The organism is Rhodococcus sp. UNC363MFTsu5.1 (assembly GCF_000686785.1).
In the GTDB taxonomy this organism is placed as follows: domain Bacteria; phylum Actinomycetota; class Actinomycetes; order Mycobacteriales; family Mycobacteriaceae; genus Rhodococcus_G; species Rhodococcus_G maanshanensis.
The window spans coordinates 1-55890 of record NZ_JMLO01000030.1; the positions used below are offsets into that span (position 1 = coordinate 1).

Here is a 55890-nt window from a genome sequence, read left to right on the forward strand (position 1 = left end):
AGTTCATGATTCCGTCTTCCTATCCGATGCTGAACGGCTGGCCGTACAGGGTGGTCTTGGAGTAGTCGTTGCCGACGATCTCGACCACCGTGTACGCGCGGGCCTGGGCGAAGCCGCCGCAGTTCTGGATCTCGAGATGGGTGTCCTGGTACTGGACGGAGTACTTGCCGTTCTTCTTGATGTCCTTGCCCGCGACGTTCACGAACTTGACCTGGCCCGCGGAGACCGGGACGGTCAGCGAACCGGAGATCGAGGGGCCGGAGAGGTCGATGCCCGCGCCGATGGATCCGCCGAGGCCGGTGATGTCGACCTGGCAGCCGACGATGTAGCCGGTGCTGATCCGCGAGACGCCGTGCGTCGAGGAGTTGTTGGTGCCCTTGTCGTTGGTGGCACCGTTGAACGGCCCCACCTCGCCTTCCTTGGTGATGCCCTTGACATCGGCGGTGACCGTGCCCGAGACCCACGCCGTGCGGCCGGCGCCGTTGGCGGCCAGCGACGGGGAGATCAGGGCGCTCTCGCCGGTGCGGGTGAGTACCGCTCCCGGTCCGGCCTTCTGCCCGTCGGGCAGCGGCACGAGGGTGTCGGCGTGGGCCGCACCGGTCGACATCAGGCCGATCGCCACCGCCGCAGCGGCGGCGACGCCTCCGATGCGGGCGCCCCGCACCCCGGACACGCTCTTCACACTCAATGCAATCCCCTCACAAGGAATCTCGACCGGGCAACTCGGACAACCGAGGCGGGCGGGGCATGTCGTTGCCACCGCGAACAAGAAGTTAGCGAAGGCTAAGCTACTTTGCAATCGCTTGCTTTGGCGTTTACCCGGTGAAATGGGTCACCCCGGTCGGGATAGCCTTGCTCGCATGGCACCCGACAAGACGCCCGGCCGGGCCGCGAAGCAGAACACCTCGAAGCGGGGCAGTGCCTCGGTCAAGCACCGCGGACCGATCCTGCTGCGACGCGATCGCAAGGTGGGCACGAGCACCACCGATCAGCGGCTGCTCGACCAGCGTGGGCCGACCGACTGGGTGCACACCGATCCGTGGCGGGTGCTCCGGATCCAGAGCGAGTTCGTCGAGGGTTTCGGGGCGCTCGCGGAGGTGCCGCGGGCGGTGACGGTGTTCGGTTCCGCCCGAACCGGGTCCGATCACCCCGAGTACACCGCGGGCCGCGAACTCGGCGCCGCGTTGGCCGAGGCCGGGTACGCCGTCATCACCGGCGGCGGCCCCGGCGTGATGGAGGCCGCGAACCGCGGCGCCAGCGAGTCGGGCGGCTACTCGATCGGGCTCGGGATCGAGCTGCCGTTCGAGCAGGGCCTGAACGAGTGGGTCGACCTCGGCATCAACTTCCGGTACTTCTTCGCCCGCAAGACCATGTTCGTCAAGTACTCGCAGGCCTTCATCTGTCTGCCGGGTGGGTTCGGCACCCTTGACGAGCTGTTCGAGGCGCTGACCCTTGTGCAGACCCGCAAGGTCACCCGGTTCCCGATCGTGCTGTTCGGCACGGAGTACTGGTCCGGGCTGGTCCAGTGGATCAAGACGACGCTGGTGGAGAGCGGCAAGATCTCCGAGGGTGACGTCGAACTGCTGCACGTGACCGACAGCGTCGAGGAGGCCGTGCGCATCGTCGTCGAGTCGCAGCACGGCGTCGACGCCGCCGAGCTGATGGGCACCGAGGAGGAGTGGTGAGCCCGATGCGCACCATCTGTGTGTACTGCGCCTCCGGGCCGGTCGACGATTCGTATCTGGCACTCGCGGCGGAACTGGGTACCGAGATCGGCCGACGCGGGCTGCGGCTGGTCTCGGGCGGCGGCAATGTCTCGATGATGGGCGCGGTGGCCAAGGCCACTCGCGACGCAGGCGGCTGGACCATCGGTGTCATCCCGAAGGCGTTGGTGCACAGGGAGGTTGCCGATACCGATGCCGACGAACTGATCGTCACCGACACGATGCGTCAGCGCAAGCAGATCATGGAGGACCGCGCGGATGCCTTCATCACCCTGCCGGGTGGGATCGGCACGCTCGAGGAACTCTTCGAGACCTGGACGGCGGGCTACCTGGGCATGCATGCCAAGCCGGTGGTCCTGCTCGACCCGGTCGGTCACTACTCCGGGCTGTTGAACTGGCTGGACGGACTGCGCGACGGCGGCTTCGTGCAGCAGCGGGCCCTCGACGGGCTGCTCCTGACGTCCGGGGTCGGCGAGGCGCTCGACGCCTGCACCACCCCGTGATCGCCGGTGCCTGCGTGCCACTATGAAGCCCATGACCGAACCCCACCTCGCGGCCTCGCCGACCCTGTGCGGCAAGCCGGTGGCGACCGATCGGGCCCTGGTGATGGCGATCGTCAACCGGACCCCGGATTCGTTCTACGACAAGGGCGCCACCTTCACCGATGAGGCGGCCATGGCGGCCGTCCACCGGGCGGTCGACGAGGGCGCGGACCTGGTCGACATCGGCGGCGTCAAGGCGGGTCCCGGCGACGAGGTGGACACCGCCGAGGAGATCCGCCGGGTGGTGCCGTTCGTGGAGGCGATCCGCGGCCGGTACCCGGACCTGCTGATCTCCGTGGACACCTGGCGCGGCCCCGTCGCCCGGCTGGCGTGCGGTGCGGGCGCCGACCTGATCAACGACACCTGGGCCGGTGCCGATCCGACGCTGGTGGAGGTCGCGGCCGAACTGGGCGCCGGATACGTCTGCTCGCACACCGGCGGCGCCGTGCCCCGGACCCGGCCGCACCGGGTCCGCTACACGGACGTCGTCGCGGACGTGGTCGACGAGGTGGTGACGGCGGCGCAGCGGGCGCGCGATCTCGGCGTCCCCGCCGACGGGATCCTCATCGATCCGACCCACGATTTCGGCAAAAACACCTTCCACGGGCTCGAGTTGTTGCGGCGCGTGGACGTTCTTGTAAACACCGGGTGGCCTGTCCTGATGGCACTGAGCAACAAGGATTTTATCGGGGAGACTCTAGGTGTAGAACTCGCCGAGCGGTTGGAGGGTACGTTGGCAGCGACAGCATTGGCAGCCGCAGAAGGTGCCCGAGTCTTCAGGGTCCACGAGGTCGCGTCCACCAGACGAGTGGTCGACATGGTCGCCGCGATCATCGGCACCAGGGCGCCGGCCCGCACGGTTCGGGGGCTGGCATGAGGGCGAGCACGAGCGGTGAGCGCGTCTGGTCAGAGGCGAACAGTTGGGACCACCCCGCATGGAGCATCGCCGACCTGATCGCGGCGAAGGCGGGCCGGACGGTGTCGGTGGTGCTGCCTGCGCTGAACGAGGAGAAGACGGTCTCCGCGGTGGTGGACACCATCCATCCGCTGCTCGGCAGTCTGGTGGACGAGCTGATCGTGCTCGACTCCGGTTCCACCGACGAGACCGCGGAGCGGGCCGCGGCTGCGGGCGCAACCGTGGTCAGCCGGGAGCAGGCGGTGCCAGGACTCGCGCCGGTACCCGGCAAGGGTGAGGTGCTGTGGCGCTCGATCGCGGCGAGCACGGGCGACCTGATCGCCTTCGTCGATTCCGACCTGATCAACCCCGACCCGGAGTTCGTGCCGAAGCTGCTGGGGCCGCTGCTCACCGTCGACGGCATCCACCTCGTGAAGGGGTACTACCGGCGGCCGCTGCGGGTCAGCGGGACCGAGGATGCGAACGGCGGCGGCCGGGTCACCGAGTTGGTCGCGCGGCCGCTGCTCGCGGCGATGCGGCCCGAGCTGACCTCGGTGCTGCAACCCCTCGGTGGTGAGTACGCGGGGACGAGGGAGCTGCTGTCCGCGGTGCCGTTCGCGCCCGGATACGGGGTGGAGATCGGGCTGCTGCTCGACACCTACGACCGGCTCGGGCTCAGCGCCATCGGCCAGGTGAACCTGGGGGTGCGCAAGCACCGCAACCGGCCGCTGGTCGAGCTCGGCGTGATGAGCAGGCAGATCATCGGCACCATGCTCCGCCGGTGCGGTATCGAGGATTCCGGAGCCGGGCTGACGCAGTTCCTCGCCGACGGCGACTCGTTCGTGCCGGTGACCACCGAGGTGTCGCTGGCGGACCGGCCGCCGATGAACACGCTGAGGCCGTAAGGCGGCGGGTCACCGCGTTGCGGTGCATGTCGGACGGCCGTGACAGGATCGGATCATGTTCACGGTGCTGCTCTATCTGCTGATCATGGCGCTGGTCGGAGGGCTGTTGTTCCTGGCGGCCTCGGCGGTGTTCGGGCGCGGTGAGGAGATGGCCCCGCTGCCGCCGGGGACCACCGCAACCATGCTCCCGGCAGAGGACGTCACAGGGGCCGACGTCCGCGCGCTGCGGTTCCAGCAGACCGTGCGTGGGTACAAGGCCGCCGAGGTGGACTGGGCATTGGATCGGCTGGGGCGCGAGATCGATTCGCTGCGGGGCGAATTGGCCAGCCTGCGCGAGGCGCCGGTCTCCGGGCAGGAGGAGTCATGAGCGCGGACGCGTCCTACGACGGCCGGACCCGGTGCCCGTGGGCGGTCGACGGGTCGGGATCGCGGATCTATCGCGACTACCACGATGACGAATGGGGCGTGCCCCTGCACGGTCGGGACGAGCTCTTCGAGCGGCTGTGCCTGGAGGCCTTCCAGTCCGGGCTGTCCTGGATCACGGTGCTCCGCAAGCGGGAGGCCTTCCGTTCCGCGTTCGCGGGCTTCGACGTCGATACGGTGGCCGGGTTCGGAGCCGACGATGTCGAGAGGCTGCTCGCCGATCCGGGAATCGTCCGCAATCGGGCGAAGATCGAGGCCTGCGTCTCGAACGCGCGGGCCGTTCTCGAGATGACGGACACCGATCTCGACGCGCTGCTCTGGTCGTTTGCCCCCGAGCCACGCCCGAGCCGGTTGCGGACCGTCGGGGACGTGCCCGCGGTGACCGCGGAGTCGAAGGCGATGGCCAAGGAACTCAAGCGCCGGGGGTTCACGTTTGTGGGTCCCACCACGGCATATGCCCTGATGCAGGCGACCGGGATGGTCGACGATCACGTGCTCGATTGCTGGGTCGAGGCGCGTCGCTGAGCACGGATTCCGGTCCGCATTCGATCGGAAACGAGACTCAGGTTCCCGGCATTCCTTGCAATAGGGAAGAATGGCACATGTGATCCCCGACAACAGCTGTCGGGGTACCGACGGTAAGCCTAGGCGCAGAGCTTGTCAGCGCAGATCTGGAGGGAGCAGGTAATGGCGGCCATGAAGCCCCGGACCGGTGACGGTCCCCTCGAAGCCACCAAGGAAGGGCGAGGAATCGTCATGCGGGTTCCGCTCGAGGGTGGAGGTCGGCTCGTCGTCGAGCTGACCCCGGAAGAAGCCGCCGCGCTCGGAGACGAGCTGAAGGGCGTCACCAGCTAACTCCTGGAACGGTTCGGTGCGGCGCCCTCGCCGGACGCGAACCCTCAGGCATACGGCCCCGCTTGCCACCTCGGCTCGCGGGGTCTTTGCGGTGCAATCGACAGAGAGGCGGACCGATGCTGGCCGATGTCGTCGGGCTGCTCGCCTGCCCGCATTGCGGCGGTGGACTGGACGTCGCCGACCGCACCCTGCTGTGCGAACAGGGACACAGCTTCGACATCGCCAGGCAGGGCTACGTCAGCCTGTTGTCCGGGGCCGCGAAGTTCACCGGCGACAGCGCCGAGATGATCGCGGCCCGTGCCCGATTCCTCGACGGCCACCATTTCGACGCGCTGATGGACGCGGTGGCCCGCGCCTGCGCCACCGACGCCCCTGCCGACCCGGCGGTGCTCGAGGTCGGCGCGGGTACGGGCCACTACCTCGCGGCCGTCCTCGACGCCCTGCCCGCCGCGCAGGGCATCGGCGTCGACGTCTCCAAGCCCGCCGCGCGATGGCTCGCCCGCAGCCACCCGCGGGCGGCGTCGGTGGTCGCCGACATCTGGACCCAGCTGCCGGTCCGCGCGCACGCCCTCAGTCATGTGCTGTCGATCTTCGCCCCGCGCAACGCCGCGGAGCTGCGCCGGGTGCTGCGGCCGGACGGAACGCTGATCGTGCTCACCCCGACCGATCGGCACCTGCGTGAACTCGTGGACCTGCTCGGTCTGGTCCGGGTGGACGAGAACAAGACGGTGCGCCTCGGCGCCAGCATGGCCGGGCACTTCGAGCGGGTGGACCGGGTTGCGGTCGAGTACCCGATGACGCTCGCGCGCACCGATGTCGACAGCCTGATCGCGATGGGTCCGTCCGCGCGTCACCTCGGCGACGAGGCGAGGGCGCAGCGCATCGCCTCCTTGCCCGAGGCTTCGACGGTGACGGCCTCCGTCACGATCAGCAGCTACCGCCCGGTCCCGGAGGCGGGCGCAGACCCGGTGTAGCCCTCGACCGCGGCCTGGTAGACCGCGAGGGTCTGCCTGGCGATCTGCTCCCAGGAGAATTCCGCGATCGCCCGCGCCCGGCCTGCCCTGCCCATCGCGGCCGCGGCCGCGCGGTCGGCGGTGACCGTGTTGACCGCCGCCGCCAGCGCGTGCTCGAACGCCTCCGGCTCGTAGGAGTTGTAGTGCACCAGGCTCCCGGTGACGCCGTCCTCGACCACCTCGGGAATGCCGCCGACGTCGGAGGCCACCACCGCGGTCTCGGTGGCCATCGCCTCCAGGTTCACGATGCCGAGCGGCTCGTACACCGAGGGACACACGAACACCGTTGCGGCGGAGAGGATCTCCCGGACCTGCGCGGTGGGCAGCATCTCCCTGACCCAGAACACGTTGCGTCGCGCCTCGGACAGCTTCGCGACCGCCCGCTCGGTCTCCTCGGCGATCTCCGCGGTGTCGGGGGCGCCTGCGCACAGCACCAGCTGCACATCCGGGTCGAAGTCGTGGGCCGCCGCGATCAGGTGGCCTACGCCCTTCTGTCGGGTGATCCGGCCGACGAAGGCCGCGATGGGGGCGTCCGGGTCGACGCCCAGGTCGCGCAGCACCGAGGTCGGGCGTTCGCCGCCGAAGTCCGGGTACCAGACATCGGTGTCAATCCCGTTGCGCACCACGTGCACTCGATCCGGGTTGACGAACGGATAGGCGTCGAGCAGGTCGAGGCGCATGCCCGCGCTGACGGCGATGACGGCGTCGGCGTACTCGACCGCGTTGCGCTCGGACCAGGAGGAGATGCGATATCCGCCGCCGAGCTGCTCGGCCTTCCATGGGCGGCGGGGCTCGAGCGAGTGGGCGGTCATGATGTGGGGCACCCCGTACAGCTCGCCCGCGAGGTGTCCGGCCAGGCCGGTGTACCAGGTGTGCGAATGCACCACGTCGGCCGCCCCCGCCGCCTGCGCCATCCGCAGCTGCGACGACAACATGGTCAACGCGGGATTGGCGCCTGCCAGAGCGGGATCGGGCCGGTGCACGATCGCGCCCTCTCGGGGCTCGCCCATGCAGTGCACCTCGACGTCGCAGAGCCGCGTGAGCTGGGCCACGAGCTCGGTGACGTGGACCCCCGCGCCACCGTAGATCTCCGGGGGGTACTCCCTGGTCATCATCGCAACCCGCACGCGATAAACGTAGCCGCCGAGCCGACTTGGGGCTACCGCTGGCGGGGGTAATGCCCGACCGATAGGTTGGCAGGGTGAGGAGCCAGCCGCATGTGCTCGGAATCGTGCTCGCCGGAGGCGAAGGGAAACGTCTGTACCCCTTGACCGCCGACCGGGCCAAGCCGGCGGTGCCGTTCGGCGGGGCCTACCGCCTGATCGACTTCGTGCTGAGCAACCTGGTCAACGCCGGCTATCTCCGGATCTGTGTGTTGACCCAGTACAAGTCGCATTCCCTCGACCGCCACATCTCGCAGACGTGGCGGTTGTCGGGTTTCGCGGGCGAGTACATCACCCCGGTCCCGGCGCAGCAGCGGCTCGGCCCGCGCTGGTACACCGGCAGTGCGGACGCGATCTTCCAGTCGCTCAACCTGGTCTACGACGAGGACCCCGAGTACATCGTGGTGTTCGGCGCCGACCACGTGTACCGGATGGATCCCGAGCAGATGGTCCAGCACCACATCGACTCGGGAGCAGGGGTCACCGTTGCCGGGATCCGGGTGCCACGCAGCGAGGCGTTCGCGTTCGGCTGCATCGACAGCGACGAGTCGGGCCGCATCACCCAGTTCCTGGAGAAGCCGGCGCATCCGCCCGGCACCCCAGACGACCCGAACGTGACGTTCGCGTCGATGGGGAACTATGTGTTCACCACGAAGGTGCTGGTGGACGCCATCCGCGCCGACTCGGAGAACTCCGACTCCGACCACGACATGGGCGGGGACATCATCCCGGCGCTGGTCGCCGCCGGGATGGCCAACGTCTACGACTTCAAGGACAACGTGGTGCCCGGCGCCACCGACCGCGACCGCGGGTACTGGCGGGACGTCGGCACCATCGACGCGTTCTATGAGGCGCACATGGACCTGGTGTCCGTGCACCCGGTATTCAACCTCTACAACCGGCGCTGGCCGATCCGTGGCGCGGCCGAGAACCTGGCGCCGGCCAAGTTCGTGCAGGGCGGGCTCGCCCAGGAGTCGGTGGTGGGCGCCGGCTGCATCCTGTCCGCCGCGACCGTCCGCAACTCCGTGCTCAGCTCCAACGTGATGGTCGACGACGGCGCCACCGTCGAGGGCAGCGTGCTGATGCCGGGCGTGCGCGTCGGCAAGGGCGCGGTGGTGCGGCACGCGATCCTGGACAAGAACGTGGTGGTCGGCGAGGGCGAGATCATCGGCGTCGACCTCGAGCGTGACCGGCAGCGGTTCGCGGTCAGCCCCGGCGGCGTGGTCGCGATCGGCAAGGGCGTCTGGATCTGAGTCTCTGGCCGCGGCCGGTCGGGTAACGGTTCGATGTGCGGGTTCGCCGAGGCGTCTCGGATGAGTAACGAGATCTTCGTTCCGCAATCGGTGATCCTCGTTTCCCTGGTCTAATGGAATGCTCAGAGACAGAATGGATTTCGACAGCGAGTAAGCCCTAACCCAAGATCCGTCGGCCACCCGTTCCGGTTAGTCGCACGCCCGCGCGGGGGACCCAGAGTTTTCGGGATGCGCGATGATCGAAGCAGTGTTAGGGCTCTCCGCGGGCAGAAGTAAGCCGGCGGCGCAACCCCGACCCGAGCCGGCGAAGCCAATCGACGACGACGCCCGCGGCGGTCGTGTCGCTCTCCACGGGTTGCTCGCGATTGCGACGTTGACACCGGCACAGGCCGCGCTGCTCCTGACCGATGTGGTCGATCAGCTCGAGCTGGTGCGGAGCCGGGACGGCTATCCGATCATCCGGGACCACGGGGTGACGGTGTCCGATCGGGGGCAGCTCACGATCAAGTGCACCGGGAGTGCGGCGTCCTGGCACGACGTGGACGATGCGGTGGCGAGCCTGCTCCTGAGTATCGCGACGAACTGTCGCGATCGCGGGCTCGCCGACCGGTTGGCCGAATCGATCGCCCGAACAACGGATCTGACAATCCTGGCGCAACGGGTTCGCGACGCGGTCGCGACGGTGCTCGACCCGTCCATGGTGGGAAGGACGCGGCGCCAGCTCGCGGAGCTCGTCTCGGCGACGAGGGGGCTGGCACTCTCGGACGATCGGGTCGTGACGGACCGCGCGAACTCGCAGAGCCCACCGACCACGGCGACCACGGCGACCCCGCAGACCCCGGCGGCCGCATCGTCGCTAGCCCCGAAGGGCTGGTATCCACCCGTCGGGAATCCGTGGCATCGCAGGCGGAGGCGGATGTCGCGTCGTGGGGTTGTACTCGGCCTGATCTCGATCCTGCTGTTCGTCGGGGTGGTGTGGGCGGCTCCCGGTGCGTGGTCGGAGCTGCGCCGGGGCTGGGATGCCCTTCTCTATCCGGTGAATCCGTCGGAGCAGAATCAGATCAGTCCGGTGTCGCCGCCGCCGCCCGCGCCCGAAGCCGCCCAGGCGAACTCACCGACCGCGCAGGGAACCGCCGAAGCGGGTCAGGTGCATACCGGACTTCCCGGCAGCGCGGGGCCGATCACCCTGGTCACCGCCACCTTCGCCAACGGGGAATGCGCGACGGGACAACCGTGCACCATGCGGGTCGACGTCCACGTCGATCCCGCGGCGAATGTCGGCGCGGTGACCTGGCATGTGGTCGTGTACGACCGATGCACGGGAGCCGTTCATCCGGGCAATGACGTCACGACGCCCGTGCCGCCCGGTGGGCAGCAGGTGTACGGCATCGCAAAGGTCGTCCTGCCGCCCGCCCCCGCGCTCGCCGTCGCCGCGCTGACCAGCGCCCCTGCGGCAGCCGCGTCGGAGCCGGCATTCGTGCCCGCCGAGAACGCAAAGTGCTGAGGTGGGGTCGGCATGCAGGCGAACAAGCGAGAATCCGACCCCTGGCTCGTCGCGGCGGCGATCACCCTCGTCGTCCTCGGTCTGCTCAACCTGATCTCGACAGGGAAGACGACGGATGCCGTCCGCCACGCACTCTTCGCTGCCATCGGCCTCGGTGCGATGTACGCGATATCGCGACTGCGGACCAGCAACCTCCGACGATTCGGCTGGACGTTGTACGCCGCTGCGGTCGTCCTGCTCGCTGCGGTGCCACTCATCGGGATCGCGACCAAGGGTGCGCAGCGTTGGCTGAACTTCGGCCTGTTCACCGTTCAACCGTCCGAGCTCGCCAAGCTGGCGCTGGTCATGGTCCCCGCGGCGATATTGGCGGGTGGGTACACCCTCGGCCGATTCGCGGCGGTCCTGCTGGTCTCGAGCGTGCCGATCGGCCTCGTGGCGCTGCAGCCCGACCTGTCGACCGCCGTGGTGCTCGCCTCGACCGTGATACTCATGCTGATCCTGGCCAGGGTGCCGCTGCTGCCCCTGCTGCCGCTGTTCGCGCTCGGGATCGCATCGTTGCCCCTAGCCGTGCTGTTTCTCCGGCCCTACCAGCTCGAGCGCATTCACGTGTTCCTGTCGAGCAACGCCGACCCGCAGGGGTCGGGTTGGGCAGCGTTGCAGGCGGACATCGCGATCGGCAGCGGCGGGTGGTTCGGTCTCGGGCGTGAACCGTTCTACGACCTGAGGGCCGAATACCTTCCCGAATCGGAGCACGATCTCGCCTTCGCGAGCCTCGTGTACGGATGGGGGTTGTTCGCCGGTCTGGCGGTCGTGGTCGCCACGATGATCATCGTGTGGCGGGCCGCGCTGGCCGCCCGAACGGCACGCACCAGGGAAGCCGCCCTCGTCGCGGCCGGGATCGGTGGGCTGTTCGGAGTGCAGGCCGTGGTCTCCATTGCTCAGAGCCTGTCACTCCTCCCGCACACCGGCATGCCGATCCCGCTCTTCAGTTACGGGGGCACGGCGGCAATCGTCGGTTTCGTCGCGATCGGGCTGGTGCTCGCGATCCGCCGCGACGGCGTCACGCGTCCCCTGTGGGCCACCGAGTCCAGGCGGCGCCGCCTGCCCCGCGGAGTGTCCACAGGCGCAGTCACGGTCACGGCGATGCTCCTCGCGCTGTCGGTGTTCGCGTGGCAGCTGCAGAGCGGTCGGGGTACGGAGCTGCGCACGATGAGCGACGTGCAGATGGAGCGTTGCATCCGTCTACCCGCCGAGCGGGGTCACATCCTCGACCGCAACGGCGAGCCGCTCGCGTACAACGTCCCCGAGTACGCCGTCGCGGTGGTTGCCCGGATGTTCGACCGTGACGACGGGCCCGTGCGCGCCGAGCTGGCCGCGCTGCTCGGCGTCACGCCGGAACAGCTGGCGGCGACGCTGGAGAGCGGTGGCGCGGAACTGGAGGTCGTACTGGGCCGGGTCACCGCCGAGCAGGCGCGGCGGATCGTGGACGCCCGGCTCCCGTGGGTGCTCGTGTACCCGACCGGGCGTAGGCATTACCCGCACGGGGCGTCGCTGGCATCCGTCCTCGGGTACGTCGGGCTCGCGGACCCGCAGGACATGGAACGCTGGCCCCACCTCGCCCTCGGGTCACGGGTCGGCAAAGCGGGACTCGAGAAGCAGTACGACGCGCTGCTCCGCGGCACCGACGGCAAGCAGTGCATGTTCGTCGATCCCTCCGGGCGTCTGGTGGCCACCGGCGAGCGGGTGGACCCGGTGCGGGGACACGACCTGCGATTGCACCTCGACATGGGGATGCAGCAGCTCGCGACCGATGCGCTGACCGACGCGGTGCGCAGCAGCGGGGGCGACATGGGCGCGGCGATCGTCATGGACGCTCGCACCGGGGCGGTGCTGACGCTGGCCAGCGTGCCCGGATACGACAACAACGTCTACGGCCCCCCGGTCGACGCGGTCGCGCTGGCGGCACAAACCGAGGGACCGGGGCCGGGACGGATGCTCAACCACGCCGACCAGTCCGCGGCACCGCCCGGCTCGACCTTCAAGATCGTCGTCGCGGCGGCGAACGCGAAGTACAACGTGCTGTCACCGGACGCCCAACTCGCGGGCGGTGCGTCATACACCTATGGAGGGCACACATTCGCGAACTGGCAGCCGATGGGGCCGAACAGCTTGATCGGGGCGATCCAGTGGTCGGACAACGTCTACTTCTACCAGCTCGCCGAACTCCTCGGACCCGAGAGAATCGCGGCAACCGCCGCGGAGTTGGGAGTTGGCGAGGAATCGGGGATCGATCTGCCGGGCGAGGCCGTTGGCTTCCTCGGCACCCCGGAGAACGTCGGCAGCATCGGGGGAACCTGGTATCCGGGGTCGACGCTGCTGATGGGCATCGGTCAGGGCACCGTCAGTGCGACGCCCGTGCAGTTGGCGCGTTGGACGTCGGGCATCGCCACCGGCTCGACGGTGACCCCCCAGCTCGCCGCGGCGTACGGGCCGGACGCCCTGCCCATTCCCACCGCAGACCCTCGTCGACTGTCCTTCGCGGACCAACTCGGCCCCGTCCGAGCGGGGATGCGGGCATCTGCCGCAGCCGGTACGGCCGGGCAGTTGGCCACCTTGCCGGTCGCGGCGGGCGCCAAGACCGGGACGGCGGAGGATCCGTCGGCGCCAGGAAAGGGCCTCAATGCCTGGTTCTCGGCGGTGGTGCCTTTCGACGCTCCCGAGATCGTGGTCTCGGTACTGGTCCGTGGCGGTGGTTTCGGGTCGGCAACGTCCGGGCCCGTCGCCAAGAAACTCCTCGAGCGCTATCTCGCGCAACCACGGCCCGCGGTGCCGAACCGCTGATCCCGATCCACCGTGGGGGTGGACCGGATCGCAGTGGGGTGGACCGGGGCCGATCAGTCGCTGTAGGCGGCAACCACTTCGGGGTGATCGAGGCAGGCGGTCGCACCTTCGGCGACGCAGGTCAGCGGGCGCTCGGCCGTCTTCACCGGGAGCCCGAAGGTCTCTTCGAGCAGTTGCGACACGCCGCGCAGCAGGGACCCACCGCCGAGCGCCAGGAGCCCCTCGGACATCACGTCACCGATCGCCTGCGCGGGAATGTCCTCCAGGCATGCGGCCAGGGTCTGCACGATCCCGGTCGTGGTCGGCCGCAACGCATCCACGATCTCGTCGGTCTCGAGCGTGACCAGACGTGCCCGTCCTGTCACGGCGTCGCGGCCCTCGACGACGAGCGACTGTCCCTCGCCGGTCTCGGGCGCGCCGACCTTCACCCGCTCGGCGGTGAGCTCGCCGACGATGATGTTGTGCTCGGTCCGCAGGTAGTGATACAGCGCGTTGGTCAGTTCATCACCCGCGAGCCGGCAGCTGCGATGCGAGAGCATGCCGCCATAACAGAACGCGGTGACTTCCGAAGTGCCGCCGCCGATGTCGACGACGAGGTGGGCGCGGGGTTCGAGCGGGTTGATCCCGCAGCCGAGTGCCCCCGCGACCGGCTCCGGTATCAGCCCGACCTTTCGCAGACCGGCCTCGTGCCCGACCTCGAGCAGTGCCCGACGCTCGAGCGATGTGGCGCCCGCGGGAACCGAGATGACGCCCTTCGGCCGCACGCCGTACCGCCTGCCCGGTGCCGCGCGCTTGATGACGGCCGTGACGAATGCCTGGGCCGACTCGAGGTCCACGATCACCCCGTCGTGCATCGGACGAACGGGCGTGACTCCCATGGGATTGCGGCCCACCAGGTCTCGCGCTTCCGTGCCGATCGCGAGGGCGTGGTGCGGATCCTTTTCCCGCACCAGCATGAACGATGGCTCGTTCAGGACGATGCCGTCTTCAGGGGTCCCGACGACAGTGTTGGTGGTTCCGAGATCGATACCAAGTCCGCTCACGTCGGCCTCCGAGAGGTGTTCCAGCGAGATGGTTCGATGGTACGCAGCGGCTCCGGCGTTCGGTCGATATCGCGGTGACTCGCCGAAGATCCGCGCTCAACCGTTATCGACCTCACCGTTCGGTTGATCGCTCAGTGGACCTCCATCAGCTCGGCCCACGACTCGACGTTGGGGTGACGCTTGAGCAACGCCCGGCGCTGGCGCTCGGTCATCCCGCCCCAGACGCCGAACTCGACTCGGTTGTCGAGGGCCTCGGCCCCACACTGGATGATGACGGGGCACTGGCGGCACGCGGCGGCCGCCTCGCGTTGGGCGGCGCCGCGAACGAACATCTGATCGGGGTTCTGCGCGCGGCACAGCGCACGCTCCACCCAGGCGTGCGGCATGGCGAGGAGTGGGTAGTCGCAGTCCGCGGGGGCATAGCTCCCTGACTCCGGTCGGGGGCGGCTTGAGCACATCACGGGACCCCATGGTGCCCCGGATCGAGCCGGCCCGAAACCCGTTGGGGCGGAAGTTGGTCAACTGTCCATCTCGAGGTAACGGCGCGTTCCTCCCGGACCGGGGGAGCCGGGCGAACCGGCTATCGGAGGTCCCGCCGCCGGAACGCGACAAGGCCGGCGACGAGCAGCCCCGCATCGATCACCAGGAGCCACACGACAGGGGCGGCCTCGAAGCCCGCGCCTGGCAACTTGGGCGTGTGGCTGAAGGGCTGGAGGTCGAGCACCCACTGCGGGACGCCCGAGATGGAGCCGAGCAGGAACAGGGCCACGAACGTCACCAGCACGCCCCACGCCACCGGGGTGAAACGCGGAACCAGTCCGAAGAGCAGCACCGTCACCGCCGCCAGCATCCAGACGGCGGGCAGCTGCACGAGCCCGGTGGCCAGCACCCTGGGGAGCTTGCCCCCGACGTCGCCTGCCGCGACACCGTAGGTCACCCCGGCAACCAGTCCGGCGGCGAGCATGGCGACGGCCGGGCCGACGAACGCGAAGACGACATGGCTTGCGGCCCATCGGATCCGGCCGACCGCACCGGAGGTCACGGACTCGGCGCGCTGCGCGGTCTCCTCGCCGTGCAGGCGCAGCGCCGAGGAGATCGCGAGCGCAGCGGCGCCGACGGCGAGCATGGTGAACGCGATCGTGATGAACGCGTCCTCGAGGGCCTGCGTTCCGCCCATCCGGCTGACGATCTCCCGGATAGTGTCGCCGCCGCCGAGCTCGTCGCCGATCCCGTGCACGACGCTGCCGATCAGCAGGGCGTACAGGCTGATCCCGATGGTCCACGCGATCAGCGTGCCCCGCTGCAGCCGCCAGGACAGGCCGAACGGGCCGCTCAGCGCCCGCGCCGCCGTCGGCGAACCGAGGCGCTCCGCGATCACCCCCGCACCGACGTCCCGCCTGCGCAACAGCGCATACGCCGCCGCGGTGAGCGCGATCGCCGTGGCCAGGTGCAGTAGGAGCACCCACCAGCGGTCGCCCGCGTACGGCCGCACCTGCAGCGACCAGCCCAGCGGCGACAGCCAGGACAGCGCGGCCGGGCCGGCGTCGCCGACGGCACGGAGCGCGAAGGCGGTCCCGAGGACGGCGAAGGCGATGCCGCGGGCGGTGCGGGCACTGGTGCTCAGCTGCGCCGCGACGGCGGCGACCGCCGTGAACACGATGCCGGATGCCGCCAGCGCGAGCCCGAACGCGATCGAGCCCGAGCGCGGCACGTCGGTGCCGAGCAGTCCCGCCGCGCCGATCGCCCCGGTCGCGATGGACGCGCCGAAGGCGACCAGCAACGCGGCGGTCAGGCCCGCGTAGCGGCCGACGACGGTCGAGTCGAGCAGCTCCGTCCGGCCGCTCTCCTCCTCCGCCCTTGTGTGCCGGATGACGGTGAGGATCACCGCGATCGCGATCAGCGTGTAGAAGATCCCGGCTTTCCAGATGCCGACGGCGCCGAGGCTGTCGTTGTAGATCTCGCCGTACATGGCGCGTTGAGCCGGGCTTCCCATGATGGTGGCGGCGAATGCCGCACGCTCAGCCTCGTCGGGGTAGATGCTCTCGATGCTGCCCATGTAGACGGGCGCAAGCGGCAGCGAGAGGAGCAGCACCCAGAGCGGCAACACGATTCGGTCGCGCCGCAGGAAGAGCCGGACGAAGCCGAGCGTGCCGGTGAGATTCGACGCCCCGCGCGGAGCCGCCGCGGCCGGATGCCGCGGCCCCGCCACCGTCACGGTGCTCATGCCGTCACCTTCTCCCCGGTGGGCTCGGGTCCCTCGACCTGGTAGTGCCGCAGGAACAGTTCCTCGAGCGTCGGCGGCTTGCTGACCAGGCTGCGCACCCCGGCATCGCCGAGCACGCGGATCAGCTCGCCCAGGTGTTCGCTGTCGACCTGGCAGTGCAGCGTGTGATCGTCGATCGAGATGTCCTCGACGCCCGCGAGCCGGCTGAGGTCGCCCGGGTCGCCCGTCAGCTCGGCACTGATCGAGGTGCGGCTCAGGTGTCGCATCGTGGACAGCGAGCCGCTCTCCACGGTCTTGCCCAACCGGATGATGGTCACCCGGTCGCACAGCGCTTCCACCTCGGACAGGATGTGGCTGGACAGCAGCACGGTCACACCGCGGCGGGCTGCCTCGGCGATGCAGTCGCGGAAGACCTGTTCCATCAGCGGGTCGAGGCCGGAGGTCGGCTCGTCGAGCAGGAGCAGTCGGGCGTTCGACGACAACGCCGAGATCAGGGAAACCTTCTGCCGGTTGCCCTTCGAGTACGTGCGCGACTTCTTGCGTGGGTCGAGGTCGAAGCGCTCGATGAGCTCGGAACGCCTGGCCTCGTCGATGCCGCCGCGCATCCGGGCCAGCAGATCGATGGTCTCGCCGCCGGTCAGGGACGGCCACAGCGTGACGTCGCCCGGTACGTAGGCCAGGTCGCGGTGCAGGGCGACGGCGTCGCGCCACGGGTCGTGGCCGAGGACTCTGGCGCTGCCCGTGGTCGCGCGCAGGCTGCCGAGCAGCACCCGGATGGTGGTCGACTTGCCTGCACCGTTGGGGCCGAGGAAGCCGTGCACCTCGCCCGGCGCGACCTGGAGGTCGAGACCGTCGAGGGCCCGGGTCTGACCGAAGGTCTTGACCAGGCCGCGAACGTCGATGAGTGGGGTCATTGCATCTCCTCGGTCGGGGACTCCGCGTCGGGATGGGTGGATTGCGCGTCGGCGTCGGTCGCCAGGAACGCATCGAGCAGCGAGGAGTCGGTGAAGATCCCCTCGGCGTACATCTCGAGAGCGGGCAGGGTGATCTCGTCCGACAGGTCGCGGATGGCCGTGGCGTAGTCGAGCGCTCCCTCCCGGTCCGCCCTTATCTGTAGGTAGAGCAGCAGCGCGCCGACGTTGTTCAGGGTGAGATACCGCGCCCGCGCCTTCGGGTCGCGGCTGGCTCGCAGCTTGCCGGAGCGCACTCCGATCGCGAGGTACTCCTCGGTGTCGGCCACCATGTGCTCGAAGAGGGACTCGGCGAGTCGGCCGCCTGCCTGGAAGCTGCGGACCATGTATGCGACGACCGGGGCGTACTGCTCGAGTTCGCTCAGCGCCGCGATCGCGCCCGCAGGCCCCGGCGTCGACATGGCCTGCGCCTTCTGCTCCCTGATGATCTCGAGGACGCGCGCGTCACATTCGGCCCGCAGTCCGTCCTTGGAGCCGAAATGGTGGTTCACCAGTCCGGGGGAGACTCCCGCCGCGGTCGCGATGGTGCGGACGCCGGTGACGAAGCCCTGCTCGCCGAAGACCCGGATCGCCGTGTCGCGGATCCGCGCACGGGTGGTCAGGTCCCGGTCGGGGGTGGCTGGCTCGGCTGGCATTGAACGCATGTTTAGAAGATTAAACACTTGTTCAGTCGCTCGGCAACGGTTCTCCCGTCAAGAGGCCGTAAAAATTCGCCGACGCGGCCGGGAGTCGGTGCCGCTACTCAGAACGCGACGCGCAGAGCAGGCCGTCGCCCACCGGCAGCAGCACCTTCGTCAGGCGGTCGTCCTCCGCGATCGCCCGTGCTGCCGCACGCACGGCGAGGGTGGTCGCATCGCGCTGGTTGGGGTCGGCGACCCGGCCGCCGAGCAGCGCGTTGTGCAGGACGATCACACCTCCTGGCCGGAGCAGCCGGACCCCCTCGGCGACGAACTGCGGGTGGTCGGCTGGCGAGGTGTCCACGAACACCAGGTCGTAGGCGGCGTCGGCGAGGCGGGGCAGCACGTCCAGTCCCCAGCCGTTGATCAGCCGGGTGCGGCCGGGCGCGATCTCGCCGGACCGGAACGCGTCCTTGGCGGCCCGCTGGTGCTCGGGTTCGGTGTCGATGGTGGTGAGCACCCCGTCGGCACGCATGCCGTCGAGTAACCACAGCCCGCTCACGCCTGCACCGGTCCCGATCTCGACCACGGTCTTGGCGTCGAGCATCTGGGTGAACAGGCTCAACAGCGCGCCGACGGACGGCGGGACCGGGGTCGCGCCGAGATCCTCCGCCCGTTCGCGTGCGAGCGTGAGGACCGCGTCCTCCAGGACCGATTCCTCGGTGTGAGCCAGCAGCTGCTCGGCGTTGTTGTGCACGAATCCGAGGTTATAGCCGACATGCTGCGGTGGAGTCGAGGCGCGCACGTGATATTGGCCGCTGACCCGCAGATTCTCAGCTGAACCTCAGGTTGCTCACACATCTCACACATTTGGATCAGAAAAGGTGGGTCCACACGAGATCGCTGACCGCCCCGGAAGGGGGTGCCGGACGAAACCGGCGAGGGGAACAAACCCGAGACTTCGGGGGTTGTGCCTTTTGTCCAGATCGTCCTGTGCTCGCTCACCAGCTGTCCTTAGCAGGAGGTTTCCACAATCTCGATGGTCAACGCCGTTCCCGCCTTCGATGCGGAATTCACCGAGTCGGCTGATCTGAGCGGCACCGCCGCCTTCGATGCCACCGGCGATCAGACCGCCATGCCCTCATGGGACGAGCTCGTCCGTGAGCACGGCGACCGGGTGTATCGGCTGGCCTACCGGCTCTCGGGCAACGCCCAGGACGCCGAGGACCTCACCCAGGAGACCTTCATCCGGGTGTTCCGGTCGCTCTCGAACTACCAGGCGGGCACCTTCGAGGGGTGGCTGCACCGGATCACCACGAACCTGTTCCTCGACATGGTGCGGCGCCGCAACCGGATCAAGATGGAGGCGCTGCCCGAGGACTACGAGCGGGTCCCGTCCGACCGCCCGAACCCCGAGCAGATCTACCACGATGCCCGGCTCGATCCCGAGTTGCAGTCCGCGCTGGACTCGCTGGCGCCGGAGTTCCGCGCCGCGGTGGTGCTCTGTGACGTCGAAGGCCTGTCATACGAGGAGATCGGTGCCACACTGGGAGTCAAGCTCGGTACCGTACGCAGCCGAATCCACCGTGGGCGGCAGGCGCTCAAGGAGTATCTGACCGCGGTGTCGGGGACAGGGAAGATGACATTCGCATGACCGTGCAGGAGGGTTGGATGACGCAGGCCAGGAAACCGCGCCGCTTCAGCTCTACCGAGCACCTGGCCAGCGAGGCGATCGCGGCGTACGTCGACGGCGAACTGCAGATGAACGCCTACCTGCGGGCCGCACAGCACCTGTCGATGTGCCCCGAGTGCGCGGCCGAGGTCGACGCCCAGCACCATGCGCGCGGCGCGCTCCGGCAGGCCTCCGAGATCAGCATGCCCAGTTCGCTTCTCGGGATACTCAGCCAGATCCCGATGTGCACCCCGCTCCCGGACGCCGACAGCACGACGCCGGACCGCGGTCGTCGGTTCGCCGAGCGGTCCGGCTTCCGGCGCCCCGACGGCAGGGCAGGAGCCGTGCTCGCGGCGATGGTCACGTCGTACTCGTTCGCGTCGTGGCGCAAGCGGCGGTAGGCGCCGCCGCGTCGGTGACCGCGCGACGCACCGCGTCGGTGACTCCGGGTCGCGCCGCGTCGGTGATACTGGGATCCGTGACTGACGCCAACGAGGGGTACCCAGCCGCGTGAACTCGGATCCCACATCCCCGACCGCGGGCGCGCGACCGGATGCAGCAGCCGAACAGGATTCGGCCCCGCCCCGCCTGGCACCGCGGCCGCTCTACCGTCCCACCGTCGACCCCGCGGCCGCCGCGGCGTTCGGGCGGCCCGACGGCGTCGACTCCTCGTTCGCGCCGGGCGCGGACCGCGGCGCGGATCCGAAGCTCGCCGTGCGGCGTCCCGATCCGGTGCTCGCCGAGGCCTTCGGCCGCCCGGCAGGCGAAACCGATTCGATCCAGCGCGATCCGTCCGCGGGCGACGCCGACGAGGCCGCGGACGCGGCGCCAGCCGATCCGTGGCGCGATCCGGACGCTCCTGCGCGCCTCGGTTCCCCGGCCCTCGACGCCCCCGCGGCAGGGGACCTGCCGCCCGCGCCCGCCCTCGGCATCCGCGACGTCCTGCTCGGCGAGCGCATCGCGCCGCGGGCGCTGGCCGCGCTCGCGGGCGTCGCGTTGGCGATCGGCCTGGTCGGCGGCATCATCGGGCGCGTCACGGCCGAGAACGTCGGCGCGCTGACCAGCCAGCGGGTCGAGCTGACGCAGTCGAGTGGCGACGACACCGAACTCGGCCAGGTGGCGAAGGTCGCCGAGGCGGTGCTCCCGTCCGTGGTGTCCATCCAGGTCGCGCTCGGTGAGCAATCCGGCACCGGCTCCGGCGTGGTGATCGACGGCGAGGGGTACATCGTCACCAACAACCACGTGATCTCGATGGCGGCGACGAACCCGGACACCGCGACGCTCCGCGTCGTCTTCGCGGACGGCACCAAGGCGCCCGCGAAGGTCGTCGGCCGCGACACGAAGACCGACCTCGCGGTGCTCAAGGTGGATGTCGGCAACCTCACCGTCGCCGAACTCGGCAAGTCCGCGGACCTGAAGGTCGGCGACGACGTGGTCGCGGTCGGATCGCCGCTTGGTCTGAGCAAGACGGTCACCAGTGGGATCGTCAGTGCGCTGCACCGCCCCGTCCGGCTCAGCGGCGAGGGCACCGACACCGACGCGGTCATCGACGCGGTCCAGACCGACGCCGCGATCAACCCAGGCAACTCCGGCGGACCGTTGGTGGACCACGAGGGCCGGGTGATCGGGATCAACTCCGCGATCAGGAGCGAGAGCGGGGGATCGGTCGGCCTCGGGTTCGCCATCCCCGTCGACGACGTCACCGCGGTCGCGCAGGAACTGATCAGGACCGGAGCCATGCATCACCCCGAGATCGGGGTGAACGCGCGGTCGGTGACCAACGAGCAGACCAGCGGCGCCGAGGTGGCCAACGTCAAGGAGGGCGGGCCAGCGCAGCAGGCCGGGATCATCGAGGGCGACGTCATCGTCAAGGTCGGTGAACGCGACGTGACCAGCGCGGACGAGCTGGTGGTCGCGGTGCACCAGCAGGCCGTCGGTCAGCCGGTTCCTGTGCAACTGGTGCGCTCGGGCCGGACGGTCGAAGTCCAGGTCACGCCCGCTTCGGACTGAGCGGCGCCATCGGAGGGCAAGCGGTATGCGATGTGAATTCGGCACTGATAGCGGCGCGGATCGCCGCGGGCACGTAGGCTGACCCGGTGTTTGGCAACATTGGCTGGGGCGAGTTCATGGTCCTACTCGTCGCGGCGCTCGTGATCCTCGGACCCGAGCGGTTGCCCGGTGCCGTCTCCTGGGTGACGAAGTCGCTGCGCCAGGTCCGTGACTACGCGGGCGGCGCGACTCAGCAGCTCAAGGACGAGCTCGGTCCCGAGTTTGAGGATCTGCGCAAGCCGCTCTCCGATCTGCAGCAGTTGCGGGGGATGACGCCCCGCTCGGTGATCACCAAGCATCTGCTCGACGGGGACGACTCGATCCTGACCGGCAACTTCGATGCGAAGCCGAAGAGTAGCGGCGGGCCGGGCGGCCCAGCCCTGCCCCCATCGCCGCAACGCGATTCGACACCGCTCGCCTCCGGTGAGCGCCCGCCGTACGACGCCGACGCCACCTAGGGGCCGTCGAACGGAATCCAGTCGCTGGTCGCCGGATGTCGGTGGAAAGCAACGAATATCGAACTCTCCTCGCCCGGGCGTTCCGGGTCGAACAGGACCTGTGTCGTGCCCTGGTCCGGTGCCCGGTGCAGGCTGGGAACCCGCCGAGTGACCCACCGCGTGACGCCCTCGGTGTCGGTGAAGGTCACCGTCGCGTCGATGCCCGCGATCGACACGGAGCCGTCCTCCTGGGGACTGTCGACGAGCACGTTGACGTCGGCGACCGTGCCCGGCACCCGTAGCCCGCGTACCAACAGGCGGTCACGCTCCTCGAGTTGGGCGGACTGCCTGCGGAACCGGGACACGGTCCGTGACACCGCCGCCACGGTCGTCGCCAGCAGGAGCAGGGGAATCCAGACGCCCGTGTAATAGCCCACCCAGGCGAGCGGGCTCCACGGCGTCTCGGTCATGGTGATCGGGTCGATGGCCGCGCCGACCTGCGACGGTGGCCACCAGTTCGTGGTGGACACCACGAAGCCGAGGGTGACACCAGCCCAGCCCGCCGCGGCCATGATGCCGGGGCAGCGGTGCCGCCCGAGGAAGGTCGCGAGATCGTCGGACATCCCGACACCGAGCAGGACATAGCCGAGGGCCGCCCCGAACGTCCACCAGAGCCACGTCGGCGCCTCGTCGAACCTCGCCTCGTCGGGGAAGGTCGTGTCGATGACGGCGTGCCGGAAGATGTCGGCGACACAGGCAAGGCCGTATCCCAGCAGGGCCGCGCAGGCGACGAACACCGCGAACCGGAAACAGAGCCACAGCAGGAAGGAGTGGCTGCCGCGCCTGGACTCGAGTTCGTCGTGCCGTCGCCTGGCCGGATCCAGTGTGCTCAATGCCCCCGCCTCGTCCACCGTCAAGGAAGCCACACTGTAGCGCCGTTCCTGCTTCGGTGATCCGCGCATTCGGCGTAGCGTCCAGCCATGGGAACCACCCGGGGCGCCCGCAACCAGCCGGTCGACGCGGAGGGTGACGTCTGATGCGCGATGTCCTCGCCGAGCTGTTGGCGATCTGGCGTGCGGGCGGGACCGCGGGCGTCGGCACGGTGGTGCAGACCTTCAGGTCCGCGCCGAGGCCCCCCGGCGCGGCGATGGTGGTCGCCCCCGACGGCAGCGTGGCCGGCTCGGTCTCGGGTGGCTGTGTGGAGGGGGCCGTCTACGAGCTGGCCCTCGAGGTGGTCGAGTCCGGCAGGCCGGAGCTCGAGCGGTACGGGGTCACCGATGACGATGCCTTTGCGGTGGGGCTGACCTGCGGAGGCATTCTCGACGTCTACGTCGAGCCGATCTCCCGCCGCACCTTTCCCGAGCTCGCCGAGGTGGCCGAGGACATCGAGCGCGAACGCCCGGTGGCCGTGGCGACGGTGATCGAACACCCCCGGTCCGCCTGGGTCGGTCGCCGGATGATCGTGCGACCGGACGGGATCGGTGGAACGGTCGGGTCCGTGCGGGCCGATGCCGCGATCGCCGATGACGCCCGCGGTCTGCTCGCGGCGGGACGGACCGGGGCGCTCACCTACGGCCCCGACGGGCAGCGGCGGGGAGAGGGGATGCGCGTGTTCGTCGCGAGTCATGCCCCGAGTCCGCGGATGCTCGTCTTCGGCGCCATCGACTTCGCCGCGGCGGTGGCCCATCAGGGGGCCTTCCTCGGCTACCGCGTCACGGTGTGCGACGCACGGGCGGTGTTCGCCACGCACACCCGCTTCCCGACCGCGGACGAGGTCGTCGTGGACTGGCCGCACCGCTACCTGCAGTCGCAGATCGACGCCGGCGCGATCGACGGCCGCACGGTGATCTGTGTGCTCACCCACGATCCCAAGTTCGACGTCCCGCTGCTGGCCCTCGCGCTCCGGCTGCCCGAGGTCGGCTATGTCGGGGCGATGGGGTCGCGGCGTACCCACCGGGACCGGCTACAGCGCCTGCGCGAGGCCGGGCTGACCGAAGCGGAGCTGGCGCGGCTGTCCAGCCCTATCGGACTCGACATCGGGGCCCGCACACCCGAGGAGACCGCGGTGTCCATCGCCGCCGAGATCATCGAGCTGCGCTGGGGTGGGGGTGGCGAGCGGCTGACCGCGATCGAGGGCCGGATCCACCACGACGAGTCCCTCTGACGCCCGCCCGCGCGAGCCGTTCGCGGACAGGTCGCGGTGATCGCACGGGGCGCTTGACACCCCCGGTGGACCGGTCGAGTCTGGATTTGTCCCCATGCGATGCGAGGTGGATCAGATGCAGGTCCCTGGACCTTTTGAATACGAGCGAGCGACGAGCGTCGACGACGCGATCGGACTGCTCGAACGGCTGGGGAGCGAGGCTCGACTGGTGGCCGGCGGCCACAGCCTGCTCCCGATGATGAAGCTGCGGCTGGCGAACCCCGAGTACCTCATCGACATCAACCCGCTGCACGACGAGCTCGGTCACATCACGGTCGAGCCGTCGGGCGTGCGGATCGGTGCGATGGTGCGACACCGGGAGTTGCTCGAGTCAGCGGAGCTGGCCGCGCTGTGGCCGATCTTCCGGGACGCCGAGCGGGTGATCGCCGACCCGGTGGTGCGCAACCGAGGCACGATCGGCGGATCGCTCTGTCAGGCGGACCCGGCCGAGGACCTCAGCACGGTGTGCGAGGTGCTCGACGCGACCTGCGTGCTGCGCGGGCCGGGCGGCGAGCGCACGATCGGCATGTCCGAGTTCCACCTCGGGCCATACGAGACCGCCGCGGCGGACGACGAGATCCTCACCGAGATCCGGATCCCCTTCCGCGATCACGGGTCGAATGCCTACGCGAAAGTGGAAAGACGCGTGGGGGATTGGGCGATCGCCGCGGCGGGAGCCGCGGTGTGGCTGGACGGCCCGACCATCGTCGAGGCGAGGATCGGTCTCACCGCGGTGAACGCCGACCGGTCCGGATTCGGTGAGGTGTACGAGTTCCTCCTCGGCAAGCCGTGCACCGACGAGGTGGCCCTCTATGCGGGTGATCTGGCGTCACGGCACTGCGAACCGGTCACCGACATGCGTGGGACCGCGGAGTACAAGCGGCACCTGGCCAAGGAACTCACCCGTCGCGCGTTGCGCACGGCGGCCGGACGGGTCCACTAGCGAGGGTAGGTCGGGGGACCAGGGAAGGACGAGAAGACATGCAGGTGACGATGACCGTCAACGGCAGTGAGGTCACGGAGGACGTCGAGCCCCGAATGCTCTTGGTGCACTTCCTGCGAGATCAGCTGGGACTGACCGGAACCCATTGGGGCTGCGACACCAGCAACTGCGGCACCTGCGTGGTGCTGGTGGACGGCGAGCCCGTGAAGTCCTGCACGATGTTGGCCGCGATGGCCGCCGGGCACGAGGTGCGAACCGTCGAGGGCCTCGAACGTGACGGTGAACTCGACCCGGTCCAGCAGGGCTTCATGGAATGTCATGGCCTGCAGTGCGGCTTCTGCACCCCCGGCATGATGATGACCGCCAGGGCCCTGCTCGACAGCAACCCACACCCGGACGAGCAGGCCATTCGCGAGGCGATCTCCGGGCAGATCTGCCGGTGCACCGGGTACACCACTATCGTCCGCTCCGTGCAGTGGGCCGCGGCGCACGAGGAGGGCGCGGCCCGTGAACCCGAACCGGAGCGCGGCACCGGTCCCACCGCGGCGCAGCCCGAGGCGAGCACACCGCCGCGCGTCACCGAGCACGTCGGAGGTGCATCATGACCACCGTCGAACATCCACCGACCGGACCACTGACGGACGAGTCGGACAACGAACACTTCGACAACAACAAGAAGCCGGTCGGGTACGGGCGGATGCTCCGCAAGGAGGACCCCCGCTTCATCCGCGGTCGCGGGAACTATGTCGACGACATCGTGCTCCCCGGCATGCTGCACATGGCCATCCTGAGATCCCCCGTCGCGCACGCACGCATCGTCGGCATTGACACGACCGCGGCACAGGCCCACCCGAAGGTGAAAGCGGTCATCACCGGCGCCGACCTGGCCGAGCAGGGCCTGGCCTGGATGCCGACCCTCTCCAACGACGTGCAGGCGGTCCTCGCCACCGACAAGGTGCGTTTCCAGGGGCAGGAGGTGGCGTGTGTCGTCGCCGAGGACCGGTACTCGGCTCGTGACGCGCTCGAGCTGATCGAGGTCGAATACGACATCCTCGATCCGGTGATCGACGCCCGCAAGGCGCTCGCTCCCGATGCCCCGGTGATCCGCACGGACCTCGAAGGCAAGTCCGACAACCACGTCTTCGACTGGGAGGCGGGCGATCCGAAGGCGACCGAGGAGGCCTTCGCCAGGGCCGAGGTGATCACCACCCAGGAGATCGTCTACCCAAGGGTGCACCCGGCTCCGATGGAAACCTGCGGTGCCGTAGCGGATTTCGACGCGGTCAACGGCAAGCTGACGCTCTGGTCCACCTCCCAGGCACCGCACGCCCACCGGACCCTGTACGCACTGGTGGCGGGGTTGCCCGAGCACAAGATCCGGGTCGTCTCGCCCGACATCGGCGGTGGGTTCGGCAACAAGGTGCCGATCTACCCCGGATACGTGTGCGCCATCGTCGCCTCGCTGGTGACCGGGAAGCCGGTCAAGTGGATGGAGGACCGGAGCGAGAACCTGATGAGCACCGGGTTCGCGCGGGACTACATCATGCAGGGCGAGATCGCCGCCACCAGGGACGGCAAGATCCTCGCGATCCGGACGAACGTGCTCGCCGACCACGGCGCGTTCAACGGCACCGCGGCTCCCGTGAAGTACCCGGCCGGGTTCTTCGGGGTGTTCACCGGTAGCTACGACCTCGAGGCGGCCTACTGCAAGATGACCGCCGTCTACACCGACAAGGCTCCCGGCGGGGTGGCGTACGCCTGCTCCTTCCGGATCACCGAGGCGGTGTACCTCGTCGAGCGACTGGTCGATTGCCTCGCCTACGACCTCGACATGGATCCGGCCGAGCTGCGGCTGAAGAACCTCCTCAAGCCGGACCAGTTCCCCTACACCTCGAAGACCGGCTGGGTCTACGACTCGGGCGACTACGAGATGACCATGCGCAAGGCCATGGACATGATCGGCTACGCCGACCTGCGCCGAGAGCAGGCCGAGAAGCGTGAGCGGGGCGAGCTGATGGGCATCGGCATGTCCTTCTTCACGGAGGCGGTCGGCGCCGGGCCCCGCAAGCACATGGACATCCTCGGGCTCGGCATGGCGGACGGTTGTGAGCTGCGGGTGCACCCCACCGGCAAGGCCGTCGTCCGGTTGTCGGTGCAGACCCAGGGGCAGGGGCACGAGACGACGTTCGCGCAGATCGTCGCCGAGGAGCTCGGCATCCCGCCGGACGACATCGACGTGGTGCACGGCGACACCGACAACACCCCGTTCGGCCTCGGCACCTACGGCAGCCGGTCGACGCCGGTGTCAGGGGCGGCCGCCGCGCTCGTCGCGCGGAAGGTGCGGGACAAGGCGAAGATCATCGCATCGGGGATGCTCGAGGTGTCGGTGGCCGATCTCGAATGGGAGAAGGGCTCCTTCCACGTGAAGGGCGATCCGACGACGGCGGTGACGATCCAGGACATCGCGATGCGCTCGTACGGTGCGGGCGACCTGCCCGAGGGGATCGAGGGCGGGCTCGAGGCCCAGATCTGTTACAACCCAGAGAATCTCACCTACCCGTACGGATCGTATTTCTGCGTCGTCGACATCGATCCCGGGACAGCCGAGGTGAAGGTGCGCAGATTCCTCGCGGTCGACGACTGCGGCACCCGGATCAACCCGATGATCATCGAGGGACAGGTGCACGGGGGCATCACCGACGGGATCGGGATGGCGCTGATGGAGATCATGGCCTTCGACGAGGACGGGAACTGCCTGGGCGGCTCGCTGATGGACTACCTGATCCCGACCGCGCTCGAGGTGCCCCACCTCGAGACCGGTTTCACGGTGACGCCCTCGCCGCACCATCCGATCGGCGCCAAGGGCGTCGGTGAGTCGGCGACCGTGGGTTCGCCGCCCGCCGTCGTGAACGCCGTGGTTGACGCGCTGAAGCCGTTCGGCGTCCGGCACGCCGACATGCCGCTGACACCCTCGCGGGTGTGGGAGGCGATGCAGGGCAGAGCGGCGCCACCGATCTAGCCCTCGGCAGGAGACCGGGCAGGACCCAGCACAGCGCAGGAGGGTGCGGGTATGGAGACGAACGCGCGGATCGCCGAGCTGATCGACCGCAGGCAACCGTTCGTGCACGCGACCGTGGTTCGCGCCGAGCCGCCGACTTCCGCGCGCACGGGCGACGAGGCGATCGTGTTGCCGGACGGCTCCATCGAGGGGTTCGTCGGCGGCCAATGCGCCGAGAGTTCGGTGCGCAAGGCCGCGCTCGACGCCCTGCGGTCCGAGGAGAGCGTGCTGCTGCGGGTGCTGCCGGACGGCCAGGCGCAGTTCCCCGAGGCGCCGGGGGCGACGGTCGTCGTCAACCCGTGTCTGTCCGGTGGCGCAATGGAGGTCTTTCTCGCGCCGCGACTGCCAGCCGCGCGGCTGTACCTGATGGGAACCAACCCAGCCGCGGACGCGGTCGCCGACCTGGCGCGGATGCTGGGGTTCCAGATCGAGCGGGTCGAGGAGGGCGGCGGGCCCGACGGCGCGGTGGCGGCGGTGATCGTCGGGCTCGGGGGGAACGAGTCGGAGTCCATCCGGGCCGCGCTCGACGCGGGTGTGGGATACATCGGACTGGTCGCCAGCAGGATCCGCGGCGCCAGCGTGCTGGCGCAGCTCGAACTCGACGAGGCGGAGCGGGCCAGGATCCACACCCCTGCCGGGTTGCCCATCGGCGCGCGCACCCCTGCCGAGATCGCGTTGTCGATCCTCGCGCAGATCGTGCAGGGCATCCGGCTGGGGGGACTGGCCGGCCGAAGCCCGGCACTGGATGCCGCGCTCGCCGCCGCAGCACAGGACACGGTCACCGATCCGATCTGCGGCATGGCGGTGACGGTCCGCGCGGACACCCCTCGGGTCGAACTCGGTGGGCAGACGTACTGGTTCTGCAGCACGGGGTGCCGAGACCGGTTCGAGAGCGAGCGGTCCCCGTGACGGTCACCGGCATCGTCCTCGCGGCAGGGGGATCGACCCGGCTCGGCAGGCCGAAGCAGCTGTTGGAATACCGGGGCGCCCCGTTGCTGACGGCGGTGCTGCGGGTCGCGCGCCAGTGCGACTTCGACCAGGTCCTGGTGGCCCTCGGCGGCGCCGCCGCCGAGGTGGAGGCCGCCGTCGACCTGTCAGGGGTGCAGGTCGTGTACAACCCCGACTTCGGTTCGGGCTGCGCGTCGACGATCTCGCGCGCGCTGGACGAGGTCGACCCGCACGCGAGCGGCGTCGTCCTGATGCTCGGCGACCAACCAGGGGTCGGCTCGGCGACGATCGCGGCGCTGCTGGACGCGGCGACGCCGGACGCGAGCGCGGTCTGCCGGTACCGGGACGGACGCGGGCACCCGCTCTGGTTCGGCAGGAGCATGTTCCCCGAGCTGCGCACGCTGCACGGCGACAAGGGGGTGTGGAAACTGCTCGAATCGGGCCGGATCCCGGTGCTGGAGGTACCGGTCGATGCCGAGATCCCGCTCGACGTCGACACCTGGGACGACTACGTGGCGCTGCGGGCACAGGATTCTCGGTGAGCCATGGACCAGCTGGGGTTCGCCGATCTCGCCGATGTCGTCGGGCGATTCGACGCGCAGGACTACCTGCTGGACGAGGGCACGGCGTCGGCGATCTACCTGGCACTGGCGCTCGGGCGGCCGCTGCTGCTCGAAGGCGAGCCGGGAGTGGGGAAGACGACCGCGGCGAAGGCGCTCGCGGCCGCTCTCGACACCACGCTGATCCGGCTTCAGTGTTACGAGGGGCTCGGTGCCGGTGAGGCCCTGTACGACTGGAATTACCAGCGGCAGCTGCTCGCGATCCGGATGGCCGAGTCGCGCGCAGGCAGGCTGGACGAGTCGGATCTGTTCACCGAGGAGTTCCTGCTGCCGCGCCCGATCCTGCAGTGCGTGCGGCACAGGGGCGCCGGGGCCCCCGTCCTCCTTGTCGACGAGATCGACCGTGCCGATGACGAATTCGAGGCCCTGCTGCTCGAGTTCCTCGGCGAGTCGTCCGTGACGGTGCCGGAGCTGGGCACGTTCTCCGCGGAGCGTCCGCCCGTGGTGGTCCTCACCTCGAACCGCAGCCGCGACCTGCACGACGCGCTCCGCAGGCGCTGCCTCTACCACTGGATCGAGTATCCGAAACCCGAACGCGCGGTGGCGATCCTGCGGCGCACCGTGCCGGAGGCGAACACGGCCCTGATCAAGCAGGTCACCGAGTTCGTCGGCGATGCCCGCGGGCTCGACCTGGACAAGCCGCCGGGCCTGGCCGAGTCGATCGACTGGGTGTCGGCGCTCGCGGCACTGGGCGCGACCGAACTCGGCCGCGCCGAGGCGGTCACGAGCCTCGGTGCGATCGCCAAGACCCCGGACGACCGGGACTCGATCATCGCGCTGATCGACGACAACGAACGGGAGCGGGCCACGCCGTGCTCGGCGCCCGATGCAACCACATGAGAGGCCAAGGGCGATGAAACTGGAGAATCAGTTCACGGTGAACGCACCGATCGAGACGGCCTGGGACACCCTGACCGATCTCGATGCGGTTGCGCCACTGCTCCCGGGTGCGCAGCTGACGGGCCGCGACGGCGACGCGTACCTGGGCAAGATGAAGGTCAAGGTCGGCCCCGTGACGAGCGAGTTCTCCGGCCGGGCGGCGCTGACGGAAACCGACCGCGCGGCACACCGAGCCGTGATCGAGGCGAACGGCAGGGATTCACGGGGCGCTGGCAACGCCTCCGCCACCATCACCGCGCACCTGGTCGAGGACGGCGCCGCGACGAGGGTGACCGTCGACACCGATATGAGGGTCGTCGGGAAGTTGGCGCAGTTCGGCAGCGGCGTCATCGCGCAGGTGTCGGAGAAGATGATGAACCAGTTCGCGGCCTCGCTCGAGGCCAAGCTGGCCGCGGGGGAGCCGCCGACCGAGCCGGAAACGGCTGTCCCTGCCGCGCAGGGGGCCCCGTCCGGAGCGCTCGTCGCGGCGCCCGAACCGGTCGGGGAGCCCGAGCCGCTCGACCTGCTCGGGCTGGCCGGGCCTGCACTCGTGAGGCGGCTGCTCCCACTGGCGGCCGCGGTGCTGGCCGGTGTCGTGGCCGGGCTCGCCATTCGATTCCTGCGGCGGCACGAGAGGTGACGATGGGCGATCCGGCACTGGCCAGGGGGATCGACCTGGCGGCCTTCTCCATCGCGCTGACGATGCGCCTGCGTGCCGCGCGGATCCCGGTGACCGAGGGCGGCGCGGCCGAATTCGCAAGGGCGCTGTCGTCCTTGCGGCCGACATCGATGTCCCGCCTCTACTGGGCGGCGCGCCTGACGCTGGTGCGCAGGCAGGCCGATCTCGCCGGTTTCGACAGGGTGTTCATGGGCGTCTTCGGTGCGTCGCTGTTGGCGATGGACCCGAATGCGCGGCGCGCGGTTCGTGATTCGCTGCCCGATTCACACATCGCGGCGTTGGTCTCGAGCGCGGGGAGTGAATCGATGGAGGCGCAGGGGGTGGGACTGCCATGGGCGACGATGGAGGCGGTCCGGGTCACGCGCGACCGTGGCGATGAGGGGCCGACCCTGGAACTGCGATTGCCCGGCCGGCTCGAGGCGGTGGAGGGCAGGCCGTTCGGGCAGTTCAGGGAAGACGAGCTGCGGGCCCTGCGCAGCTGGCTGGACCGGGCGTCGGTCGACTGGCCGCAACGACGTACGAGGCGCAGGCGACGCCACCCGGCAGGCAGGCGGATCGCGCTGCGGGAGACGATCGCCCGGTCTCGGCACACCGGCTGGGAGGCCCTGACGATCGTCCGCACCCGACCGGTGATCCGACCGAGGCGCATGGTCGTGCTCTGCGACGTGAGCCAGTCCATGCAGCCGTATGCCGACGTCTATCTACACCTGATGCGTGCCGCCGCCACCCGCGGCAACGCGGAGGTCTTCGCCTTCTCGACGCGGCTGACCAGGCTCACCGCCGTGCTGGCGCACCGATCCGCCGAGGCAGCCCTCGCGCATGCCAACGACAGGGTGGTCGACCGGTTCGGCGGCACTCACATCGGCGGCAGTGTGCGTGACCTGCTCGCCTCGCACCACGGCAATGCGTTGCGCGGGGCGGTGGTCCTCATCGCCTCGGACGGCTGGGACAGCGACAGTCCGGAGGAGCTGGGTGCCGCAATGGCCCGCCTGCACCGCAGGGCGTACCGCGTGATCTGGCTCAACCCCCGCGCGGGGGCGACGGGCTTCGAGCCGCTGGTCGGGGCGATGGCAGCGGCGCTGCCGTACTGCGACCGGCTCCTGGCGGCCGACACCCTGATCGCGGTGCGCGAGGCGCTTGAGGTGATCGGTACCGCCGCGTGGCAGGGCCGATGAGCCGGACCTACAGGTGGCGCGTGGTGTCGATGCCGAGCGACATGCCCGCCAGGCCGCGCGAGCGGACCGAGAGCTTCTCGGCGATCTCGCGCAGTGCCGTGCCTGCCGGGGAGTCGGGCGCGCTGAGCACGATCGGGACGCCCTCGTCGCCGCCCTCACGGACGGCCTGCTCGATGGGGATCTGTCCGAGCAGTGGGACCTTCGCGCCGACGGCCTTGGTGAGCCGGTCGGACACGGCCTGACCGCCGCCGGAGCCGAACACCTCCATCCGGGTGCCGTCGGGCAGCTCCAGCCAGGACATGTTCTCCACGACCCCGACGATGCGCTGGCGGGTCTGCAGCGCGATCGCGCCTGCGCGCTCGGCCACCTCGGCAGCCGCCTGCTGCGGGGTGGTGACCACCAGGATCTCCGCTCCGGGGATCAGCTGGGCGACGGAGATCGCCACATCGCCGGTGCCGGGCGGCAGGTCGAGCAGCAGCACGTCCAGGTCGCCCCAGAACACGTCAGCCAGGAACTGCTGGAGCGCGCGGTGCAGCATCGGCCCGCGCCAGACGACGGGGGTGTTGCCCTGGGTGAACTGCGCGATCGAGATGAGCTTCACGTCGTGCGACTGCGGCGGCATGATCATCCGCTCGACCTGCGTCGGCTTGGCGTCGGTGCCGAGCATGCGGGGGACGGAGTGGCCGTAGATGTCCGCGTCGAGGACGCCGACCGAGAGGCCGCGGGCGGCCATGGCTGCCGCGAGATTGACTGTGACGCTGGATTTTCCGACGCCGCCCTTGCCGGACGCCACGGCGTACACGCGGGTCAGCGAGCCGGGCTGGGCGAACGGGATGACCGGCTCGGCCGAGTCGCCGCGCAGCGACTTGCGCAGCTCGGTGCGCTGCTCGTCGTTCATCACGTCGAGCTCGACGCGGATGGCGCCGATGCCGGAGACGTCGGCGACCGCCTTGGTGACCCGATCGGTGATCTCGGTCCGCATGGGGCAGCCCGCGGTCGTCAGGTAGATCTCGATGTCGACGCTGGCATCGTCGGACAGCGCGACGCTCTTGACCATCCCCAGCTCGGTGATGGGTTTGCGGATCTCCGGATCGAGCACCCGGGACAGCGCGCTACGAACGTCGGACTCGGTCACTACTGGCATGCCCTAATCCTAGGTGGCCTGGACTCAGTGGATACGCGGCAGGGCGTCCGCGGTGGGGGTGATGCCGGTCGAGTAGGCCAGCGCCCATGCGGTCACGTTGGCCACGTATGCCATCGAGTTGTTGTATCGGTGGATCGCCATGGTGGCCGAGCCGATGTCGCGCATGTTGGTCCCGCGGTCGCACAGGTACTTGGCGGTCGCTGCGGCGGAGTCGAAGAGGTTCTGCGGATCGATCTTGCCGTCGCCGTTGCCGTCGGCGCCGAACTGCGCCCAGGTGGTCGGGATGAACTGGGTGGGGCCGACTGCACGGTCGTAGACGGTGTCGCCGTCGAGGGCGCCGCCGTCGGTGTCCATGATGACGGCCTGGCCGGGCAGGCTGCCGTTGAGGGGCAGGCCGATCACCGGCTCGAACACGTCGCCGTTGTCGTGGGCCTGGCCGCCGTTGGCGTGGTGCGACTCGACCATGCCGATGCCTGCGATCTGCATCCAGGTGATGCCGCAGCCGGGCAGGTCCTTGGCGAGCAGCTTCTCGGCGGCCTGGTAGGCGGCGAAGTTGACGCCGGGGATGCCGAGCGGTCCTTCGGGCAGGGGGGCGGGCGCGGGCGCCGGTGCGGGCTCAGGGGCGGGCGCGAGGGCAGGCGCGACGTCGGGGGCGGGCGTGTCCACGGCGACGGGCGCGGCCTCCGGCTCCTGCGGGGCGGCGGGGACGTCATCGATCGGTGCGGAGTCGGCGGCGACCGTGAACGGGAGCGAGGGGGAGGCGCTCGCGGTGGTTCCGACGACCAGCCCGGCGGGGACCAGCCCGGCGAGCGCCACGACGGAGTTGCGGCGAAGGTTCGAGTCCTTCTTCTTGCTGTGGCGACCCACGGTGATCCTCCTGCGTCCCGGTCGGGGGCACTGATTCGTTATCGACCGGAGACGAGGTTACCCGAATTCGAGATAGTTCCGTTACTCAACCGTGATTTGCGTTGTCGGAATTGAAGGATATCCGCTGGTCAAATGGATAAACGAAATAATTTCAGTTAGGTCACGCCGAGGTGGGTCGTGGCCGACCATGAGCACCGTTCTGAGACCTTGGCGGACGCCGGGGGTCGGGGGTCCTGCCGCGCGCTCAGGGCGCGGGCAGAGGGGCGGGCGGCGCGGGCGCGGCGGGCGCGGGAGCGGGCGGCGGGCAGAAGATCAGGCACGGCAGCTCGGGCAGGCCGGGGATCAGCGGCGCGGGCGCCGGGACTCCGGGTGCGGCGGGCGCCGCGGGCGCGGCCGCGTCGACCGCGCGATCGCCGTCGACCTCGCGGCTCGGCTCGGGTGGTGAGGTCGGCTCCGGCCGGACGTCCGGGATCGACCCGGGGGCGGGCGTTCCGCCGCCCGCGTACGCCGCGGACCAGGCCAGCACGTTGGCCGCGTAGGCCATCGAATTGTTGTAGCGCAGGACCGCCCTGACCTCCTGGGCGCTGTCGCGCAGGTTCAGCCCGCCCGAGCAGAGGTACCGGGCGGCCGCGAGCGAGGCGTCGAAGACGTTGTTCGGGTCGGCGGTGCCGTCCCCGTTCCCGTCGGCGGCGTACCGCGCCCAGGTGCTGGGGATGAACTGCATGGGCCCGACCGCGCGATCGTGCTTCTTGTCTCCGTCCAGGGCGCCGCCGTCGGTGTCGGTGATGACCTGGTTGCCCGCGAGGTGCCCGTTCAGCACCGGCCCAAGGATCGGGGTCACCGTGGTGCCGGCCGCGTCGGTTCGGCCACCGCCGGCGTGCCCGGACTCGATCCGGCCGATCCCGGCGAGGAGATGCCAGGTCACCCCGCAGCCCGGTGCCTCGGTTGCCATCGTCGACTCGGCCATCCGGTAGGCGCCGAGCACCAGTTCGGGGATGCCGAGTTCGCTCACCGTCACCGCGGCGGGCATCGGCGACAGGCGGGGGACCAGTGCGGGCGGGAGTTCGAACCGGACCGGCGGGGGCGGGGTGTAGGCGTGCGGCGCGCGGACGGGGCGGGGCGCGGGCGGCAGCACCCCTACGGTGCCCGCGGGATCCGGCGCGTCGGGGGTGGCGACCGCGACCCCGGCCATGGCTGGTGCGGCGGTGCCGAACGGTCCGAAGCCGAGCGCGGCGCCGACGACGGTGGCCGCGGCCCCGACCGCGAGGAACGTGGCCGTCGATCCGGCCGCAAGACCCCTGATCCGCATGCGCCCACCCTTCGCGATGCCCGACCCACGAAATGTGACCCAGATTACATTCCGGAAACGCGGGTTGTGCCCGTTTCGGGTGCTGTTACCGCCGCGGCGGCCTCGGCTCCTCCTCGTCCTGGGGGGTCAGCAGGGACTTGATCTCCTCCAGCTCGCGGCGCAGGTAGTCCCTGGTGGCCACCTCGCCGACCGCCAGGCGCAGTGCGGCGAGCTCGCGGGCCAGGAACTCGGTGTCGGCCTTGGTCTGCTCCGCCCTCGCCCTGTCCTCCTCGAGCGAGACGCGGTCCCGGTTCTCCTGTCGGTTCTGGGCGAGCAGGATCAGCGGTGCCGCGTACGCGGCCTGGGTGGAGAACGCCAGGTTGAGCAGGATGAACGGGTACGGATCCCACCGCAGCCGGACCGCGAACACGTTGAGGACGATCCAGACGACCACGACGATGGTCTGGATGGCCAGGTAGCGCCCGGTGCCGAGGAATCGTGCGAACCGCTCGCCGACCCGGCCGACGGCCTCGACGTCGATCTGGAAGTTGAACAGGCGTGAACCGCGCGGTGTGTCGAGCCGCTGGCGCGCGCTCAGCGCCGTCGTCTTGTCGGTCGCTGTCCGCTTCTCACTCATCGGCTACTTCCTGTTCGCGCCAGTCCTCCGGGAGCAGGTGGTCGAGCACGTCGTCGACGGTGACGGCACCGAGCAGGTGCTCCTCGTCGTCGACGACCGGGCCGCACACCAGGTTGTATCTCGCGAAGTAGCGGGTCACCGCCGTCAGCGAGTCGTCCGGGTCGAGCCTGGTCAGGTCGGTGTCCAACACCCCGCCGACCAGGGACGCGGGCGGCTCCCGCAGCAGCTGCTGCAGGTGCACGCAGCCGAGATATCGACCGGTCGGGGTCGAGATCGGCGGCCGGACGACGAACACCAGGCTGGCGAGCGCGGGCGTCAGGTCCGGATTCCGGACCCTGGCCAACGCCTCGGCGACGGTGGTGGCGGGCGTGAGGATCACCGGTTCGGGCGTCATCAGGCCGCCCGCGGTGTCGGGGGAGTGCTCGAGCAGTCGTCGGACGGGCTCGGAGTCCTCGGGATCCATCAGCTGCAGCAGCGACTCTGCCTCCGCGTCGGGCAGCTCGCCAAGGAGGTCGGCGGCGTCGTCCGGGTCCATCGCCTCGAGCACGTCGGCCGCTCGCTCCACCTCGAGGTGGGTGAGCAGGTCGGTCTGATCGTCGGACGGCAACTCCTGCAGCACATCCGCGAGCCGCTCGTCGTCGAGCGCGACCGCGACCTCGTGCCGACGTTTGTCGGGGAGCTCCCGGATGGCGTTGGCGACGTCGGCGGGGCGCATGCCCTCGAACTGCGCCAACAGCTGCGAGACGCCCTGTCCCGGCAGAGCCAGCTGGGATTGCGTCAGACCCTCCACGTGCTGCCAGTCGACGACCTGCATCGCGGTGCGGCGGGCGAGTCGGCCCCGGGGCTTGCGGACCGCGACCCGGGAGACCACCCAGTCGCGCGTCCGGGTCAGCTCGATGCCCAGGTCCGCGACGAGGACCTCCTGGCCGGCCAGGTCCTCGTGTTCGGGGTCGTCGACGCGCACCCGGCTGTCGAGCACCTGGGCCAGCGCCAGCACCTCGCCCGGCTTCTGGGTGAACCGGCGCAGGCTCACGTTGCCGGTCAGCGTCACGGAGCCGGGCTCGATGGCCGTCACCCGCAGCATCGGGATGAATATCCTTCGCCGGGTGAGCAATTCGACGACCAGCCCGAGGACCCGGGGGCGTTGTCGACCGACCCGGATGGTGATGACGACGTCGCGGACGCGGCCGATCGATTCTCCGTCGGGTCCGAGCACAACCAGGCCGGCGAGCCTGGCTACGAAGACCTTGCTCACTGCTGCCATGATGGCCAGGCTAATTCACACTGGAGGTCCACATGCAGGTCGCGCGCCCGCGCCGGTCGATTCTCGCCGTTCCCGGCAGCAGCAGGAAGATGATCGACAAGGCCAAGGGATTGCCCGCCGACGAGATCTTCCTCGATCTCGAGGACGCCGTAGCGCCGATCGCCAAGGCGCAGGCGAGGGCGGAGATCGTCGATGCACTGAACTCCGACGGATGGGGTGAGCAGATCCGGGTCGTCCGGGTCAACGACTGGACCACCGAGTGGACCCACGCCGACGTCATCGAGGTGGTCTCCGGCGCTGGCGCCCACATCGACGCGATCCTGTTGCCGAAGGTGACCGACGCGAGTCACGTGCAGGCGCTCGACCTGCTGCTCACCCAGGTCGAGCGGGCCAACGGGCTCGAGGTGGGCCGGATCGGCATCGAGGCGCAGATCGAGAACGCGATCGGCCTGACCAACATCAACGCCATCGCGACCGCGAGCCCGCGGGTGCAGACGCTGGTCTTCGGCCCGGCGGACTTCATGGCGAGCATCAACATGCGCACCCTCGTCGTCGGCGAGCAGCCCGAGGGATACGAGCCGGGCGACGCCTACCACCACATCCTGATGACGATCCTGATGGCGGCGCGGGCGCACGGGCTCGAGGCGATCGACGGACCGTACCTGCAGATCCGCGACGTCGAGGCGTTCCGGCGCGCGGCGGGGCGGACCGCGGCGCTCGGTTTCGACGGCAAGTGGGTGCTCCACCCCGGCCAGATCGACGCGGCCAACGAGGTTTTCAGCCCCCGTCAGGCCGACTACGACCACGCCGAGATGATCCTCGACGCGTACGAGTTCCACACCTCCGCGGCGGGCGGTGCACGCGGCGCCGCCATGCTCGGTGACGAGATGATCGACGAGGCGAGTGCCAAGATGGCGCTGGTCGTCGCGGGCAAGGGGCGCGCGGCAGGCATGGTGCGGACCACGCGGTTCGACCCGAACTCTCAGTAAGATGGACATCGACGAGAGTGCAGTTCTCACGAGCTGAATCACCGATGAGGGAGCACAGACGATGACCAATCCGCTGGCACAGCCGAATCCGACCGGGCGCGGCGGGGGGCTGCCGACTCCTCCCACCGGGTGGCCGATCGGCTCGTACCCGACCTATGCCGAGGCGCAGCGCGCCGTCGACCACCTGTCGGATCAGGCCTTCCCGGTCGAGGACGTCACCATCGTCGGCGTCGACCTGATGCAGGTCGAGCGCGTTCTCGGACGCCTCACCTGGGCGAAAGTGATTGGTGGCGGAATTGTTTCGGGCGCGTGGCTTGGTGTGTTCCTGGGTCTGCTGCTCGGACTGTTCACCGACAGCTTCCTCGGTCCGCTGGTCGCGGGCATCATCGGCGGCATCATCTTCGGGTTGATCTCCACCAGCATCCCGTACGCCGCAACGCGGGGACAGCGTGATTTCGCGTCCACGATGCAGCTGGTGGCCGGCCGTTACGACGTGCTGTGCGAGCCGAAGACCGCCGAGCGGGCGCGGGACCTGCTGGCCAAGCTGGCCATCTGATCGCTTCGGCCCCGCGCCGGCCGCTCACGCCGCGGACAGGGCCTCGACGACCGCGGCGGCCGTGTCCGCAACGGCCTGGTTGTTCCCCTGCGCGTCTGCCTGATTCGTCAGACTGTCGGTGAGGATGGCGAGGACCAGGGGATTGCCGTCCGGGTCCCACACGACGCCCGCGTCGTTGACGGTCCCGAAGCTGCCTGCGCCGGACTTGGTGGCAGCGGTCCACCCCGGCCGCAGCTCGGCACGAATCCGCTTGTCCGAGGTCTTGCTCGCCCGCATCCAGTCGCCGAGTTGTGCACGTTCCGCCGATCCGAGCGCGTCCCCGACGATCAGGGCCCGGTATCCCTGGGCGAGGCCGTCCGGTGTCGAGGTGTCCCGCGGGTCGCCTCGGAGCGCGGTGTTCAGTTCGGGCTCCCACCGATCGAGGCGAGTGCTCTCGTCGCCGATGTCGCGGGCGAGCGCGGTGACGGCAGGCGGCCCGCCGATCTCCTCGAGCAGGTAGTTGCCCGCCGTGTTGTCGCTCCTCGTCAATGCCGCCTCGGCGAGCTGTCGCAGCGTCATCGTCGTGCCTGCAGCGGCTTCGGTCGCGGGCGAGTTCTCGACCACATCGCCCGGGTCGACCATGACCGGCTCCTCGAGCGAGGAGGCGCCGGTGACCGTTCGGCGGAGAACCTCGGCCGCCGCGTATGTCTTGAACGTCGAGCACAGTGCGAACCGTTCCTCGCCCCGATGCCGGTAGGTTCGGCCCGATGCGGGATCGATCGCGGTGACCCCGATTCGCGTTGAGTATCGGGCCTCCAACGCGTCGAGGGTCGAGTCGAGTGACTGAAGTGCGGGTGCCGGGGCCACTGATGTGACGGGCGCGAGGTGGTCCGCGGCGGCCGTGCACGCACCGAGCAGCAGGGGAAGTGTGAGTGCGAGCGCGAAGGCACCGCGATGGCGGGCGGCGCGCCCCGGTTTCGGCTGAACTCGAAGTCTGGTCATGAACCCAATGTCGTGATCGTCCGCGACCGGCGCAAAGACGGACGCGACGTCGCCGCCAGTCGAGATGACTATCCCCCCAGTTCGGGGGTGCCCTTTGTGTCGGGCAACTCGTCACGGGCGCCCGACGGCCCCGGATCGGCTGGTTCAATGGCGGCCATGGATCTGCTCCGCCATCTGAGCTTCTTTGTCGCCGTTGCGGAGGAGGGGCATTTCGGGAACGCCGCGTCGCGATTGGGGATGACGCAACCACCGTTGTCGCAGGGGATGCGGCGCCTCGAGCAGAGGCTGGGCACCGATCTGGTCCACCGCGGTGCCCGCGGCGTCGTCCTCACGGATGCTGGACGTCAATTGCTGCCTCGGGCACGGCTTCTCGTCTCCGATGCCGCCCGTTTCGAGGACGAGGCCAAGCGCATCGCAGGCGGGCGCGACCGGACGGTGAGGTGGGGTGTCACACCCTCGCTCGGTGACGAGGTGGTGGTGCGGTGTGTCCGCGCGCTCCGAGGCGCGGACGGCGCCCGGCCCACGAGGATCGTCACAACCACTGCCACCACAACCGAACTCGTGGAGAGTCTGCGGGCCGGGAGTCTGGATGTCGCGGTGGTCGAACACCCGGCCCTGCTCACCGGCCTCGACAGCGGGCCCGTCCTGAAGATCCGGCGCTGGGTTGTGGTGCCGGAGGACCACCCCGTCGGCACCGCGAAGAAGGCGCAGGTCCGGATGCTCCGAGGGCTGGCGTTGAGCACGGGTCCACGGTCGGACAATCCTCCCGCCCATGATCTGTTCGTCGACATGTGGAAGGCGCGAGGGGTCGATCCGGAGGTGGTCGTCTCGACCGGTACCCGGGAACTACTCACCCATGTCGCGGCCGGTGGGTGTTTCGGGGTGACGACGACAGCTCCGACGGTGATGCCGGGGGTGAGGTGGGTTGACCTGGTTCGTGAAGACATTGCGCTTCGGCTCCGGATCGTCTGGCGGTCGGGTGCCGAGTTCTCGTCGGCGGCCAGGGAACTGGATCGGGTGCTCCTCAAGGCGGGGCGATGAGGACGGCCGCCGAGAAGCGGATCCGCGACGTGTTCGCCGACGCCGGCTGTACCGGTTGGCTGCATGCCCGTCGTGTCGGAGAACAGCGAGTCGACGACGGTGATGCCGTCTCGGTCGAGGCCGACGATCTCGTCGTGACGGCATCGGTCTACAAGCTTCCCCTCCTGGTCGCGTTGTGCAGGGAGTTCGATACGGGCGCCCTCTCGCCGACGGCGACGGTGCGTGTCAACCCCGCGGACTGCACGCCGGGGCCGACCGGGGTGTCGATCTTCCGGGACCCCGTGGTCATGAGTTGGCGTGATCTCGCCCTGTCGATGATGACCGTGTCCGACAACGCCGCGGCGGACCTCATCCTCGGGAGTGTCGGCCTCGATGGGATCGATCGGGTCCTCACCGAACTCGGACTGAGGCGCACGCGGATCATCGGCGGCACAGCGGATGTCCACCGGGCCCTGCTCGTCGAGTCGCACGCGCACACGACGAGAGAAGCGTTCGATGCGCTGGCCGACAACGACGAGGCATGGGCGGCCTCGGCCTACGATCCGGCGTTCACGAGTGCGACCACACCCCGGGAGATGACGTCCCTCCTCGACGCGATCTGGACGGGCAGGGCGGTGTCCGCGGCTCAGACCGAGTTCATCAGGGAGGTCATGGCCGGGCAGATCTGGCCGCACCGGATCCGCTCCGGATTTCCCTATGCGGGGGTCACCGTTGCGGGCAAGACCGGGACGATCGGGGCGATCCGCAACGAGGTGGCGGTGGTGGGCTTCCCCGGCGAGACCCCCGTTGCCGTGGCTGTTTTCACACGGGCGGCGCGCGCCGATCCGGTCCTTCCCGTTGTCGATCAGGCAATCGGACGGGCCGCCCACATCGCGGTGACCGAACTTCGTTCCGGCCGCATCGACTGAGAGCGCAGTGCACCGGATCTCGTGGTGCGGTGTCCTACCCTTGGTGCGGCGATGGAAGTCCTTCGGCGGTAGGGGAGTGCGATGTCAGCGGGGACAGAGGTCAGGCGTGAACGATTGTCCCGCAGGGCACTGAGCCGCGCGACGCTCGAACGCCAGCACCTGCTGCGCCGCACCGGCGACAACGCGCTCGCGGTGATCGGGCACCTGTACGGCCTGCAGGCTCAGGCGCCGATGGCGCCCTATTTCGCGTTGTGGGCTCGGCTCAAGGGATTTCGGCCGACCGACCTGTCCTCGTTGATCGAGAACCGTGATGTCGTCCGGATCGTGGTGATGCGCGGCACGGTGCACGCGGTCACCGCGGCCGATGCCCTGGCGTTGCGACCGTGGGTACAGCCGATCATGGATGCCGACATGCGGACGAACACCCTGCACAAGAACGGCCTCGTCGGGATGGACCTCGCGGCGCTGGCGGACTGGAGTCGGGCGACGCTCGAGCACACCCCGCTGAGCATGGCCGATCTGCGACCGTTGCTGGCCGAGCGTTGGCCGGACCGCGACCCGGTGGCCCTCGCGCATGGGGTCCGGAACCTGCTCCCACTCGTGCAGGTCCCCCCGAGGGGGATCTGGGGCCGGTCCGGTCAGCCGGTCTGCACCACCCTGGAGCGGTGGACGGACGCGCCGCTGTCCGAACCGGTGCCGGACGAGATGATCCTGCGCTATCTGGCGGCCTACGGCCCGGCATCGGCCGCGGACGCCCAGGCCTGGTCCGGCCTGACCAGGCTGGGCGAGGTGTTCGACCGACTCCGCCCGAGGTTGCGGGTGTTCGTCGACGAGGACGGCGCCGAAATGTTCGATCTGCCCGACGCCCCGCGGCCGGACCCGGCTGGCAGCCTGCCGCCACGGATACTGGCGCCGTACGACAGTGTCCTGCTCGGCCACGCGAACCGGAGACGGGTGCTGGCGGACGAGCACCGCAAGGTGGTGTTCACCGCGAACGGGATCATCAAGCCGACGGTCATGGTCGGTGGCCAGGTCGCCGGATTCGTCACGGTCACCGCCAAGAAGCGTTCCGCGGCCGTCGAGATCGCGACATTCGCACCGCTCGCGAAGGGCGCCACGTCGGCGCTCGAGGCCGAGGCGCAGCGGTTGCTGAAGTTCGCGCACCCCGACGCCGACGACAACGACGTCCGGTTCACGGCCGTGCGGTAGCCGTCTCCGCGATCGACGACTCGTTCTCTGTGGGAAGGTCATTGCCCGATTCCGGTGCCGCCGCACCCCTCGTGATCCGCCGCGCGAGCGCGTTGGCCGCGCCGACGAACAGCCCGACGATCGCGCCCCAGAGCACCGACACGAGCGCTCCGCCGACGAGCGAGGCCAGGTAGGCGCCTGGACCCTCCTGCAGCACGAAACTCAGGTACACCGTGCGGATCAGGTTCCCGGCGAGGACGCCGATCACGGTGGCGCCGAGGCCCGCCGAGAAGGCGCGCCCGACGCCGCCGCCGGGGTGCCTGCGCGCGGAATTCACCAGCCGCATCCAGACGACGGCGAGCATCACGAGCGCGGCGGCGCAGTCGACGAGCCAGTTGATGGTGGTCGTCTCGCCGAGCGGGAACAGCCGCAGCGCCGGGATGCCGAACGGCAGCCCGATCGCACTCGGGACGAGCAGTTCCGGGAACCGGGTGAGCACGGCGCCGGTGATCGACCAGAGCCCGAACAGGACCGAGATCACGGCGAGCGCCGCGACGCCAGGCCACGGGGCGCGAAAATCGGCATCGACCTGCGGATTCACCGAATCGGCAGCGCTGGCGTCAGACATGCCGCAACATTAACGGGATCAAATGGACCAAGCGTCCAGAATCATGCAGAAAGTCGAGTGTGAGTCCCGTGCGGCGAATCAGAGTGGTGTCCCTCGTTGCGGCAGGCGCGCTCGTCCTCGCCGGTGGTGTCGGCGCGGTACTCCGATCCGACCCGGCGCCCGCCGAGTCGTACCTCACCGACGACCAGGGACGCTCGCTCGTGCTGCGTGGATTCAACACGGCGTCCAGCGCGAAGAGCACCCCCGACGGCATGCCCGACTTCACCGAGGCCGACCTCGAGCGGGAACACGCCGACATGGGTACGAACTTCGTCCGGTTCCTGATCTCGTGGCGCTCGGTCGAGCCGGAACCCGGTGTCTACAGCCAGGATTACCTGGACCGGGTGGAGGAACGCATCGGCTGGTACGCGGACCGCGGCTATCACGTCATGCTCGACATGCACCAGGACCTCTGGTCGGGCGCGATCACCCCGGACGGCAAGACCGGCAACGGCGCCCCCGCATGGGCCACCTACATGGACGGGTTGCCGGTCGGATCCCACGACATGTGGGAGCAGTACTACCTCGACCCCGGCGTGATCCGGGCCTTCGACAACTTCTGGAACACCACGGGGGCACACCCCGAACTCTCCGAGCACTATGCGAACGCGTGGCGGGCGGTGGCCGAGCGATTCGCCGACCATCCCGCGGTCGTCGCGTACGACCTGATGAACGAGCCGTACGGTGGCACCCTGCAGGGCCCCGTCTTCGAGGCCGGGCCGCTCACGGCGCTGTATCAGAAGTCGACCGACGCGATCCGCACCGTCGACCACGACACCTGGGTTTGCGTGGCACCGCAGGCGATGGGCACGAACTGGGGCACCCCGAGCGGCCTCGGCGCGATCACCGACAACCGCGAGGGCGACCAGCGGATCGCCTACTGCCCCCACATCTATCCGCTGCCGATGGATCTCGGCGGTGGCTACGAGGGCACCTCCCGCGACCTGGTCGACGCGACGGTCGCCTCGTGGCGCGGCAACACCCTGCGCACGGCGGCGGCCCTCGGCGACGCCCCGATCATCCTCGGGGAGTTCGGGCTCGACACCACGCTCCCCGGTGCGCTCGACTACGTGGACCGGATCTACGCCACGGCCGCGGAGATCGGTGCGGGCGTGAGCTACTGGTCGCGCGACCCGGGACCATGGGGGCCGTACGGCGAGGACGGCGCCGCAAGGAACCTCGTCACCGCGCTCGACACGCCGTATCCGCGTGCGGTCGCCGGGACGCCGATCACCTGGGCGGCATCCGGGGACCGGCTCGAGCTGACCTTCCGGCCGGACCGCGATGTCTCGGCACCGACCGAGATCTACCTGCCGCGCAGCGGCTTCCCCGCAGGCGTGAGTGTCGACGGCGGCGAGGTGCTGACCTGGGATCAGCAATCCCGGCTGCTCACCCTCCGGCAGCCGCAGTCGGGCGAGGACGTCACCGTGACGCTCACCCCGGCGCCCTGATCGGAGAGCATCGGCAATGGGGTGTTAGATGAACGGGTGAGTGACAGCGTCATCGCCTCCGTCCGTGCGCACCTCACCGATCGGATCGGTGGGCCTGCGCCCTCCGCCGCGTCCGTGACCTTCCTCGGGCTCGAACCGCTGGAGGTCCTCCGCTTTCCCGCCGACTCCGACGATCTGGTCCGGTACGTCTCGCTCGGCTGTTCGCGGCATCCGATGGGTGATCCCGCCGAGGCCGTGGCGGACCCGGTGCGTGGGCCACGCGCGGAGCTGATGCTGACCCTGCGAGGCGGTGTCGGAGTCGCCTCCGGCGTGCACAAGACGCTGGCCGTGCTGGCCGCGGCGCCCGCGGTGGAGGGCGTGGTCCTCACGGTCGACGGATTGCTCGACGTGGGTGAGCCGCTGTGGAAGGGCGCGCCGTTCACCGCGGTGCTGCTGGGGGAGAGCGACGTCGAGGACCTAGAGCTGCCCGAGCCGGCCGATCCGGTGCGTTTCCTCGCCGCGGTACCGATCACCGGCACCGAGGCCGCCTGGGTGCGCCTTCGCGGCGCGGGAGCCCTGCGTGAGGCGTGGGCGGAGGCCGGGATCGACGTGCGCGACCCGGCGCGTGGGGCAGCCTCGCTCTAGTCAGAGCCAGTTGTTGCGGCGGAACGTGACGAACAGTCCGGTGCACACGATGGCGATCAACCCGACCACCCCGTAGTAGCCGTAGGTCCAGCGCAGCTCCGGCATGTGGTCGAAGTTCATCCCGTAGATGCCAGCGATCATCGTCGGCACCGCGGCGATCGCGACCCACGCCGAGATCTTGCGCATGTCGGTGTTCTGCTGCACGGCGACCTTGGCCAGGGCCGCCTCGACGAGGGTGCTGAGCACCTCGTCGAACTCGGCGATGCGCTCGGCGACGACGGTGTGGTGGTCCTGCACGTCGCGTAGATAGCGCCTGACCTCCTTCGGCACACCGGTTGTGGTGTCCTGGCTCAGCCGCTGCAGTGGACTGGCCAGCGGGTTCACCGACTTGCGCAGCTCGACGATCTCCCTCTTGAGCAGGTAGATCTGCTCGATCGCGACCCGGGTGCGGGGACTGAAGACCTCCTCCTCCATGAGATCGACGTCCTTCTCGACGGATTCGGTGACCGCGAGGTAGTGATCCACCACATGGTCGGCGATCGCATGCAGGACTGCGGACGGCCCCAGCGCGAGCCGGGTCGGGTTGGCCTCCATCAGCGCCCGCACGCCTGCCAGGCCGGAATGCTCGCCGTGCCGGACGGTGACCACGAAGTCGGTGCCGAGGAAGATCATGATCTCGCCGGTCTCGACCACCTCGTTGGCCGTGGTGATCGACTCGTGCTCAACGTAATTCACGGTCCGAAGTACCAGGAAGAGGACATCGTCGTACAGCTCGAGCTTGGGTCGCTGGTGGGCGTGCACGGCATCCTCGACCGTCAGCTCGTGCAAGCCGAAAACCTCTGCGACACTGCCCATCTGATACTCGTCGGGGGCATGCAATCCCACCCAGGCGAAGCCCTTCCCGCGGGCGCGGACCTCGGCGAGGGCGGCCGAGTGGGTGAACTTGCCCGGCAGTCGCTCGCCGTCGATGTACACGGCGCAGTCCACGATGGCCCTCGCGGTCGGCACGGGAATCCGCGCCGGGGCGGGGCCGGGCGACCTGCGGGTCGGGCGTAGCGACGGCATGGACGGCACGGCAGCCACTCCCTCTCGAGCCCGGCGATGATCTCGGGTCAATCCTAGCCCGGGGGATCCGGGCGGACGCCGCGCCGCGAGGTGTCGGGTCCGCTTCCCACAGCCTGAGACAATGGCCCGGTGCGCATCGACCTCCACACCCATTCATCTGCCTCGGACGGCACGGACAGCCCCGCTGACCTGGTACGGCACGCCGCGGACGCCGGGCTCGACGTGGTGGCCCTGACGGACCACGACACCACCGCGGGCTGGGCCGAGGCCGCAGCCGCGTTGCCCGCGGGGTTGAGCCTGGTCCGCGGCATGGAGATGTCGTGCGAGGGCAGGGGCGAGGACGGCAAGCCGGTCGCGGTTCACCTGCTCGCCTACCTCTTCGATCCGACGGCCGCGGCCTTCGCCGCGGAACGCGAGCGGCTCCGATCCGAGCGGACGACGCGGCTGCGGGCCATGGCCGAGCGGATGGCGCTCGACGGGCTGCCGGTGGACCCGGACGAGGTGATGGCGGCTGCGGGGCCCGCGGCCGGTCGCCCGCACCTGGCGCGGGCGCTCGTGGCGGCAGGGGTGGTCGGGTCCGTCGACGAGGCGTTCGGCGATCTGCTCAAGACCGGCGGCCGCTACTACGTGCACAAGGCGGACACGCCGCTGCCCGAGGCGGTGTGGATGGTGTCCGACGCGGGCGGGGTGAGCGTGATCGCGCACGGGCGGGCCGCCAGCCGCGGCCGGCTGCTCGCGATGGAGCAGATCGGCGAGCTCGTCGCGGACGGCCTCGCGGGTGTGGAGATCGACCACCACGACCACCTGCAGGTGGATCGGGAGATCCTCGCCGGGATCGCCCGTGAGCACGACCTCATCGTGACCGGGTCCTCGGACTATCACGGCGTCAACAAGGCGGTGAAGCTCGGCGAATTTCTCACCGCACCAAGCGAGTTCGACAGGATCGTGGCCAGGGCCACCGGCGTCGACGTGATCTCGGCATGAGGGAGGAGCGCTGATGTCCTTCGATACGACCCTGTACATGACGGCCGTGATCACGCTCTTCGTGATCATGGACCCGCCGGGCGCCATCCCCGTGTTCCTGTCCCTGGTCGGCCGCAAGAGCAAGGAGGCGCGCAACCGCGCCGCGTGGCAGGCGCCGCTGGTCTCGCTTGCCGTCATCACGGTGTTCGCGATCGGCGGCCAGGCGATCCTCAACTACCTGCACATCGGGATCCCCGCCCTGCAGGGCGCGGGTGGCCTGCTGCTGTTGCTGATCGCCCTGGAGTTGTTGACCGGCAGGGACGCGAATCAGCCGAGGGGAACGGAGGACGTCAACGTCGCGCTCGTGCCGCTCGGGACCCCGCTGATGGCGGGGCCGGGTGCGATCGCCGCCGTGATCGTCTTCGTGAACCAGGCCGAGGGGCATTCGGGCGCCCCGCTGGCGGTGGGGTTGGCGATTCTGACGATTCACCTCATCCTGTTTGTGGTGCTGCGGTTCTCCACGGTGCTGATCCGGCTGCTGGGCGTGAGCGGCATCTCGCTGCTGGCCCGGATCGCCGGACTCCTGCTGGCCGCGATCGCGGTGCAGCTCATTGCGGACTCGGTCCGCGGATTCATCGCAGGTGGGTAGGGACGTGTCGGTCGACGAGTACGAGGACCACGCCGAGAGCAGCGGGGCAGTCGCGCGCGGTCTGCGGGCGCTGAGCGGTGCCGTCGCGGCAGGCGTGGTGGTGCTGGCAGTGGTCGTTCTCGGCACGTCCTATCTCGGCGGCCAACGCGGGTTCCCCGGGCCGGGGAAGGTGTCGGTCGGCGCGCACATCGTTGCTGTCGTGCTGGTGTTGCTGGCGCAACGAGTGGCCGATCATCGGCGGGGTGTCACGGGTATCTTCGGCTCGGTGGGCGTGTTCTTGGTCACAGGCCTGCTGCTGTGGACCCAGTGGTGGCGTTAGCTCACCAAAAAAGCTACTCACCGGTGAGATTTGCGTGCGGTGAGGCCGCGGTGGCACACTTGTTGCACTTCGCGCCGGTGCTACCCCCCGGTAACGGAGCGAGAGTCGGATTCACCAGCGGCAGATTTCGCGCCCGGGCTCACCCCGCCCGGCGCCTTCGCGCTTCCGAGTTGAGTGCAGCGGCCCGTAGACCAATCGGGAATTGATCGTGCACCCTCGGTTAGCCTCACCCCCATCTCGACCAAAAACCTGCGGCTGCGTCGATTTCCAACCTCGGCGCTGCTACTTCCCAGTAACCCGCCCCCGAGTGGGAGCGGCATGAGTAGGAGTGCAATCGTGTCTCTTGTGTCTGAAGCAACCACACCGAAAAAGGTTGAGCTGACCGACGAAGAGATCTTCGCGGGCCACGTCGGCGGCAAGCTCTCTGTCGAGACGACCGCCCCCCTCGATTCTCAGCGCGCCCTGTCTATCGCGTACACGCCCGGTGTGGCACAGGTCAGCCGCGCGATCGCGGCGGACGAGACGCTCGCGGACCGGTACACCTGGACCAGCCGTCTCGTCGTCGTCGTGAGCGACGGCACCGCGGTGCTCGGACTCGGCGACATCGGACCCCGCGCCTCGCTGCCGGTGATGGAGGGCAAGTCCGCGCTGTTCAAGCAATTCGCCGGCCTGAACTCGATCCCGCTCGTGCTCGACACCAAGGACCCCGACGAGATCGTCGAGACCCTCATCCGGCTGCGCCCGAGCTTCGGCGCCGTCAACCTCGAGGACATCTCGGCCCCGCGTTGCTTCGAGATCGAGAAGCGGGTCATCGAGGCCCTCGACTGCCCCGTCATGCACGACGACCAGCACGGCACCGCCATCGTGGCGCTGGCCGCGCTCAAGGGTGCGGTCAAGGTCCAGGACCGTGACATCACCGCGCTGCGCGTGGTGATCTCCGGTGCGGGTGCGGCAGGCGTCGCCTGCGCGAACATCCTGCTCGCTGCGGGCATCGCCGATGTCACCGTCCTCGACTCCAAGGGCATCGTCTCCAGCGACCGCGGCGACCTGAACGAGATCAAGGCCGACCTCGCCGCCCGTACCAACCCGGCGGGGCGCACCGGCGGCATCGTCGAGGCGCTCGACGGCGCCGACGTGTTCCTCGGCGTGTCCGCGGGCACCGTGCCGGAGGAGATCATCGCGACGATGGCCCCCGAGGCGATCATCTTCGCGATGTCCAACCCGGACCCGGAGATCCACCCCGACATCGCGCGCAAGCACGCCGCGATCGTCGCGACCGGCCGCAGCGACTTCCCGAACCAGATCAACAACGTGCTGGCGTTCCCCGGCGTGTTCAAGGGCGCGCTCGACGCAGGCGCCCGGCGCATCACCGAGGGCATGAAGCTCGCCGCGGCGGAGGCGATCCTGTCCGTCGTCGCCGACGAGCTCGCCGTCGACAAGATCGTGCCGAGCCCGCTCGATCCGCGGGTTGCCCCGGCGGTCGCCGAGGCGGTCGCAGCCGCGGCCAAGGCCGAGGGCGTCGCCTAAGCACGCACGTTCGTCCCGCTGAAGGGCGCCGCCGCTCGGATCACCCGGGCGACGGTGCCCTTCGGCCGTTCTCGGGGCGGTCAGTCGAGCGCGGGGGTGCGGCGCAGCCTGCCGGTGCCGGGCACCGAGGCCCACACCGCGAGCGCGAGGACGCCGTCGAGGACCAGGGCCAGCGCCGCAACGAGGATCGCGCCGACCAGGACGCGGGCGTAGTCGCCGAGCGCAAGCCCGTCGAACATGTACCGCCCCAGGCCGCCCAGGTTGACGTAGGCGGCGACCGTGGCGGTGGCGATGACCTGCAGCGTCGCGTTGCGCAGCCCCCCGACGATCAGTGGCAGCGCATTGGGGACCTCCACCCGGCCGAGCACCTGTGCCCGTGTCATCCCCATCGCCCGCGCGGCATCGACCACGACCGGGTCGACGTTCGCGACGCCTGCGTAGGTGCCTGCCAGGATCGGCGGGATGCCGAGCAGGACCAGCGCGATGATCGGCGGGATCAGGCCGAGCCCGAGGAGCAGCACCAGGAACGTCAGGATGCCGAGGGTCGGCAGCGAGCGGAGCGAGTTGACCAGTCCGACCAGGATGGCGTCGCCCCGCCGGAAGTGTCCGATGAGCAGACCCAGCGGGATCGCGATGGCCGCCGAGATGGCCACCGCGAGCAGGCTGTACCAGAGGTGTTCGACGATGCGGGCGCCGATGCCCGTCGGGCCGGACCAGCTCGACGGGTCGGCGATGTAGTCGAAGGCGGCGCCGAAGAGGTTCATGCGGGGCCCTCCGTCGCGCGCAGGACCGCGGCCGGTTCTTCGGCCTTGCGGCTGCGGGCGGTCCTGGTCCACGGCGTCAGCACGCGGCCAGCGACGTAGAGCAGGCCGTCGATCACCAACGCCAGGAAGACGATCGCGATGAGCCCCGCCATGATCTGGTCCGGGTAGTCGCGCTGGTAGCCCTTGGTGAACAGTTCGCCGAGCCCGCCGATGCCGATCAGCGAGCCGACCGAGACCAGCGAGATGTTGGTGACGGCGACGACCCGGATGCTGGAGATCAGTACCGGGACGGCAAGCGGCAGTTCGACGGTCAGCGCGCGCCGCAGCGGCGTGAAGCCCATCGCGGTTGCCGAGTCGATCACCGATGCGGGAACCGAGTCGAGGGCCTCGGGCACGGCGCGCACCAGCAGCGCGGTCGAGTAGATCGACAGCGCGATCACCACGTTCATCTCGTCGAGAATGTTCAGCCCGAGCAGGGGCGGGATGGTGACGAACAGCGCCAGCGAGGGGATCGTGAACGCGAGCGAGGCGAGCGTCATGGTGGTCTTGCGCAGCCACGCGACATTCCGGATGGCGATGCCGACGGGCACCGCGATCAGCAGCCCGATCAGCAGCGGCAGCAGTGCCAGGTAGAGGTGTGTCTTCGCGAGGTCGACAACCTGCGAGAAGTTGTCGATCAGCCAGCGCATCAGCCGGCCGTCTCGCCGTTGAAGAAGTGCCGGTTCCTGGCCTGGTCCTCGGCCTGCCGCTGGTCCGCGAGCTTGCGGATCACCTCGGATCCGTTGACCCCGCCCACGACCGAGCCGGATTCGTCCACCACGACGCCGATTCCCGACGGCGACGAGATCGCGGCGTCCAGCGCCTGCCGCAGGTCCCCGCCCCTCGTGAACAGCGAGCCACCCGCGGATGTGCTGTCGACCAGGGTGTTGCCCGCCCGGATGCCCTCGACTCCGGTGACGTCGATCCAGCCGCGGGGCGCCCCGTCCTCGGTGACCACGAGCACCCACTCGCCCTGGTCGAGTCGCAGCGCGGCGAGCTCGGATTCGACGGCGGTGCGGACCGCGTGCACCGGCACCTCGTCGGCGGGCCGGAACGACAGCCCGCGATATCCGCGATCGCGTCCCACGAAATCCGCAACGAAATCCGTTGCGGGGGAGGCGAGTACGGTTTGGGGATCGGCATATTGCTGGAGCAGGCCGTGTGGGCCGAACACCGCGACGCGATCGCCGAGCCGGACCGCCTCGTCGATGTCGTGGGTGACGAACACGATGGTCTTGCGCAGTTGCGCCTGCAGGCGCTGCATCTCGGCCTGCAGGTCCTCGCGGACCACCGGATCGACCGCGCTGAACGGCTCGTCCATCAGCAGGATCGGCGGATCGGCCGCAAGGGCCCTTGCGACGCCGACGCGCTGCTGCTGGCCGCCGGAGAGCTGGGAGGGGTATCGGGTGGCCAGCGCGGGGTCGAGCCCGACCCGTTCGAGCACCTCGAGCGCCGCCCTGCGGGCCGCGCGCCGCGAATCGCCGCGCAGCACAGGCACGGTGGCCACGTTGTCGATCACGGTCCGGTGCGGCAGCAGGCCCGCGCTCTGGATCACGTAGCCGATGCCGAGGCGCAGCTTGACCGCGTCGGTGCGGGTGACGTCCTGGCCGTTCACGATCACCTTGCCGGCGGTGGGCGTGATCATCCGGTTGATCATCCGCATGGACGTCGTCTTGCCGCAGCCCGACGGTCCGACGAACACGGTGAAGGACTCGGGCTCGATGACCAGGTCGAGGTTGTCGACCGCGGTGGTGCCGTCCGGGTAGCGCTTGGTGACCGACTCGAAGGTGATCAAGGCCGGCCGCCTAGGACACCGGCTTGTCGAGCCCCTGCGCCGACACCCACTCGGTGGCGGCTGCGTCCGGTTCGGTCTTCGAGTCGCCGGACACCGAGGTGTTCAGGGCGATGAGCTCCTCGGTGGTCAGCTTGGCCGACACCGCGTCCAGGACCGCCGCGAGCTTCTCGGACTGCTTGTTCGCCCGCAGGACCGGGACCACGTTCTGCGCCGCGAAGTTGTTCTTCGGGTCCGCGAGGACCACGAAGTTGTTCTTGGCGATCGCGGGCGAGGTGGTGAAGATGTTCGCCGCGGTGACCTGGCCGGAGGAGAGGGCGGCGACCGTGGCCGGTCCGCCGCCGTCCGCGATCGGCACGAAGTTCTGCGGGCTGATGACGAGGCCGTAGTCGGCCTCGAGGCCGGGCAGCCCTCCCGCGCGCTCCTGGAACTCGGCGGGTGCGCCGAACTTCACTTCGGCGGAGTGGGGCGCCAGGTCCCCGATCGAGGTCAGTTGCCACTTGTCGGCGGTCTCGCGGGTCACGACCACCGCGTCCTTGTCCTCGCCGGGCGCGGGCGTGGTGATCGCCAGGTCGGGGCCGAGTGCCGCGGGCAGGGCCGCGTTCACCTCGGCGGCGCTGGTGGCGGTCGTGTCCTTGTCGAGGTACTGCAGCAGGTTGCCCGTGTAGTCCGGGATCACGTCGATGGATCCGTCCTTGACCGCGGGGATGTAGGTCTCCCTGCTGCCGATGTTCAGCTTGGTCTGCACGTCGAAGCCGTTGGCACGCAGGGCCTCCGCGTAGATGTTCGCCACGGTCTCGGACTCGGGGAAATTCGCCGACCCGACGATGATCGCGTTCGGGTCCGAGCCGGTGCCACCGCCGCTGCTGAGCGGGTCGGAGTTGCCGCATGCGGTCAGGACCGTGAGGGCGGTGACCGCCGCGGCGACGGCGATCGGGCGGGCGGAGCGGCGAGCTGAGAACCTCATGGCGTCCTTCCATCGGTTCCGGCGTTAGCACCCGTCCCCTTCGGACTGGTTGCTGCGGCGTCAACAAGCCGGATCTCTCGGCCGCTCGAGATGGTGCTGGCCACCGAGTGTAACGATAGGGAGGACATTCGCTGGGTGAGGAGAGGAGCGTGGCGCGCCATGACGGCTCGGTGGAGGAAGGCCGCGGGGACGGTGATGTCTACGGCCGTGGTGTTCGCGCTCACCGGATGCACGGTGGACAACTCCCGCCTCGACGAGGCGCAGGCCCCTGCGGCGATCACCGTCGGGTCGGGAGAGAGTGCCGAGTCGCAGGTGGTTGCGGGGATCTACGCGGAGATCCTGCGCGGCACCGGATCCCCGGTCGAGGAGGGTGCCGCGGAGACGCGGGCGCAGTATGTGGAGGATCTCGGGACGGCGGACATCACGGTGGTGCCGGACTTCACCGGGCAGCTCCTGCACTTCTTTCAGCCGGACTCGACGCTCACCGATCCCGATGAGGTGTTCGAGGAGCTGAACAGGTCTCTGCCGGAGGGGCTCTCGGTATCCGATTACAGCGACGCCGAGGTGAAGACCGAGGGTGATGCGACGGCCGAGAACGTGGTGCCTCTCATGCGCAGCGGGGTGCTCACCGAGGATCAGGTCAAGGCGCTCAACGTCGTTGCGGGCGAGCTGACCTCGGCCGACCTCGCTGCGATGGTGGAGCGGGTTCGCGTCGGCGAGCTCACCCCGGCGCAGGCGGCGGACGAATGGCTCGCCGCGCGTTGAGGAGGATCCCATGCGAGTAGTGAGCTGCCGCAGAAGCGAATCCGGTAACCAGGGGGACCGGCTCTGCCGGTGATCGGTGGGCAATGTGGCCACCCGAATCGCGTCTGTAATGTCGAACCTCGACGCAGCAGAGCACACGAAGCAGGCGGGGGCCAATGCCGAGGATTGCCGAGTTACCGACCAAGCTGATCGCAGGGCTGGCTCTAGCCCTGATCGGCCTCTCGATTGCCGCACCACTGGCCCAAGCGCAGGAGAGCTCGGATTCGGCTCCGGAGTACGCGCCGACCATGCTCATCCTCGACGCGTCCGGATCCATGCAGCGTCCGGATCCGGCGGGCACGATGATGGATGCCGCGAAGACGGCCGTCCGTACCTTTGCCGGCGCTGCGCCTGCCGAATCGAAGGTAGGGCTGACGGTGTACGGCACCGGCACCGGAAACGCCGAAGCGGACAAGCCAGCGGGATGTCGTGACGTGCAAGTGCTGCACCAGCCCGACACCCTCGACAGTGCCGCGCTGATCAGCGCGGTCGACGGCATCAAGGCGAGCGGGTGGACGCCGATGGGCACCGCATTGCGCCAGGCGGCCGCCGCCCTCCCTGACTCGGGACCGCGGTCGATCGTGCTCGTCTCCGACGGCGACGACACCTGTTCCCCACCGGATCCGTGTGAGGTCGCCAGGGAATTGAAGCAGCAGGGCGTCGATCTGGTGATGCACGCGATCGGCTTCGCGGTGGACGGCAAGGCCCGCGCCCAGCTCACCTGCATGGCGCAGGCCACCGGCGGCACCTACACCGACGC

The 55890-nt window shown here is 69.6% G+C and carries 58 protein-coding genes and 1 riboswitch (1 of these 59 only partly in view); of the genes, 37 read left to right on the forward strand and 21 right to left on the reverse strand.

Translation table 11 applies throughout. The features are described from left to right. Nucleotides 1-19 precede the first annotated feature (19 nt). The gene (locus tag BR31_RS0120705) at nt 20-688 is read right to left on the reverse strand and encodes an MspA family porin (protein ID WP_027502645.1); all 669 of its coding nucleotides are present in this window, start codon (nt 686-688) and stop codon (nt 20-22) included. 172 nt (nt 689-860) lie between these two features. Here BR31_RS0120705 and BR31_RS0120710 point away from each other — a divergent pair, with 172 nt between their 5' ends. The 8 genes from BR31_RS0120710 (at nt 861) to BR31_RS29555 (ending at nt 6318) form a co-directional block, all read left to right on the forward strand. Continuing rightward, a complete protein-coding gene (locus BR31_RS0120710; RefSeq protein ID WP_027502646.1) occupies nt 861-1685 on the forward strand; it encodes an LOG family protein in 825 nt (274 codons plus the stop codon). A gap of 5 nt (nt 1686-1690) precedes the next feature. Continuing rightward, a complete protein-coding gene (locus BR31_RS0120715; RefSeq protein WP_037177601.1) occupies nt 1691-2227 on the forward strand; it encodes an LOG family protein in 537 nt (178 codons plus the stop codon). Nucleotides 2228-2249: 22 nt separating this feature from the next. Beyond that, nucleotides 2250-3143: a dihydropteroate synthase gene (folP, locus tag BR31_RS0120720; RefSeq protein ID WP_156042564.1), complete on the forward strand. Its 894-nt coding sequence runs from the start codon at nt 2250-2252 to the stop codon at nt 3141-3143. Further along, nucleotides 3140-4066, forward strand: a complete 927-nt coding sequence (locus tag BR31_RS0120725) for a glucosyl-3-phosphoglycerate synthase (RefSeq protein WP_027502649.1) — start codon at nt 3140-3142, stop codon at nt 4064-4066. The genes folP and BR31_RS0120725 overlap by 4 nt, the downstream gene beginning before the upstream one ends. Before the next feature lie 55 nt (nt 4067-4121). Beyond that, a complete protein-coding gene (locus BR31_RS0120730) occupies nt 4122-4433 on the forward strand; it encodes a DivIVA domain-containing protein (RefSeq protein WP_027502650.1) in 312 nt (103 codons plus the stop codon). After that, the gene (locus BR31_RS0120735) at nt 4430-5014 is read left to right on the forward strand and encodes a DNA-3-methyladenine glycosylase I (protein ID WP_027502651.1); all 585 of its coding nucleotides are present in this window, start codon (nt 4430-4432) and stop codon (nt 5012-5014) included. Before BR31_RS0120730 ends, BR31_RS0120735 begins: the two co-directional genes overlap by 4 nt. A gap of 162 nt (nt 5015-5176) precedes the next feature. Next, nucleotides 5177-5344, forward strand: coding sequence for a DUF3117 domain-containing protein (locus BR31_RS31255; RefSeq protein ID WP_003931055.1), 168 nt, complete (start codon nt 5177-5179; stop codon nt 5342-5344). A gap of 116 nt (nt 5345-5460) precedes the next feature. After that, nucleotides 5461-6318, forward strand: a complete 858-nt coding sequence (locus BR31_RS29555; protein WP_037177583.1) for a putative RNA methyltransferase — start codon at nt 5461-5463, stop codon at nt 6316-6318. Here the strand turns inward: BR31_RS29555 and glgA are convergent. After that, a complete protein-coding gene (glgA, locus tag BR31_RS29560; protein WP_051637621.1) occupies nt 6279-7484 on the reverse strand; it encodes a glycogen synthase in 1206 nt (401 codons plus the stop codon). The genes BR31_RS29555 and glgA overlap by 40 nt on opposite strands. A gap of 74 nt (nt 7485-7558) precedes the next feature. Here glgA and glgC point away from each other — a divergent pair, with 74 nt between their 5' ends. From glgC to BR31_RS0120765, 3 genes are all read left to right on the forward strand, one after another. Beyond that, the gene (glgC, locus tag BR31_RS0120755) at nt 7559-8773 is read left to right on the forward strand and encodes a glucose-1-phosphate adenylyltransferase (protein ID WP_037177585.1); all 1215 of its coding nucleotides are present in this window, start codon (nt 7559-7561) and stop codon (nt 8771-8773) included. A 373-nt stretch (nt 8774-9146) separates the two neighbouring features. Further along, a complete protein-coding gene (locus BR31_RS0120760) occupies nt 9147-10277 on the forward strand; it encodes a hypothetical protein (RefSeq protein ID WP_051637625.1) in 1131 nt (376 codons plus the stop codon). Nucleotides 10278-10289: 12 nt separating this feature from the next. Further along, nucleotides 10290-13118, forward strand: coding sequence for an FtsW/RodA/SpoVE family cell cycle protein (locus tag BR31_RS0120765; protein ID WP_027502654.1), 2829 nt, complete (start codon nt 10290-10292; stop codon nt 13116-13118). Nucleotides 13119-13171: 53 nt separating this feature from the next. Here the strand turns inward: BR31_RS0120765 and BR31_RS0120770 are convergent, their stop codons facing one another. The 6 genes from BR31_RS0120770 to BR31_RS0120795 form a co-directional block, all read right to left on the reverse strand. Beyond that, nucleotides 13172-14161, reverse strand: coding sequence for a rod shape-determining protein (locus BR31_RS0120770; protein WP_027502655.1), 990 nt, complete (start codon nt 14159-14161; stop codon nt 13172-13174). A 131-nt stretch (nt 14162-14292) separates the two neighbouring features. After that, the gene (locus tag BR31_RS29565) at nt 14293-14547 is read right to left on the reverse strand and encodes a WhiB family transcriptional regulator (RefSeq protein ID WP_037177603.1); all 255 of its coding nucleotides are present in this window, start codon (nt 14545-14547) and stop codon (nt 14293-14295) included. A 194-nt stretch (nt 14548-14741) separates the two neighbouring features. Next, nucleotides 14742-16385, reverse strand: coding sequence for an ABC transporter permease (locus BR31_RS0120780; protein WP_027502656.1), 1644 nt, complete (start codon nt 16383-16385; stop codon nt 14742-14744). Beyond that, a complete protein-coding gene (locus tag BR31_RS0120785) occupies nt 16382-17299 on the reverse strand; it encodes an ABC transporter ATP-binding protein (protein WP_027502657.1) in 918 nt (305 codons plus the stop codon). The genes BR31_RS0120780 and BR31_RS0120785 overlap by 4 nt, the downstream gene beginning before the upstream one ends. Beyond that, nucleotides 17296-18000 carry a TetR/AcrR family transcriptional regulator gene (locus BR31_RS0120790; protein ID WP_027502658.1) on the reverse strand — a complete coding sequence of 235 codons (705 nt, stop codon included), beginning with the start codon at nt 17998-18000 and terminating at the stop codon, nt 17296-17298. Before BR31_RS0120790 ends, BR31_RS0120785 begins: the two co-directional genes overlap by 4 nt. A 94-nt stretch (nt 18001-18094) precedes the next feature. Next, entirely contained in the window at nt 18095-18730 is a 636-nt protein-coding gene (locus tag BR31_RS0120795) for an O-methyltransferase (RefSeq protein ID WP_174562886.1), read from the reverse strand. 282 nt (nt 18731-19012) lie between these two features. On the opposite strand from BR31_RS0120795, the gene sigE reads away from it, so the two are divergent. The 4 genes from sigE to tatB all read left to right on the forward strand — a co-directional run bounded on the left by sigE (nt 19013) and on the right by tatB (nt 22152). Next, complete coding sequence (gene sigE / locus BR31_RS29570; RefSeq protein WP_037177590.1) at nt 19013-19627, forward strand: RNA polymerase sigma factor SigE; 615 nt, start codon at nt 19013-19015, stop codon at nt 19625-19627. Nucleotides 19628-19644: 17 nt separating this feature from the next. After that, nucleotides 19645-20046: an anti-sigma factor gene (locus tag BR31_RS31640; RefSeq protein ID WP_156042568.1), complete on the forward strand. Its 402-nt coding sequence runs from the start codon at nt 19645-19647 to the stop codon at nt 20044-20046. 109 nt (nt 20047-20155) lie between these two features. Next, a complete protein-coding gene (locus BR31_RS0120810) occupies nt 20156-21655 on the forward strand; it encodes a S1C family serine protease (protein ID WP_027502660.1) in 1500 nt (499 codons plus the stop codon). Between the two features lie 86 nt (nt 21656-21741). Next, entirely contained in the window at nt 21742-22152 is a 411-nt protein-coding gene (gene tatB, locus BR31_RS0120815) for a Sec-independent protein translocase protein TatB (RefSeq protein ID WP_027502661.1), read from the forward strand. Here the strand turns inward: tatB and BR31_RS0120820 are convergent. Further along, on the reverse strand, nt 22149-23057 hold the full coding sequence (locus BR31_RS0120820) for a hypothetical protein (RefSeq protein WP_156042565.1): 909 nt from the start codon (nt 23055-23057) through the stop codon (nt 22149-22151). The two genes, tatB and BR31_RS0120820, sit on opposite strands and share 4 nt — an antisense overlap. A gap of 110 nt (nt 23058-23167) precedes the next feature. On the opposite strand from BR31_RS0120820, the gene BR31_RS0120825 reads away from it, so the two are divergent. From BR31_RS0120825 to BR31_RS0120865, 9 genes are all read left to right on the forward strand, one after another. Then, the gene (locus BR31_RS0120825; protein WP_027502663.1) at nt 23168-24295 is read left to right on the forward strand and encodes an XdhC family protein; all 1128 of its coding nucleotides are present in this window, start codon (nt 23168-23170) and stop codon (nt 24293-24295) included. Nucleotides 24296-24410: 115 nt separating this feature from the next. Further along, nucleotides 24411-25277, forward strand: coding sequence for an FAD binding domain-containing protein (locus BR31_RS0120830; RefSeq protein ID WP_027502664.1), 867 nt, complete (start codon nt 24411-24413; stop codon nt 25275-25277). Nucleotides 25278-25315: 38 nt separating this feature from the next. Continuing rightward, complete coding sequence (locus tag BR31_RS29580) at nt 25316-25882, forward strand: (2Fe-2S)-binding protein (protein WP_081830616.1); 567 nt, start codon at nt 25316-25318, stop codon at nt 25880-25882. Continuing rightward, complete coding sequence (locus BR31_RS0120840; RefSeq protein ID WP_027502665.1) at nt 25879-28296, forward strand: aerobic carbon-monoxide dehydrogenase large subunit; 2418 nt, start codon at nt 25879-25881, stop codon at nt 28294-28296. The genes BR31_RS29580 and BR31_RS0120840 overlap by 4 nt, the downstream gene beginning before the upstream one ends. Before the next feature lie 51 nt (nt 28297-28347). After that, on the forward strand, nt 28348-29244 hold the full coding sequence (locus BR31_RS0120845; RefSeq protein ID WP_027502666.1) for an XdhC family protein: 897 nt from the start codon (nt 28348-28350) through the stop codon (nt 29242-29244). After that, complete coding sequence (locus tag BR31_RS0120850; RefSeq protein WP_027502667.1) at nt 29241-29825, forward strand: nucleotidyltransferase family protein; 585 nt, start codon at nt 29241-29243, stop codon at nt 29823-29825. Before BR31_RS0120845 ends, BR31_RS0120850 begins: the two co-directional genes overlap by 4 nt. 3 nt (nt 29826-29828) lie before the next feature. Further along, complete coding sequence (locus BR31_RS0120855; protein WP_027502668.1) at nt 29829-30743, forward strand: AAA family ATPase; 915 nt, start codon at nt 29829-29831, stop codon at nt 30741-30743. Nucleotides 30744-30756: 13 nt separating this feature from the next. Next, the gene (locus BR31_RS0120860) at nt 30757-31422 is read left to right on the forward strand and encodes an SRPBCC family protein (protein WP_027502669.1); all 666 of its coding nucleotides are present in this window, start codon (nt 30757-30759) and stop codon (nt 31420-31422) included. 2 nt (nt 31423-31424) lie between these two features. After that, nucleotides 31425-32636: a vWA domain-containing protein gene (locus BR31_RS0120865; RefSeq protein WP_027502670.1), complete on the forward strand. Its 1212-nt coding sequence runs from the start codon at nt 31425-31427 to the stop codon at nt 32634-32636. A 7-nt stretch (nt 32637-32643) separates the two neighbouring features. On the opposite strand, the gene BR31_RS0120870 is transcribed toward BR31_RS0120865, so the two are convergent. The 5 genes from BR31_RS0120870 to BR31_RS0120890 form a co-directional block, all read right to left on the reverse strand. Next, on the reverse strand, nt 32644-33780 hold the full coding sequence (locus BR31_RS0120870; protein WP_027502671.1) for an Mrp/NBP35 family ATP-binding protein: 1137 nt from the start codon (nt 33778-33780) through the stop codon (nt 32644-32646). Between the two features lie 24 nt (nt 33781-33804). Next, nucleotides 33805-34647 (reverse strand): lytic transglycosylase domain-containing protein, encoded by an 843-nt coding sequence (locus BR31_RS0120875; protein WP_027502672.1) that lies wholly within the window; start codon nt 34645-34647, stop codon nt 33805-33807. 244 nt (nt 34648-34891) lie between these two features. Then, nucleotides 34892-35956, reverse strand: coding sequence for a lytic transglycosylase domain-containing protein (locus BR31_RS0120880; RefSeq protein WP_027502673.1), 1065 nt, complete (start codon nt 35954-35956; stop codon nt 34892-34894). Nucleotides 35957-36041: 85 nt separating this feature from the next. Further along, a complete protein-coding gene (locus BR31_RS0120885) occupies nt 36042-36572 on the reverse strand; it encodes a DUF1003 domain-containing protein (RefSeq protein WP_027502674.1) in 531 nt (176 codons plus the stop codon). Next, nucleotides 36565-37836, reverse strand: coding sequence for a magnesium transporter MgtE N-terminal domain-containing protein (locus BR31_RS0120890; protein WP_027502675.1), 1272 nt, complete (start codon nt 37834-37836; stop codon nt 36565-36567). Before BR31_RS0120890 ends, BR31_RS0120885 begins: the two co-directional genes overlap by 8 nt. Before the next feature lie 32 nt (nt 37837-37868). Between BR31_RS0120890 and BR31_RS0120895 the strand changes: the two genes are divergently transcribed. Both BR31_RS0120895 and BR31_RS0120900 read left to right on the forward strand, forming a co-directional pair. Further along, complete coding sequence (locus BR31_RS0120895) at nt 37869-38825, forward strand: HpcH/HpaI aldolase/citrate lyase family protein (RefSeq protein WP_027502676.1); 957 nt, start codon at nt 37869-37871, stop codon at nt 38823-38825. Between the two features lie 61 nt (nt 38826-38886). Next, a complete protein-coding gene (locus BR31_RS0120900) occupies nt 38887-39381 on the forward strand; it encodes a YflT domain-containing protein (protein ID WP_027502677.1) in 495 nt (164 codons plus the stop codon). 24 nt (nt 39382-39405) lie between these two features. On the opposite strand, the gene bla is transcribed toward BR31_RS0120900, so the two are convergent. Next, a complete protein-coding gene (bla, locus tag BR31_RS0120905; RefSeq protein WP_027502678.1) occupies nt 39406-40362 on the reverse strand; it encodes a class A beta-lactamase in 957 nt (318 codons plus the stop codon). A 147-nt stretch (nt 40363-40509) separates the two neighbouring features. Here bla and BR31_RS0120910 point away from each other — a divergent pair, with 147 nt between their 5' ends. The 3 genes from BR31_RS0120910 to BR31_RS0120920 all read left to right on the forward strand — a co-directional run bounded on the left by BR31_RS0120910 (nt 40510) and on the right by BR31_RS0120920 (nt 43520). Beyond that, entirely contained in the window at nt 40510-41403 is an 894-nt protein-coding gene (locus BR31_RS0120910) for a LysR family transcriptional regulator (protein ID WP_027502679.1), read from the forward strand. Then, nucleotides 41400-42311, forward strand: a complete 912-nt coding sequence (locus BR31_RS0120915; protein ID WP_027502680.1) for a serine hydrolase — start codon at nt 41400-41402, stop codon at nt 42309-42311. The genes BR31_RS0120910 and BR31_RS0120915 overlap by 4 nt, the downstream gene beginning before the upstream one ends. 81 nt (nt 42312-42392) lie before the next feature. Next, complete coding sequence (locus tag BR31_RS0120920; protein WP_037177593.1) at nt 42393-43520, forward strand: winged helix DNA-binding domain-containing protein; 1128 nt, start codon at nt 42393-42395, stop codon at nt 43518-43520. Here BR31_RS0120920 and BR31_RS29585 read toward each other — a convergent pair. After that, nucleotides 43504-44127 carry a hypothetical protein gene (locus tag BR31_RS29585; protein WP_051637622.1) on the reverse strand — a complete coding sequence of 208 codons (624 nt, stop codon included), beginning with the start codon at nt 44125-44127 and terminating at the stop codon, nt 43504-43506. The genes BR31_RS0120920 and BR31_RS29585 overlap by 17 nt on opposite strands. A gap of 68 nt (nt 44128-44195) precedes the next feature. Between BR31_RS29585 and BR31_RS0120930 the strand changes: the two genes are divergently transcribed. Next, on the forward strand, nt 44196-45617 hold the full coding sequence (locus tag BR31_RS0120930) for a cellulase family glycosylhydrolase (protein WP_027502682.1): 1422 nt from the start codon (nt 44196-44198) through the stop codon (nt 45615-45617). A gap of 36 nt (nt 45618-45653) precedes the next feature. Beyond that, nucleotides 45654-46241, forward strand: a complete 588-nt coding sequence (locus BR31_RS0120935) for a suppressor of fused domain protein (protein WP_027502683.1) — start codon at nt 45654-45656, stop codon at nt 46239-46241. Here BR31_RS0120935 and corA read toward each other — a convergent pair whose 3' ends face one another. After that, the gene (gene corA, locus BR31_RS0120940) at nt 46242-47315 is read right to left on the reverse strand and encodes a magnesium/cobalt transporter CorA (RefSeq protein WP_027502684.1); all 1074 of its coding nucleotides are present in this window, start codon (nt 47313-47315) and stop codon (nt 46242-46244) included. Nucleotides 47316-47435: 120 nt separating this feature from the next. Here corA and BR31_RS0120945 point away from each other — a divergent pair, with 120 nt between their 5' ends. The 4 genes from BR31_RS0120945 (at nt 47436) to BR31_RS0120960 (ending at nt 50764) form a co-directional block, all read left to right on the forward strand. Continuing rightward, on the forward strand, nt 47436-48290 hold the full coding sequence (locus BR31_RS0120945; protein ID WP_027502685.1) for a PHP domain-containing protein: 855 nt from the start codon (nt 47436-47438) through the stop codon (nt 48288-48290). 13 nt (nt 48291-48303) lie between these two features. After that, entirely contained in the window at nt 48304-48918 is a 615-nt protein-coding gene (locus BR31_RS0120950) for a MarC family protein (RefSeq protein ID WP_027502686.1), read from the forward strand. Nucleotides 48919-48922: 4 nt separating this feature from the next. Further along, nucleotides 48923-49237, forward strand: coding sequence for a hypothetical protein (locus BR31_RS0120955; RefSeq protein ID WP_231496640.1), 315 nt, complete (start codon nt 48923-48925; stop codon nt 49235-49237). A gap of 336 nt (nt 49238-49573) precedes the next feature. Further along, complete coding sequence (locus tag BR31_RS0120960; protein ID WP_027502688.1) at nt 49574-50764, forward strand: NAD(P)-dependent malic enzyme; 1191 nt, start codon at nt 49574-49576, stop codon at nt 50762-50764. An 80-nt stretch (nt 50765-50844) separates the two neighbouring features. On the opposite strand, the gene BR31_RS0120965 is transcribed toward BR31_RS0120960, so the two are convergent. From BR31_RS0120965 to BR31_RS0120980, 4 genes are read right to left on the reverse strand one after another with little or no spacing between them, the layout of a single operon-like run. Beyond that, nucleotides 50845-51528: an ABC transporter permease gene (locus BR31_RS0120965; protein ID WP_027502689.1), complete on the reverse strand. Its 684-nt coding sequence runs from the start codon at nt 51526-51528 to the stop codon at nt 50845-50847. Further along, complete coding sequence (locus BR31_RS0120970; RefSeq protein ID WP_027502690.1) at nt 51525-52217, reverse strand: ABC transporter permease; 693 nt, start codon at nt 52215-52217, stop codon at nt 51525-51527. Before BR31_RS0120970 ends, BR31_RS0120965 begins: the two co-directional genes overlap by 4 nt. Then, entirely contained in the window at nt 52217-53362 is a 1146-nt protein-coding gene (locus BR31_RS0120975; RefSeq protein ID WP_027502691.1) for an ABC transporter ATP-binding protein, read from the reverse strand. The genes BR31_RS0120970 and BR31_RS0120975 overlap by 1 nt, the downstream gene beginning before the upstream one ends. A 10-nt stretch (nt 53363-53372) precedes the next feature. Then, complete coding sequence (locus tag BR31_RS0120980) at nt 53373-54326, reverse strand: ABC transporter substrate-binding protein (protein ID WP_027502692.1); 954 nt, start codon at nt 54324-54326, stop codon at nt 53373-53375. 6 nt (nt 54327-54332) lie between these two features. After that, nucleotides 54333-54423: riboswitch (SAM riboswitch) on the reverse strand. 62 nt (nt 54424-54485) lie between these two features. Between BR31_RS0120980 and BR31_RS29590 the strand changes: the two genes are divergently transcribed. Then, a complete protein-coding gene (locus BR31_RS29590; RefSeq protein ID WP_081830617.1) occupies nt 54486-55091 on the forward strand; it encodes a glycine betaine ABC transporter substrate-binding protein in 606 nt (201 codons plus the stop codon). A 155-nt stretch (nt 55092-55246) separates the two neighbouring features. Next, nucleotides 55247-55890 carry the start of a vWA domain-containing protein gene (locus BR31_RS29595; RefSeq protein WP_037177599.1) on the forward strand. It continues 1294 nt past the right edge of the window, so 644 of the gene's 1938 nt are visible here — the first part of the coding sequence; it begins with the start codon at nt 55247-55249; its stop codon lies beyond the right edge, outside the window.

Coding starts and splice junctions, on each gene's coding strand:
- BR31_RS0120710 (WP_027502646.1), top strand. CDS start 861: ATGGCACCCGACAAGACGCCCGGCCGGGCCGCGAAGCAGAACACCTCG.
- BR31_RS0120715 (WP_037177601.1), top strand. CDS start 1,691: ATGCGCACCATCTGTGTGTACTGCGCCTCCGGGCCGGTCGACGATTCG.
- folP (WP_156042564.1), top strand. CDS start 2,250: ATGAAGCCCATGACCGAACCCCACCTCGCGGCCTCGCCGACCCTGTGC.
- BR31_RS0120725 (WP_027502649.1), top strand. CDS start 3,140: ATGAGGGCGAGCACGAGCGGTGAGCGCGTCTGGTCAGAGGCGAACAGT.
- BR31_RS0120730 (WP_027502650.1), top strand. CDS start 4,122: ATGTTCACGGTGCTGCTCTATCTGCTGATCATGGCGCTGGTCGGAGGG.
- BR31_RS0120735 (WP_027502651.1), top strand. CDS start 4,430: ATGAGCGCGGACGCGTCCTACGACGGCCGGACCCGGTGCCCGTGGGCG.
- BR31_RS31255 (WP_003931055.1), top strand. CDS start 5,177: ATGGCGGCCATGAAGCCCCGGACCGGTGACGGTCCCCTCGAAGCCACC.
- BR31_RS29555 (WP_037177583.1), top strand. CDS start 5,461: ATGCTGGCCGATGTCGTCGGGCTGCTCGCCTGCCCGCATTGCGGCGGT.
- BR31_RS0120765 (WP_027502654.1), top strand. CDS start 10,290: ATGCAGGCGAACAAGCGAGAATCCGACCCCTGGCTCGTCGCGGCGGCG.
- BR31_RS29565 (WP_037177603.1), bottom strand. CDS start 14,547: ATGCCGCACGCCTGGGTGGAGCGTGCGCTGTGCCGCGCGCAGAACCCC.
- BR31_RS0120780 (WP_027502656.1), bottom strand. CDS start 16,385: ATGAGCACCGTGACGGTGGCGGGGCCGCGGCATCCGGCCGCGGCGGCT.
- BR31_RS0120785 (WP_027502657.1), bottom strand. CDS start 17,299: ATGACCCCACTCATCGACGTTCGCGGCCTGGTCAAGACCTTCGGTCAG.
- BR31_RS0120790 (WP_027502658.1), bottom strand. CDS start 18,000: ATGCGTTCAATGCCAGCCGAGCCAGCCACCCCCGACCGGGACCTGACC.
- sigE (WP_037177590.1), top strand. CDS start 19,013: ATGGTCAACGCCGTTCCCGCCTTCGATGCGGAATTCACCGAGTCGGCT.
- BR31_RS31640 (WP_156042568.1), top strand. CDS start 19,645: ATGACGCAGGCCAGGAAACCGCGCCGCTTCAGCTCTACCGAGCACCTG.
- BR31_RS0120825 (WP_027502663.1), top strand. CDS start 23,168: ATGCGCGATGTCCTCGCCGAGCTGTTGGCGATCTGGCGTGCGGGCGGG.
- BR31_RS0120830 (WP_027502664.1), top strand. CDS start 24,411: ATGCAGGTCCCTGGACCTTTTGAATACGAGCGAGCGACGAGCGTCGAC.
- BR31_RS29580 (WP_081830616.1), top strand. CDS start 25,316: ATGCAGGTGACGATGACCGTCAACGGCAGTGAGGTCACGGAGGACGTC.
- BR31_RS0120840 (WP_027502665.1), top strand. CDS start 25,879: ATGACCACCGTCGAACATCCACCGACCGGACCACTGACGGACGAGTCG.
- BR31_RS0120845 (WP_027502666.1), top strand. CDS start 28,348: ATGGAGACGAACGCGCGGATCGCCGAGCTGATCGACCGCAGGCAACCG.
- BR31_RS0120855 (WP_027502668.1), top strand. CDS start 29,829: ATGGACCAGCTGGGGTTCGCCGATCTCGCCGATGTCGTCGGGCGATTC.
- BR31_RS0120860 (WP_027502669.1), top strand. CDS start 30,757: ATGAAACTGGAGAATCAGTTCACGGTGAACGCACCGATCGAGACGGCC.
- BR31_RS0120865 (WP_027502670.1), top strand. CDS start 31,425: ATGGGCGATCCGGCACTGGCCAGGGGGATCGACCTGGCGGCCTTCTCC.
- BR31_RS0120870 (WP_027502671.1), bottom strand. CDS start 33,780: ATGCCAGTAGTGACCGAGTCCGACGTTCGTAGCGCGCTGTCCCGGGTG.
- BR31_RS0120880 (WP_027502673.1), bottom strand. CDS start 35,956: ATGCGGATCAGGGGTCTTGCGGCCGGATCGACGGCCACGTTCCTCGCG.
- BR31_RS0120885 (WP_027502674.1), bottom strand. CDS start 36,572: ATGAGTGAGAAGCGGACAGCGACCGACAAGACGACGGCGCTGAGCGCG.
- BR31_RS0120890 (WP_027502675.1), bottom strand. CDS start 37,836: ATGGCAGCAGTGAGCAAGGTCTTCGTAGCCAGGCTCGCCGGCCTGGTT.
- BR31_RS0120895 (WP_027502676.1), top strand. CDS start 37,869: ATGCAGGTCGCGCGCCCGCGCCGGTCGATTCTCGCCGTTCCCGGCAGC.
- BR31_RS0120900 (WP_027502677.1), top strand. CDS start 38,887: ATGACCAATCCGCTGGCACAGCCGAATCCGACCGGGCGCGGCGGGGGG.
- bla (WP_027502678.1), bottom strand. CDS start 40,362: ATGACCAGACTTCGAGTTCAGCCGAAACCGGGGCGCGCCGCCCGCCAT.
- BR31_RS0120910 (WP_027502679.1), top strand. CDS start 40,510: ATGGCGGCCATGGATCTGCTCCGCCATCTGAGCTTCTTTGTCGCCGTT.
- BR31_RS0120915 (WP_027502680.1), top strand. CDS start 41,400: ATGAGGACGGCCGCCGAGAAGCGGATCCGCGACGTGTTCGCCGACGCC.
- BR31_RS0120920 (WP_037177593.1), top strand. CDS start 42,393: ATGTCAGCGGGGACAGAGGTCAGGCGTGAACGATTGTCCCGCAGGGCA.
- BR31_RS29585 (WP_051637622.1), bottom strand. CDS start 44,127: ATGTCTGACGCCAGCGCTGCCGATTCGGTGAATCCGCAGGTCGATGCC.
- BR31_RS0120950 (WP_027502686.1), top strand. CDS start 48,304: ATGTCCTTCGATACGACCCTGTACATGACGGCCGTGATCACGCTCTTC.
- BR31_RS0120965 (WP_027502689.1), bottom strand. CDS start 51,528: ATGAACCTCTTCGGCGCCGCCTTCGACTACATCGCCGACCCGTCGAGC.
- BR31_RS0120970 (WP_027502690.1), bottom strand. CDS start 52,217: ATGCGCTGGCTGATCGACAACTTCTCGCAGGTTGTCGACCTCGCGAAG.
- BR31_RS0120980 (WP_027502692.1), bottom strand. CDS start 54,326: ATGAGGTTCTCAGCTCGCCGCTCCGCCCGCCCGATCGCCGTCGCCGCG.
- BR31_RS29590 (WP_081830617.1), top strand. CDS start 54,486: ATGACGGCTCGGTGGAGGAAGGCCGCGGGGACGGTGATGTCTACGGCC.